This window comes from Micromonospora sp. DT201, from assembly GCF_049841575.1.
In the GTDB taxonomy this organism is placed as follows: Bacteria; Actinomycetota; Actinomycetes; order Mycobacteriales; family Micromonosporaceae; genus Micromonospora.
The window spans coordinates 1-51,123 of sequence record NZ_JBNCKP010000034.1 but is presented as its reverse complement, the minus strand read 5'-3'; the positions used below and the strand labels follow the sequence as shown (position 1 = coordinate 51,123).

At 71.4% G+C, this 51,123-nt stretch carries 41 protein-coding genes and 3 pseudogenes; 12 read left to right on the top strand and 32 right to left on the bottom strand.

Translation table 11 applies throughout. The features are described from left to right. From ACLQ28_RS32695 to rimP, 17 genes and pseudogenes are all read right to left on the bottom strand, one after another. Positions 1–289 (bottom strand): annotated as a pseudogene (locus ACLQ28_RS32695) (hypothetical protein); the annotation flags it as partial. A gap of 301 nt (positions 290–590) precedes the next feature. Continuing rightward, positions 591–1,358 carry a 4-hydroxy-tetrahydrodipicolinate reductase gene (dapB, locus tag ACLQ28_RS32690; RefSeq protein ID WP_425690110.1) on the bottom strand — a complete coding sequence of 256 codons (768 nt, stop codon included), beginning with the start codon at positions 1,356–1,358 and terminating at the stop codon, positions 591–593. A 111-nt stretch (positions 1,359–1,469) separates the two neighbouring features. Then, complete coding sequence (locus tag ACLQ28_RS32685) at positions 1,470–2,867, bottom strand: M16 family metallopeptidase (protein ID WP_425690109.1); 1,398 nt, start codon at positions 2,865–2,867, stop codon at positions 1,470–1,472. A gap of 47 nt (positions 2,868–2,914) precedes the next feature. Next, a complete protein-coding gene (locus tag ACLQ28_RS32680; protein ID WP_425690108.1) occupies positions 2,915–5,314 on the bottom strand; it encodes a polyribonucleotide nucleotidyltransferase in 2,400 nt (799 codons plus the stop codon). A 227-nt stretch (positions 5,315–5,541) separates the two neighbouring features. After that, positions 5,542–5,811 (bottom strand): 30S ribosomal protein S15, encoded by a 270-nt coding sequence (gene rpsO, locus ACLQ28_RS32675; protein WP_030337594.1) that lies wholly within the window; start codon positions 5,809–5,811, stop codon positions 5,542–5,544. Between the two features lie 201 nt (positions 5,812–6,012). Then, positions 6,013–6,942 carry a bifunctional riboflavin kinase/FAD synthetase gene (locus tag ACLQ28_RS32670; RefSeq protein WP_425690107.1) on the bottom strand — a complete coding sequence of 310 codons (930 nt, stop codon included), beginning with the start codon at positions 6,940–6,942 and terminating at the stop codon, positions 6,013–6,015. 76 nt (positions 6,943–7,018) lie between these two features. After that, positions 7,019–7,930 carry a tRNA pseudouridine(55) synthase TruB gene (truB, locus tag ACLQ28_RS32665; RefSeq protein ID WP_425690106.1) on the bottom strand — a complete coding sequence of 304 codons (912 nt, stop codon included), beginning with the start codon at positions 7,928–7,930 and terminating at the stop codon, positions 7,019–7,021. A gap of 62 nt (positions 7,931–7,992) precedes the next feature. Continuing rightward, positions 7,993–9,324 carry an MATE family efflux transporter gene (locus ACLQ28_RS32660; protein ID WP_425690105.1) on the bottom strand — a complete coding sequence of 444 codons (1,332 nt, stop codon included), beginning with the start codon at positions 9,322–9,324 and terminating at the stop codon, positions 7,993–7,995. 512 nt (positions 9,325–9,836) lie between these two features. Next, positions 9,837–10,046: a DUF6186 family protein gene (locus ACLQ28_RS32655; protein WP_425690115.1), complete on the bottom strand. Its 210-nt coding sequence runs from the start codon at positions 10,044–10,046 to the stop codon at positions 9,837–9,839. Next, positions 10,046–10,453 (bottom strand): hypothetical protein, encoded by a 408-nt coding sequence (locus tag ACLQ28_RS32650; RefSeq protein ID WP_425690104.1) that lies wholly within the window; start codon positions 10,451–10,453, stop codon positions 10,046–10,048. Before ACLQ28_RS32650 ends, ACLQ28_RS32655 begins: the two co-directional genes overlap by 1 nt. A 108-nt stretch (positions 10,454–10,561) precedes the next feature. After that, the gene (locus ACLQ28_RS32645; RefSeq protein WP_425690103.1) at positions 10,562–11,620 is read right to left on the bottom strand and encodes a DHH family phosphoesterase; all 1,059 of its coding nucleotides are present in this window, start codon (positions 11,618–11,620) and stop codon (positions 10,562–10,564) included. Continuing rightward, complete coding sequence (rbfA, locus tag ACLQ28_RS32640; protein WP_425690102.1) at positions 11,617–12,117, bottom strand: 30S ribosome-binding factor RbfA; 501 nt, start codon at positions 12,115–12,117, stop codon at positions 11,617–11,619. Before rbfA ends, ACLQ28_RS32645 begins: the two co-directional genes overlap by 4 nt. 126 nt (positions 12,118–12,243) lie before the next feature. Next, positions 12,244–12,540, bottom strand: a complete 297-nt coding sequence (locus ACLQ28_RS32635; RefSeq protein ID WP_030489481.1) for a DUF503 domain-containing protein — start codon at positions 12,538–12,540, stop codon at positions 12,244–12,246. 90 nt (positions 12,541–12,630) lie between these two features. Continuing rightward, positions 12,631–15,660, bottom strand: a complete 3,030-nt coding sequence (infB, locus tag ACLQ28_RS32630; protein ID WP_425690101.1) for a translation initiation factor IF-2 — start codon at positions 15,658–15,660, stop codon at positions 12,631–12,633. 93 nt (positions 15,661–15,753) lie between these two features. After that, entirely contained in the window at positions 15,754–16,086 is a 333-nt protein-coding gene (locus tag ACLQ28_RS32625) for a YlxR family protein (RefSeq protein ID WP_425690100.1), read from the bottom strand. A 16-nt stretch (positions 16,087–16,102) separates the two neighbouring features. Further along, a complete protein-coding gene (gene nusA, locus ACLQ28_RS32620; protein WP_425690099.1) occupies positions 16,103–17,146 on the bottom strand; it encodes a transcription termination factor NusA in 1,044 nt (347 codons plus the stop codon). Continuing rightward, positions 17,143–17,832 carry a ribosome maturation factor RimP gene (rimP, locus tag ACLQ28_RS32615; RefSeq protein WP_425690114.1) on the bottom strand — a complete coding sequence of 230 codons (690 nt, stop codon included), beginning with the start codon at positions 17,830–17,832 and terminating at the stop codon, positions 17,143–17,145. Before rimP ends, nusA begins: the two co-directional genes overlap by 4 nt. A 155-nt stretch (positions 17,833–17,987) precedes the next feature. On the opposite strand from rimP, the gene ACLQ28_RS32610 reads away from it, so the two are divergent. The 6 genes and pseudogenes from ACLQ28_RS32610 to ACLQ28_RS32585 form a co-directional block, all read left to right on the top strand. Beyond that, entirely contained in the window at positions 17,988–18,512 is a 525-nt protein-coding gene (locus ACLQ28_RS32610) for a hypothetical protein (protein WP_425690113.1), read from the top strand. Continuing rightward, complete coding sequence (locus ACLQ28_RS32605) at positions 18,509–18,946, top strand: ferritin-like domain-containing protein (RefSeq protein WP_425690098.1); 438 nt, start codon at positions 18,509–18,511, stop codon at positions 18,944–18,946. The genes ACLQ28_RS32610 and ACLQ28_RS32605 overlap by 4 nt, the downstream gene beginning before the upstream one ends. 52 nt (positions 18,947–18,998) lie before the next feature. Further along, on the top strand, positions 18,999–19,601 hold the full coding sequence (locus ACLQ28_RS32600; RefSeq protein ID WP_425690097.1) for a PadR family transcriptional regulator: 603 nt from the start codon (positions 18,999–19,001) through the stop codon (positions 19,599–19,601). After that, complete coding sequence (locus ACLQ28_RS32595; RefSeq protein ID WP_425690096.1) at positions 19,598–20,332, top strand: ABC transporter ATP-binding protein; 735 nt, start codon at positions 19,598–19,600, stop codon at positions 20,330–20,332. Before ACLQ28_RS32600 ends, ACLQ28_RS32595 begins: the two co-directional genes overlap by 4 nt. Beyond that, on the top strand, positions 20,329–23,106 hold the full coding sequence (locus ACLQ28_RS32590; protein WP_425690095.1) for an FtsX-like permease family protein: 2,778 nt from the start codon (positions 20,329–20,331) through the stop codon (positions 23,104–23,106). Before ACLQ28_RS32595 ends, ACLQ28_RS32590 begins: the two co-directional genes overlap by 4 nt. A 12-nt stretch (positions 23,107–23,118) precedes the next feature. Then, positions 23,119–23,259: pseudogene (locus ACLQ28_RS32585) on the top strand (nitroreductase family deazaflavin-dependent oxidoreductase); the annotation flags it as partial. Between the two features lie 36 nt (positions 23,260–23,295). Here the strand turns inward: ACLQ28_RS32585 and ACLQ28_RS32580 are convergent. Next, positions 23,296–24,009 carry a VIT1/CCC1 transporter family protein gene (locus tag ACLQ28_RS32580; protein ID WP_425690094.1) on the bottom strand — a complete coding sequence of 238 codons (714 nt, stop codon included), beginning with the start codon at positions 24,007–24,009 and terminating at the stop codon, positions 23,296–23,298. 114 nt (positions 24,010–24,123) lie between these two features. Then, on the bottom strand, positions 24,124–24,981 hold the full coding sequence (gene map, locus ACLQ28_RS32575; protein WP_425690093.1) for a type I methionyl aminopeptidase: 858 nt from the start codon (positions 24,979–24,981) through the stop codon (positions 24,124–24,126). Positions 24,982–25,076: 95 nt separating this feature from the next. Here map and ACLQ28_RS32570 point away from each other — a divergent pair, with 95 nt between their 5' ends. Then, entirely contained in the window at positions 25,077–25,391 is a 315-nt protein-coding gene (locus ACLQ28_RS32570) for an STAS domain-containing protein (protein WP_425690092.1), read from the top strand. A gap of 28 nt (positions 25,392–25,419) precedes the next feature. Here the strand turns inward: ACLQ28_RS32570 and ACLQ28_RS32565 are convergent, their stop codons facing one another. From ACLQ28_RS32565 to ACLQ28_RS32540, 6 genes and pseudogenes are all read right to left on the bottom strand, one after another. After that, the gene (locus ACLQ28_RS32565) at positions 25,420–29,079 is read right to left on the bottom strand and encodes a SpoIIE family protein phosphatase (RefSeq protein WP_425690091.1); all 3,660 of its coding nucleotides are present in this window, start codon (positions 29,077–29,079) and stop codon (positions 25,420–25,422) included. 193 nt (positions 29,080–29,272) lie between these two features. Then, positions 29,273–29,665 (bottom strand): annotated as a pseudogene (locus ACLQ28_RS32560) (pyridoxamine 5'-phosphate oxidase family protein); the annotation flags it as partial. 71 nt (positions 29,666–29,736) lie between these two features. Then, the gene (locus ACLQ28_RS32555; protein ID WP_425690090.1) at positions 29,737–30,474 is read right to left on the bottom strand and encodes a gamma-glutamyl-gamma-aminobutyrate hydrolase family protein; all 738 of its coding nucleotides are present in this window, start codon (positions 30,472–30,474) and stop codon (positions 29,737–29,739) included. After that, positions 30,471–31,238: a 3-oxoacyl-ACP reductase gene (locus ACLQ28_RS32550; protein WP_425690089.1), complete on the bottom strand. Its 768-nt coding sequence runs from the start codon at positions 31,236–31,238 to the stop codon at positions 30,471–30,473. The genes ACLQ28_RS32555 and ACLQ28_RS32550 overlap by 4 nt, the downstream gene beginning before the upstream one ends. Positions 31,239–31,243: 5 nt before the next feature. Further along, positions 31,244–32,599 carry an aldehyde dehydrogenase family protein gene (locus tag ACLQ28_RS32545; RefSeq protein WP_425690088.1) on the bottom strand — a complete coding sequence of 452 codons (1,356 nt, stop codon included), beginning with the start codon at positions 32,597–32,599 and terminating at the stop codon, positions 31,244–31,246. A 108-nt stretch (positions 32,600–32,707) separates the two neighbouring features. Further along, the gene (locus ACLQ28_RS32540; RefSeq protein ID WP_425690087.1) at positions 32,708–34,072 is read right to left on the bottom strand and encodes a glutamine synthetase family protein; all 1,365 of its coding nucleotides are present in this window, start codon (positions 34,070–34,072) and stop codon (positions 32,708–32,710) included. Positions 34,073–34,163: 91 nt separating this feature from the next. Between ACLQ28_RS32540 and ACLQ28_RS32535 the strand changes: the two genes are divergently transcribed. Then, complete coding sequence (locus ACLQ28_RS32535) at positions 34,164–35,414, top strand: PQQ-dependent sugar dehydrogenase (RefSeq protein WP_425690086.1); 1,251 nt, start codon at positions 34,164–34,166, stop codon at positions 35,412–35,414. Here the strand turns inward: ACLQ28_RS32535 and ACLQ28_RS32530 are convergent. From ACLQ28_RS32530 to pcaF, 6 genes are all read right to left on the bottom strand, one after another. Then, positions 35,339–35,752 (bottom strand): hypothetical protein, encoded by a 414-nt coding sequence (locus ACLQ28_RS32530; RefSeq protein WP_425690085.1) that lies wholly within the window; start codon positions 35,750–35,752, stop codon positions 35,339–35,341. The two genes, ACLQ28_RS32535 and ACLQ28_RS32530, sit on opposite strands and share 76 nt — an antisense overlap. 21 nt (positions 35,753–35,773) lie before the next feature. After that, positions 35,774–37,327: an amino acid permease gene (locus ACLQ28_RS32525; RefSeq protein WP_425690084.1), complete on the bottom strand. Its 1,554-nt coding sequence runs from the start codon at positions 37,325–37,327 to the stop codon at positions 35,774–35,776. A gap of 382 nt (positions 37,328–37,709) precedes the next feature. Next, complete coding sequence (locus tag ACLQ28_RS32520; RefSeq protein WP_425690112.1) at positions 37,710–38,210, bottom strand: DUF456 domain-containing protein; 501 nt, start codon at positions 38,208–38,210, stop codon at positions 37,710–37,712. Positions 38,211–38,265: 55 nt separating this feature from the next. After that, complete coding sequence (locus ACLQ28_RS32515; RefSeq protein WP_425690083.1) at positions 38,266–40,431, bottom strand: putative bifunctional diguanylate cyclase/phosphodiesterase; 2,166 nt, start codon at positions 40,429–40,431, stop codon at positions 38,266–38,268. Between the two features lie 5 nt (positions 40,432–40,436). Beyond that, the gene (locus ACLQ28_RS32510) at positions 40,437–41,249 is read right to left on the bottom strand and encodes an SAM-dependent methyltransferase (protein WP_425690082.1); all 813 of its coding nucleotides are present in this window, start codon (positions 41,247–41,249) and stop codon (positions 40,437–40,439) included. A gap of 110 nt (positions 41,250–41,359) precedes the next feature. Continuing rightward, positions 41,360–42,565, bottom strand: a complete 1,206-nt coding sequence (gene pcaF, locus ACLQ28_RS32505) for a 3-oxoadipyl-CoA thiolase (protein WP_425690081.1) — start codon at positions 42,563–42,565, stop codon at positions 41,360–41,362. Between the two features lie 105 nt (positions 42,566–42,670). Here pcaF and ACLQ28_RS32500 point away from each other — a divergent pair, with 105 nt between their 5' ends. From ACLQ28_RS32500 to ACLQ28_RS32485, 4 genes are all read left to right on the top strand, one after another. Continuing rightward, on the top strand, positions 42,671–43,636 hold the full coding sequence (locus tag ACLQ28_RS32500; protein WP_425690080.1) for a glutathione S-transferase family protein: 966 nt from the start codon (positions 42,671–42,673) through the stop codon (positions 43,634–43,636). Further along, on the top strand, positions 43,629–44,315 hold the full coding sequence (locus tag ACLQ28_RS32495) for a DUF998 domain-containing protein (protein WP_425690079.1): 687 nt from the start codon (positions 43,629–43,631) through the stop codon (positions 44,313–44,315). Before ACLQ28_RS32500 ends, ACLQ28_RS32495 begins: the two co-directional genes overlap by 8 nt. Positions 44,316–44,512: 197 nt before the next feature. Next, the gene (locus ACLQ28_RS32490) at positions 44,513–45,805 is read left to right on the top strand and encodes a dicarboxylate/amino acid:cation symporter (RefSeq protein ID WP_425690111.1); all 1,293 of its coding nucleotides are present in this window, start codon (positions 44,513–44,515) and stop codon (positions 45,803–45,805) included. Between the two features lie 70 nt (positions 45,806–45,875). Next, positions 45,876–46,940, top strand: coding sequence for an NADH:flavin oxidoreductase/NADH oxidase (locus ACLQ28_RS32485; protein WP_425690078.1), 1,065 nt, complete (start codon positions 45,876–45,878; stop codon positions 46,938–46,940). A gap of 48 nt (positions 46,941–46,988) precedes the next feature. On the opposite strand, the gene ACLQ28_RS32480 is transcribed toward ACLQ28_RS32485, so the two are convergent. Further along, a complete protein-coding gene (locus tag ACLQ28_RS32480) occupies positions 46,989–50,504 on the bottom strand; it encodes an ATP-binding cassette domain-containing protein (RefSeq protein ID WP_425690077.1) in 3,516 nt (1,171 codons plus the stop codon). Positions 50,505–51,123 lie beyond the last annotated feature (619 nt).

The window sequence follows — 51,123 nt, the reverse complement described above, 5'->3', positions numbered from 1 at the left end:
GATCATCCGAACGACAGGGGCAGGAAGTCATACCGGGCCGGGCGACCGAGGGTCCCCGGCTGGGGACGATCAAAAAGGTAACGGGGAGGGAGGGAGAGAGAGCCAAGGGACGTGTCGAGGGCTGCGGCCTGGAGGTTGTCGGGGTGGTACGAGAGGCGGACCCGGGGGTTCGCCCCAGCCAGGCGGCCAGGGTCCGCACTGTCGCTCTGCCTACGCCACGGTTCTGCTCGGCCGCGTCGATCAGCATGCCACCGATCCAATGCGAGCCGTCGTCGTCCACGCCCCACATGACGTGGCCGACGACGGTCTCGTCTGCGTACACGGCGAGTGAGGTCCACACCTCGGAGCGGGTGCTGACCAGCAGATAGCGGGCGCCCAGCGCGGCCACGAACCGCCCCTGGTCGTCACGTGGGGCGACATCAGCCACCGCACGCCAATTGTCGTCGTCGACCGGGCGCAGGGTGACCGGCCGCCCAAGACGGTCCCGGTGTCCACTATCGATCGTGGCGGGAGCCTAGGACCGACCCCGCCCCGGGAGCCAGGGACTTACCCGTGCGGTCATTCGGCCGCAACCGCCCTCGCAGGCGCGGTCAGTCGAGCAGTGCGTCCAGGCCGACGGTGAGGCCAGGGCGGTTGCGCACCGCGCGGACGGCCACCAGCACGCCCGGCATGAACGACGCCCGGTCGTACGAGTCGTGTCGGATGGTCAGGGTCTCGCCGGTGGCACCGAAGAGCACCTCTTGGTGGGCGACGAGCCCGGTGGCACGTACGGCGTGGACGCGTACCCCGTCGATCTCGGCACCGCGTGCACCCGGCACCTCGTCCCTGGTGGCGTCCGGCACCGGGCCGAGGCCGGCCTCGGCGCGGGCCTGGGCGATCTGCCGTGCGGTGTGCGTGGCGGTGCCACTCGGGGCGTCCAGCTTGCCCGGGTGGTGCTGCTCGATGATCTCGACGGACTCGAAGTGCCGGGCGGCCCGCGCGGCGAACTGCATCATCAGCACGGCGCCGATGCCGAAGTTCGGGGCGATCACCACACCCACCTCGGGCTTGCGGGCCAGCCACGCGCGCACCTGCTCCAGCCGCTGCTCGCTGAAGCCCGTCGTGCCGACAACGGCGCTGATGCCCTGGTCGATGCACCACTGCAGGTTGTCCATGACGACGTCCGGCGTGGTGAAGTCGACGACGACCTGGGCGTTGGAGGCGGCGGAGCGGTCGTCGCCCTGGTCGATCGCCGCGACCAGCTCGACGCCGTCGGCGGCGTCGACCGCCTTGCAGACCTCGATGCCCATCCGTCCCCGGGCGCCCAGCACACCGACCCGCAACAGCCCGGCGGGGGTCTTCTCCTGCTCGTCAGTCACGCGGCACAACCTATCCCAATCGGGACGTGCCCTCCGGGCCGGATCCGGGGGGATCCACCCGCCGGGACGCCCGGGCCGAACGGGCTCCGCCTGCGTCCGGGACGGCGGCCCTCAGACCGTGAAGTCGCTTTCGCCGAACGGGCCGACCACGGCCAGCGACATAGGCCGGCTGAGCAGCTCGGCGGCGAGGGTGTTCACGTCCGCGACGGTCACCTCGTCGACCCGGCGGAGCAACTCGTCCACCGGCATCAGGTCGCCGTAGAGCAGCTCCCCCTTGGCCAGCCGGCTCATCCGTGAGCCGGTGTCCTCCAGGCCGAGCACGAACGAGCCCTTGCTCATCCCCTTGCCCCGGGCCACCTCGGCTTCGGTCAACCCGTCGGCTGCCACCCGAGCCAACTCGGCGCGGGTCAGGGCCAGCACCTCGTCCACCTTGCCCGGCGCGCAGCCGGCGTAGACGGCGAACAGGCCGCTGTCGGCGTACTGGCTGGCGTAGGAGTAGACCGAGTACGCCAGGCCACGCTGCTCGCGGATCTCCTGGAACAGGCGGCTGGACATCCCACCGCCGAGCACGTTGTTGAGCACCCCGAGGGCGAAGCGCCGATCGTCGAGGCGGTCGATGCCGGGGCAGCCGAGGATGACGTGCGCCTGTTCGGTTTCCTTCGGCTCCACCAGCGTGGTCGCCGGCTTGGTGCGTACCGCCGGGGTCGCCGCGCGGTGCGGCGCTGGCGTCGCCGGGTCGCTGTCCAGTGGGGTGCCGCGCACCGCCTGGCGAACCAGCTTGACCACTGCGGCGTGGTCGAGGTTGCCGGCCGCGGCGATGACGATCTGCGGCGCGGTGTAGCGATCGCGGTAGAAGCTCTGGATCTGCCGCCCGGTCATCGGCGTGACGGTCTCCGCGGTGCCGGAGATCAGCCGACCCAACGGGTGGTCGCCGTAGACGGCCTGGACGAAGAGGTCGTGCACCTCGTCACCGGGCTCGTCGTCGTGCATGGCGATCTCTTCCAGGATCACGCCACGCTCGGTCTCGACGTCGGCCGGCTCCAGCAGCGAATCGGCGACCAGGTCGCACATCACGTCGATCGCCAGCGGCAGGTCCTCGTCCAGCACGCGGGCGTAGTAGCAGGTGTATTCCTTCGTGGTGAAGGCGTTGGTCTCGCCACCCACCGCCTCGATCTGCGAGGAGATCTCCAGCGCGGTGCGCTTGTGGGTGCCCTTGAAGAGCAGGTGCTCAAGGAAGTGCGCGGCACCGGCCTGCGGGCCGGTCTCGTCGCGCGAACCGACCGCCACCCAGATGCCGAACGAGACGCTGCGCATCGCCGGAATCGCCTCGGTGAGGACGCGCAGGCCGCTGGGCAGCACGGTACGTCGTACCGTGCCGCCCAGCGGGTCGTCGCTGAGCGTCCGGGTCACCGCGCGGGCGGCCCCGCCGGAGCGGCCCGCCCCGGTGTCCCCAGACGCAGCCACCCCCCGTCGATCCGGTGGAAACGGCGCGCTGAAGGCCCGACTCACGTAGTGCTCCCGGTTCGACGAGGGGTGGGTGATGCGATGTACGACGGTCAGCTGTGCCGGGTCCGACGGCGCGGACGCTCGCCGCCCTCGCCACCCTCGCCGCCGCCGCCGTTGCCGCCTTCGCCGCCATCGTTGCCGCGCTCCGGGCCACGTGCGCCCCGGTCGCCGCCGCGCTCGCGGTCACCGCGGTCACGCGGGCCACGGTCGCCCCGGTCCCGACCAGCCGGCCGGTCGCCACCGGCAGCCTCGCCGGCGGCAGGTGCCTCGGAGCCCTCCGGGCGGACCTTGTCGAGGTAGATCTTGCCGCGGGCGTCGATGTCCGCGATCTCGACCTCGACCCGGTCGCCGACGTTGAGGAAGTCCTCAACGCGCTCGACCCGCTTGCCGTCGCCCACCTTGGAGATGTGCAACAGGCCGTCGCGGCCGGGCAGCAGGGAGATGAACGCGCCGAACGCGGCGGTCTTGACCACCGTGCCGAGGAAGCGCTCACCCTGCTTGGGCAGGGTCGGGTTGGCGATCCCGTTGATCCGGTCGACGGCCGCCTGGGCCGACGGCCCGTTGGTGGCGCCGACGTAGATCGTGCCGTCGTCCTCGATGGAGATCTCGGCGCCGGTCTCGTCCTGGATCGCGTTGATGGTCTGACCCTTCGGGCCGATCACCATGCCGATCTTGTCCACCGGGATCTTGACGGTGGTGACCCGCGGGGCGTAGTCGGACATCTCGGCCGGAGCCTCGATCGCCGCCTTCATGACCCCGAGGATGACCTGCCGGGCCTCGTTCGCCTGCTGCAGCGCGGCGGCCAGCACGTCCGACGGGATGCCGTTGAGCTTGGTGTCGAGCTGGAGCGCGGTGACGAACTCCGGCGTGCCGGCGACCTTGAAGTCCATGTCACCGAACGCGTCCTCGGCGCCGAGGATGTCGGTCAGCGTCACGTACTGGGTCTTGCCGTCCACCTCGTCGGAGATGAGCCCCATCGCGATGCCGGCGACCGGCGCCTTCAGCGGGACACCCGCGGAGAGCAGGCCCAGCGTCGACGCGCAGACCGAACCCATCGAGGTGGAGCCGTTGGAGCCGAGCGCCTCGGAGACCTGCCGGATGGCGTACGGGAACTCCTCGCGCGACGGCAGCACCGGGATCAGCGCACGCTCGGCGAGGGCACCGTGGCCGATTTCGCGGCGCTTCGGCGAGCCAACCCGGCCGGTCTCACCGGTCGAGTACGGCGGGAAGTTGTAGTTGTGCATGTAGCGCTTGCGGTTCTCGGGGGACAGCGTGTCCACCATCTGCTCCATGCGGAGCATGTTCAGCGTGGTCACACCCAGGATCTGGGTCTCGCCCCGCTCGAACAGCGCCGAACCGTGCACCCGGGGCAGCACGCCGACCTCGGCGGTCAGCGTCCGGATGTCACGCGGGCCACGTCCGTCCATGCGGACCTGCTCGCGCAGCACGCGGTTGCGCACCTCGGACTTGGTCAGCGACCGGAAGGCAGCGCTGAGCTCCTTCTCCCGACCCTCGAACCGACCACCCAGCTCCTCGGCGACGCGGGCCTTGACCCGGTCCAGGGCTTCCTCGCGGTCGGCCTTGCCGGCGATGGTGATCGCCTCGGCGACCTCGCCGCGGGCCAGCTCGGAGACGGCGTCGTACACGTCGTTCTGGTAGTCCAGGAAGACCGGGAACTCGGTGACCGGCTTGGCGGCGACCTCGGCCAGCTCGCTCTGCGCGCGGCACAGCTCACGGATCGCCGGCTTGGCGGCCTCCAGGCCGCTGGCCACGACCTCCTCGGTCGGCGCGGTGGCACCGGCCGAGATCAGGGCGACGGCGTTCGGGGTGGCCTCGGCCTCGACCATCATGATCGCGACGTCGCCGTCCTCGAGGGTGCGGCCGGCCACGACCATGTCGAAGGTGGCCCGGGCCAGCTCCTCCAGGGTCGGGAAGGCGACCCACTGGCCGTCGATGTGGGCGACGCGGGTCGCACCGATCGGGCCGGAGAACGGCAGGCCGGAGAGCTTGGTCGACATCGAGGCGGCGTTGATCGCCACGACGTCGTACGGGTGCTGCGGGTCGAGCGCGAGGATGGTCTCGACGACCTGGACCTCGTTGCGCAGGCCCTTGACGAAGGACGGGCGCAGCGGCCGGTCGATCAGCCGGCAGGTGAGGATCGCGTCCTCGCTGGGGCGGCCCTCACGGCGGAAGAACGAGCCGGGGATGCGGCCCGCGGCGTACATCCGCTCCTCGACGTCGACGGTCAGCGGGAAGAAGTCGAACTGCTCCTTCGGGTGCTTACCGGCGGTGGTGGCGGAGAGAACGACCGTCTCGCCCAGCTGGGCGATGACGGAACCGGCGGCCTGGCGAGCCAGCCGACCGGTGGAGAAGGTGATCTCACGGGTGCCGAAGGACCCGTTGTCGATCACGGCGGTGCGGGATTCGGTGCCGAGTTTGGTCTCGGTCATGTGCTGTCGTGCTCCTTCGCGTCGTGGGCCCACGACATCGGGGAGCTGCTCAGCCGGCCGGTCTTCGATCGAAGCGCCCGGGTGGTCGGCATTGATGCCGGGTTCCCGGGGGCCACTACCGGAGACCGGTACGCTGACCGGCTCCCTCTCGGGTGGTCGCGCGGCCCGTGTTTTTCAGGTGGGACGCCGTACGGGGGAGCAGCCTCCTCGGCCACTCCCCCGTCACGTCACCGGCGCAGGCCGAGCCGCTCGATGAGCGACCGGTAGCGGGCAATGTCCTTCTTCTGGACGTAGTTGAGCAGCCGACGGCGCCGGCCGACCAGCAGCAGCAGACCACGACGGCTGTGGTGGTCGTGCTTGTGCACCTTCAGGTGCTCGGTCAGCTCGGCGATCCGCTTGGTGAGCACCGCGACCTGGACCTCCGGCGAACCGGTGTCGCCCTCGGCGGTCGCGTACTCCGCGCGGATGCTGGCCTTGGCTTCTTGATCGAGCGCCATGTTCTCCCTGTTTCGGTGGGTTGATCAGTAAATGTCCGTCGTCCCGGTGGACCGGGAACGGACCGGTACCTCGCACCCGCGGCGTCGAGCAGGCACGCGAGGCCCCACGCCGGTCACCCGACGTCTCGGCAAGACTACCAGCACTCGCCGGTAACACCCGGCCAAGGGCCTCGGCGGGCCCACGTCGGCCCCCGGCGACGATCAGGCCAGAGCGCTCCGGGTACGCGCGACGTCCTGGTCCATCTGGGCGATCAACGGCTCGATCGAGTCGTATCGGACCTGTCCGCGCAGGTGCGCCACGAAGTCCAGGGCCAGTCGCTCGCCATAGAGGTCGCCGGTGAAGTCGAGCGCGTACGCCTCCACCCGCCGCTCCCGGCCGGAGAAGGTCGGGTTGGTGCCCACCGACACCGCCGCCATCAGCGGCTCGTGCTGCCCGCGACGGATCAGCCGGGCCGCGTACACCCCGTCGGCCGGGACCGCCGCGTACCGGTGGCAGAGCAGGTTGGCGGTGGGGAAGCCCAGCTCCCGTCCCCGCTGGTCGCCGCGGACCACGACGCCCTCCAGCCGGTGTGGGCGGCCCAGCGCGGCGGCGGCCGCGCCGACGTCACCCGCGTCGACGCAGGAGCGGATGTAGGTGGAGGAGAAGACGGTGCCGTCCTCGGCGATCAGCGGGCTGCCCTCCACACCGAAGCCGAAGGTCTGACCGAGCCGCTCCAACAGCGCCACGTCGCCTGCCGCCCGGTGCCCGAAGCGGAAGTTGCCGCCGATCACCACCAATGCTCCGTGCAGGTGCTCGACCAGGACGTCGTGCACGAACTGCTCGGCCGGCAGCCGGGAGAACTCCGGGGTGAACGGCACCACGCAGAGCACGTCCACGCCGAGCGCCTCGATCAACTCGGCCTTGCGGGCCGGCTCGGTGAGCACCGCCGGATGCGAACCGGGGCGGACCACCTCGGCCGGATGCGGGTCGAAGGTGACCACCACCGACTGCACGCCCAACTCCCGGGCACGGGCCACGGTGTGCCCGATGGTCGCCTGGTGCCCCTTGTGCACGCCGTCGAAGACGCCGATGGTGACGACCGAGCGCCCCCACCCACCGGGCGCCGCGTCGTACCCCCGCCACCGCTGCATGCCGTTCCTTTCTGCTGTCCCACCGGCCGGCGGGTCGACACCGCCGGCCGGTGGCCGTCGGACCTGCGCCCCGCCGTCAGGCCGGGGCGAGCACGATCTCCGCGCGGGCCCGCCCGTCCCGCTCGCTGACGATAGCGATCAGGCCGCCCGCCGGCCCGAAGACGGCGTACGGCCCGGTGAGGCCGGCCGGGTCCAGCGGGCCACCGTGGGCGAGCACCCGGGCCTCGTCGGGCGTGGCCTCCCGGCGCGGGAAGAACCGGTCGGCCGCCGCGTCCAACGGCAGGTTCACCACGTCCGGGGCGCGCTGCTCCAACTGGTCGAGGGTCGCCGCCTCGGCGAGAGTGAAGCCACCCACCGCGGTCCGCCGCAACGCCGTCAGGTGCCCTCCGACACCGAGCGCCAGGCCCGCGTCCCGGGCGATGGCCCGGATGTACGTGCCGGAGGAGCAGGTCACGTCCACGTCCACGTCCACCACGTCCGGCTCGGTGCGGCGGATGGCCAGCACCTCCAGCCGGGAGATGGTGACCCGCCGTGCGGGCAGCTCGACGCTCTCTCCGTCGCGGACCCGCTTGTACGCCCGCTGCCCGTCGATCTTGATGGCGCTGACGGCGCTCGGCACCTGGTCGACCTCGCCGCTCAACGCGCCCAGCGCCGACCGGATCGCCTCGTCGGTGACCTGACCGGCCGGCGTGGTGGCGATCACGTCGCCCTCGGCGTCGTCGGTGACGGTGGCCTGACCGAGCCGGATGGTGCCGGTGTAGCTCTTGCCCGCACCGATGACGTAGGTCAGCAGCCGAGTTGCACGGCCCACACCGATCACGAGCACGCCGGTGGCCATCGGATCGAGGGTGCCGCCGTGCCCGACCCGTCGGGTCTTCGCCAGTCGGCGGATCCGCGCCACCACGTCGTGCGACGTCATGCCGCCGGGCTTGTCGACCACGATCAGACCATCGGTGCTCACGTCGGCCAAGCCTGCCAGATGGCCCATACCCCGGAGTGCGTGGGCAGGCCCGGCGTGACCCGTTCGACCGGCAGCGCCGGGAGGAGACCTCAGCGGACCGCGCCGGTCACCGCCCAACTGCCGTTGCGCAGGCGTAGCAGCAGCGCGACCAGCCGGATCACCACGAACAGGGTGAGCCCAGCCCAGATGCCACCCAGTCCGAGGTCGAACCCGTACGTCAGCCAGATGGCCGGTATGAAGCCGCCGAGCGCCGCCACGATGGTGAGGTTGCGCAGGTACCGCACGTCGCCCGCGCCGATCAGCACGCCGTCGAGGGCGAACACCACCCCGGCCAGCGGCAGCATGACGACGAACCACGGCCAGGCCACCATGGCCTGCTCGCGTACCTCCGCGTCGGCGCTGAACCACGAGGGCACGACGCCGGCGCCGGCGGCGACGAGCACTGCGAAGCCGACTCCGCAGACGCCGCCGAGCAGCCCGACCCGGCGGGCGAGCGCCCGGGCACCCGTGTCGTCGCCGGCGCCGAGCGCGGCGCCGACCAGGGACTGTGCGGCGATGGCCAGCGCGTCGAGCACAAGCGCGGTGAAGAACCAGAGTTGCAGGGCGATCTGGTGGGCGCCGACGGCGGCGGCGCCGAAGCGGGCGGCGACGGCGGTCGCGGAGAGGAAGCTGGCCTGGAACGCCAGCCCACGGATCAGCAGGTCCCGGCTGAGCACCAACTGCTGGCGGATCACCCGGGGCCGGGGCCGCAGCGGCACCCGCTCGGCGACCAGCGCGGCGGCGAAGAGCACCCCGCAGAGCGTCTGCGCGACGACGTTGGCCACCGCCGAACCGATCAGGCCCAGGCCACCGGGGTAGACCAGCAGCGGGCAGAGCAGCGCGGAGAGCAGATTGGGGCCGAGCACGAAGAACAACGGGCGGCGAGTGTCCTGCACACCGCGCAGCCAGCCGTTGCCGGCTGCGGCGAGCAGCAGACCGGGGGCACCGAGGGCCGCGATCCGCAGCCAGGTCGCGGCGGCGGCGGCCACGTCGCCACCACCGCCGGCGAGAGTACGCGCGAGCGCTCCCCCACCGAATTGCATGCCGATCGCGATCAGCAGACCGACGCCGAACGCCAGCCAGGACGACTGGACGCCCTCGGCCACGGCGGCGGCCCGGTCACCCGCGCCGAAGCGGCGGGCCGCGCGCCCGGTGGTGCCGTACGCGACAACGGTGCCGACCCATGCGGTGAGTGTCATCACCGTGCCGCCGACGGCGAGCGCGGCGAGCGGCACCCGGCCGAGGTGACCGACCACGGCCGTGTCGACCAGCACGTAGAGCGGCTCAGCGGCGAGCACCACGAGGGCCGGCAGGGCAAGGCTGGCGATCCGGCGCGGCGAGGCGGATCGGTTGGCGATGGCGGTGGCGGCGGCGTGACTCATCGCCGCCGATCCTGGCACGAGCGCGGTAAGGATCGCAATCCCGCCGAGGGCTTACTCCGTCGGTGGGTGGCGGCCAGTTCAGCTCAAGAGGCGCACCACCGAGGTGTCCCGCCATCCGGGCCACTCCGACGTCACCGCCGGACGATCTGGCCTTACTGGCGGGTATCCATCGAGGTCTGCAGGGCGCGGCGGGCCTGCTCGCGGGCGTCGTCCGTGGTCTCGGGCTTGGGCTTGTTCGGCATGGTGGCGCTCCCTTCCAGGGCGCGAGCCGCCGACACGCGGCGGCCCTCGCGGGCGGTCGTGCTGAGCGCCCCACGGCGGTCCGGGGTTACCGGAGCAGCCGGCTGGGCAGCGTTAGCCCGGGTCGGTCCGACCCTGGAGGGAGGCGGCACGAGGTGTGGCACCACCACCCATGACCTGCACCGCCACACGGCACCGGCCGTCTCCCAAGTTATCGTTCAGGTCCACATGCTGCCTCGGGTTCCCGCCATTTGGAAAGTCGGCAACCCGGCTCAGCGGGCCAGGAAGTGCCAGCCTAACCACCACCAGAACCCGAACAGACCGATCCGGCCCACCGGCACCGGGCCGACCTCGTAGCGCATCACGTACGCGCAGACCTCGCCCAGAGTGGGGATCCGGGAGCCCTCCCGCCGGGCCATCCACTCCACCACCGCGAAGAGGGCCAGCGCGCTGAGGAAACCGCCGATCGCGAGTGCCCGCATCATCGCCGCACCAGCCCCCAGAAAGCGGCCAGCCAGGCAAACCACGCCGCCGACCGGGTCAGATGATCCTCCAGGAGAGGATCGGCCAGCCGGGAGAAGGTGGGGAAATCGTCGCCAGCCGCCAGCACGAAGGTCACGCCCTCAAAGACGCCGAAGACCACCACGGGCACCGCCCACCAGACCGCCCCCGCGCCCAGACGACGCGGTGCCGGTCGGCGGGGCACCCGGTTGCTCAGACCGAGCCAGATCAGCACCCCGCCAGTGCCGAGTGTGAACAGATTCGCCTCGGTGGAGAACGACGCGAACCGACCACCGACGAGCGACAGACAGACGAGGACGGGAACGGAGACGGCGGGCCGGTCCCAGGCGCGGGGGGCCTCCACGGTGAGGTCGTGCGGCTGCTCCATCCCGCAATTCTTCCCGGTCTCACGGAGCGCGGGAAGACCAACACTCCCCGGAGCTGTCCCTGATCTTCCCGACCAACCGATCGATAACGGCGATTCGATTCGTCAGCGTCAGCTGCGGGGGCGGAGCAGCGCAGCGTCCAGCTCGCCGCGGATCGACTCGACCACCTGCTCAGCGCTGCCCCGACCGGTGAACCCGGCCGCGAACCGGTGACCACCACCGCCCAGCGTGACCGCGACCCGGCTGACGTCCACCGCGCCCTTGCTGCGCATCGACACTGCCCACTCACCGGGCGCGGTCTGCTTCAACACGCAGCTCACATCCGCCTCGGCGGTGCAGCGCACCGAGTCGATCAGCGCCTCCAGGACGTACGGCCGCTGATCGTGCCGGGCCAGGTCGTCCAGGGTGGCGAAGGTCCAGACCAAGCCTCGGCCGCCAGCAGCGGCCGGCTCCAACTGCGCTCGGCCGAGCACCTCGCCGAAGAGGCGAACCGCGCCGAAGGGCCGCGTATCGAAGACCCGCCGGGAGATGTCACCGGGCGAAATGCCGGTCGCCAGCAACCGGGCGGCCATCTGGTGGACCGCCGGGGTGGTCGCCTCGAACCGGAACGACCCGGTATCCGTGGTCAGCGCCACGTACAGGCACTCGGCGATGGCCGGATCCACCACAACCCCGAGCCGGGTCAGCAGTTGCTCGGCCACCACCGACGTCGCCGCGGCACCCGGGTCGACCAGGTTGACCGTGCCGAAGCCGGGGTTGGAGGCGTGGTGATCAAGCACCAGCGCCGCAGGCGCGGACGACAACCGCCCAGCCAGCTCACCGAGGCGCGAATCGCTCGCCGCGTCAAAGCAGATCACCAGGTCAGGTGCCGGGTCCGCAGCGCTCGCCGGGACCAACAGGTCCAGCCCGGGCAGCCCTCGGAACGGCTCAGGCACCTCCGGCGGCCCGGGAAAGGTCGCCTGCACCTCGCGTACGCCAAACTGCCGCAGCCCCAGACCGAAGCCGAGCATGCTGCCCAGCGCGTCGCCGTCCGGGTTGACGTGGCAGATCAGCAGCACCCGACCGCCCGGCGGGAGAGCCCGCACCAGCGCCTCGGCCGCAGCCCAGTCCGACTCGGCGGGGCCGAGGGCTGCCGCCCCGGCGAGCGGGGCGCTGGCGGTGCTGGTCACCGCGTTTCCCCACCCCGCGAGGTGTCCTTGACGTCGGTGGCCTCATCGGCCTCGTCCGTCTCCTCTGCCTCATCCGTCTCGTCATCCACCCGATACGGCTGCGCTTCGCCCGCGTAGTTCGCCTCGGCAGCGAGCCGCTGCACCTCGGCGTCGGCGTTGCGGGCGGCAGCGAGCAGGTCGTCGATGTGCTTGACCTGGTCCTGCACGTCGTCGAGGACGAACGTGAGAGTCGGCGAGTGCCGCAAACCGAGCGCCTTGCCGACCGTGCTGCGCAGCAGCCCCTTGGCGCTCTCCAGCGCCGCAGCGGTATCCGCCTGGGCCACCGCGTCACCGAGCACGGTGTAGAAGACCGTCGCGTCGCGCAGATCTGCGGTGATCCGGGCGTCGGTGATGGTGATCATCCCGAGCCGCGGGTCCTTGATCTGGCTCCGCACCACCGACGCGACCAGCTCACGCACCCGTTCCGCGTGCCGGCGTACCTTGGCCGGATCAGACATCTCGCCACCTCCACGGCGTCCTGCTCCCGGTCGACCCGGCGACCCGAAGGCCGCCGGCCGACCGGCCAACATCTCGAACACTACCTTCGCGGCCGCACCGGTCGCCCGGCACAGCCGGCACCATGGTCAGTCGTCGTCCACGCCGTACAGCCGGCGCCTGACCGACAGCAACTCGACCTCGGGGCGGCCGGCCACCAGGCGCTCACAGGAGTCGAGCACCTCGCGGACGTGCGCCGTCTCGGCGGCCACCACGGCCACCGCCAGCTGCGCTCGCCCATGCAGGTCGAGCGCTCCCACCTCGGCGGCCGACACCTCGAAGCGGCGCAGCGCCGCCACTATCGGCCGTACATATGATCTCTTGGCTTTGAGCGACCGGGAGTCGCCCGGCAGCAGCAGGTCAAAGACCGCAGTTCCGGTAAACATCGCCCCGGACGATACCGCCAACCCTCCCTGCATGATCAAGGGGTTTACGCCGTTCGGCGTAAACCCCTTGATCAGCGTGTCACTGCCGGATCAGGCGCGAACCTTCTCCCGCATCTCGAAGGTCTCGATGACGTCGCCGACCTGGACGTTGTTGTAACCACCCAGGGTCAGACCACACTCGAAGCCCTCGCGGACCTCCGTGGCGTCGTCCTTGAACCGCTTGAGCGAGCTGATCGTGAGGTTGTCCGCCACGACCGCCCCGTCTCGCAGCAGGCGCGCCTTGGCGTTACGCCGAAGGACACCGGACCGGACGATACAACCGGAGATGTTGCCGATCTTGGACGAGCGGAAGACGTCGCGGATCTCCGCGCTGCCCAGCTCGACCTCCTCGTACTCCGGCTTGAGCAGGCCCTTGAGCGCTGCCTCGATCTCCTCGATGGCCTGGTAGATGACGGTGTAATACCGGATCTCCACGCCCTCGCGGTCGGCCATCTCACGGACCTTGTTGGAGGCCCGCACGTTGAAGCCGATGATCGTGACCGGCTCGGACGAGGCACTCGCGAGCATGACGTTGCTCTCGGTGATCGCGCCCACGCCCCGGTCGAGGACCTTGAGCTGAACTTCCTCGGGGATGTCGAGGTTGAACAGCGCGTCCTCCAGGGCCTCCACCGAACCGGAGACATCGCCCTTGAGGATGAGGTTGAGCGAGGTCTTCTCGCCCTCCTTGAGCTGCTCCATGAGCGTCTCGAGGGTGGCCCGACCACGGGAGTTGGCGAAGGACGCCGCCCGTCGCCGTGCCTGGCGCTGCTCGGCGATCTGCCGCACCGTGCGGTCGTCCGCCGCGGCGAGGAAGGTGTCGCCCGCGCCGGGAGGCGCGGTCAGACCCAACACCATGACCGGACGCGCCGGCCCAGCCTCGGTGAGCTGGTTGCCGTTCTCGTCGAGCATGGCCCGGACCCGGCCGTGCGCCCCACCGGCGACGATCGAGTCGCCTGCCCGCAGGGTGCCCTTCTGCACCAGCACCGTCGCCACCGCACCGCGGCCCTTGTCCAGGTGTGCCTCGATGGCCACACCCTGCGCCGGCCCGTCGATCGGAGCGGTCAGCTCCAGCGACGCGTCGGCGGTCAGCAGGACGGCCTCGAGCAACTCCTCGATGCCGATGCCCGGCTTGGCTGCCACGTTGACGAACATGGTCTCGCCGCCGTACTCCTCGGCGACCAGGCCGTACTCGGTCAGCTGCTGGCGGACCTTGTCCGGGTTGGCGTCCGGCTTGTCGACCTTGTTGACCGCGACCACGATCGGCACGTCGGCCGCCTTGGCGTGGTTCAACGCCTCGATGGTCTGCGGCATCACACCGTCGTCGGCCGCGACGACCAGGATCACGATGTCCGTGACCTGGGCACCACGAGCACGCATGGCGGTGAACGCCTCGTGACCCGGCGTGTCGATGAAGGTGACCGCCCGGTCCTCGCCCTCGTGCGGGACGTGGACCTGGTAGGCACCGATGTGCTGGGTGATGCCACCCGCCTCACCGGCAACGACGTTCGCCTTACGGATCGCGTCGAGCAGCTTGGTCTTACCGTGGTCGACGTGACCCATGACGGTCACCACCGGCGCACGGCTGACCAGACGCTCCTCGGCCACCTCCGCGTCGAGGTCGATGTTGAACTGCGCGAGCAGCTCGCGGTCCTCGTCCTCCGGGCTGACGATCTGGATGTCGAAGCCCAGGTGCTCACCCAGCAGGTGCAGGGTGTCGTCAGAACAGGACTGGGTCGCGGTGACCATCTCGCCCAGGTTGAACATCTCCTGGACCAGCGAACCCGGGTTGGCGTTGATCTTGTCCGCGAAATCGGACAACGAGGCGCCACGGGAGAGCCGGACGATCTGACCCTGACCCCGGGGAGCACCCGAGCTCATGGTCGGAGCCGACAGGTTGTCGAACTCCTGTCTGCGCTGCTTCTTGGACTTGCGACCGCGCGTCGGCCGGCCACCCGGACGCCCGAAGGCACCCGCGGCACCGCCGCCACGGCCACGACCACCCGCACCCGGACGACCGCCGCCACCGGACGGAGCACCCGGACGGAAACCGCCGCCGGGAGCACCGCCGCCGCCGCCGGGACCGCCACGGTAGCCACCGCCACCGCCGGCACCCGCGCCGCCACCAGGGCCACCGCGGTAACCGCCGCCGCCGCCGGCGCCACCGCCGGGACCGCCACGGAAACCACCGCCGCCGCCACCACCGGGACGACCTGCGCCGCCACCACCGGGGCGACCAGCGCCACCGGGACCGGGACGACCGGCAGCCGGACGCTGGCTCGGCATGGACGCCGGGCTGGGCCGCGGCGGCATGGAGTTCGGGCTCGGCCGCGGCGGCATGCCCGCCGGGGTGCTGGGCCGGGGACCACCCGCACCAGCGGCCGGCGGCCGCTGCTGGCCACCCTGAATACCGAACGGGTTGTTACCGGCACCGCGTGCCGGCGGACGACCGCCCGGACGGGCACCCGGACCTGGCGCTGGCGTGCTCGGACGAGCTGCCGGCGAACCGGGACGGGGTGGCATCGCGGCGGGACCCGGCCGAGGGCCGGCGCCGGGGCTGGGGCGGTTGCCGTCAGCCGGAGGCTCCCGGCGAACGGGGTTGTCTCGCTGCTGCTGGCGAGCGGCCTGCGCGGCCTTGACCGCGGCCTCCTGCTCAGCCTTCAGCGCGGCGGCGCGCACCTCTGCGGCCGCCACCTCGATGTCGTGGGCACTCGCCGGCTTGGCGACCGGGGCCGCCGACTGCGGCGCACCGGGCACCGGACCCTTCGGCTTCGGACCGGGTGCCGGCGCGGCCGGCCGCCGAGGCGGCATCGGCTTGGCCGAGACCCGGGGCGCGCCCGGGGTCGGGGACAGCGTCGGGGTCGGATCCGTCGCTGGTGCCGGCGCGGGCGCCGACGGTGCGGCCGGTGCCGAAGCACCAGCGGACGCGACGAATGCGTTACGCAGCCGCCGGGCGACGGGCGCCTCGACGGTGCTGGACGCGGACTTCACGAACTCGCCCATTTCCTTCAGCTTGGCGAGAACGGTCTTACTCTCGACCCCGAGCTCTTTTGCAAGCTCGTGTACGCGGGCCTTGCCTGCCACTGCACTCCTCACTCCGAGGTCGTGCGGGCAGCACCCGCAGCGACCTCACTCGTGCACTTGAAGCCTGGTCATTTCAGGGACTTCATCGTGTGCTCATGTCGGTCGTCCTACCCTGCTAGCGACCCTCGCCCGGTCGGGATGACCGGACGTAGTGGTTGGCGCATCGACGTGTTCCGCCAGCACACCGTGATCAAGGACCTCGGTGATCCGCAGCGCACGCCCGAAGGCGCGGCGCCGCACCGCCAGCGCGAAGCAGGCCGGATCCGGGTGCATGTTCGCTCCCCGACCCGGCAGCCTGCGGCGCGGATCAGGCCGGAGACTGAGAACAGCCTCGTCCCTGACCGCGATGATCCGCAGCAATTCGCTGGCCGGCGCACGTTTCCGGCAACCCACACAGGTGCGCTCCGGCTTTGCGCGTCGTACCACTGGAGGAAGTCTACCCCTAGCTACCCGAGATCGCGCCGCCCGGCTCCCGCACGTGATCAGCTGCCTCACGCGCGGCCGGGGCGGCCTGCTCCGCATCGGACCGAATGTCGATCCGCCAACCGGTCAATCGGGCCGCGAGTCGGGCATTCTGCCCCTCCCGGCCGATCGCGAGCGAAAGCTGGAAGTCTGGCACGGTCACCCGAGCGGCACGACCGGCCAGGTCGACCACCTCGACCCGCAGTGCCCTGGCCGGCGACAACGCGTTACCGACGAAGGTGGCCGGGTCGTCCGACCAATCGATGATGTCGATCTTCTCACCGTGCAGCTCACTCATCACGGCGCGCACCCGCTGGCCCATCGGGCCGATGCAGGCGCCCTTGGCGTTCACCCCGGGGGTGGTGGACCGTACGGCGATCTTCGTACGGTGACCTGCCTCACGGGCGATCGCGCCGATCTCCACCGTGCCATCGGCGATCTCCGGCACCTCCAGCGCGAACAGCTTCTTGACCAGCGCCGGGTGCGAGCGGGACAGGGTGATCTGCGGCCCGCGCATGCCCTTGGCGACGTGCACCACGACGCAGCGGACCCGCTCGCCGTGCGCGTACCGCTCGCCGGGCACCTGCTCGGACTGCGGCAGCACGCCCTCCAACTTGCCGAGGTCGACGCTGACGATGCCCTTCTCGGTACGCGTCTCATGCGCCTGCACCACACCGGTGACCAGGTCGCCCTCGCGGCCCACGTACTCACCGAAGTGCACCTCGTCGGTGGCCTCCCGCAGTCGCTGGAGGATCACCTGCTTGGCGGTCATGGCGGCGATCCGACCGAAGTCGTGCGGGGTGTCGTCCCACTCCCGCACCAGGCTGCCGTCGGAGTCCATCTCCTGCGCGTACACCAGAGCGGCGCCCGACTTGCGGTCGATCTCCACTCGGGCGTGGGGTTCGGCGCCGTCGGTGTGCCGGTAGGCGGTCAGCAACGCGGTTTCGATCGCCGCGAGAATCGTGTCGAACGGGATCTCCCGCTCGCGCTCGAGTGCGCGCAGCGCCGCGAGGTCGATGTTCACCTCTCCTCGTCCTCCACATCATCTTCGTCGTCGATGTCGTCTGAATCGTCGATCTCGTCTGAATCGTCCGCGTCGTCGAACTCTTCGTCCGGCTCGCCGAGTTCGGCGAGCCGGGTGAACTCGACCTGCACGCGGCCCGGGCCAAGCTGGGCATACGCCACGGGAGCGCGGCCGTCCTCGGTCTCCAACTGCACGCCCTCGTCGTCGGCAGCGACCACCCGGCCGGTCAGCTGGCGATCACCGGCGGGCTGCTCGCCACGCTGGCCGGGCAACGCGGCCGCGCCCCGGACGGTGACCTTGACCAGCCGGCCCACGTTGCGCCGCCAGTGGCGGGGCAGGGTGAGTGGCCGGTCGACGCCCGGCGAGCTGACCTCCAACTGGTACTCCCCCGCGACGATGTCGCCACCGGCCTCCTCCGCAGCGTCCAGCGCGGCCGAGACCGCGCGAGAGACGTCCGCGACGGCGTCCAGGTCGATCCCGCCGTCGGCGTCCACCAGCACCCGCACCACGTGCCGTCGACCGGCCCGAGAAACCGACACGTCCTCCAGGTCGTAGCCAGCGCCGTTGACCACCGGCTCGATCACGGTCCGCAGCCGCGCACGGCGCGTTGCGAGGTCACCGCCGCGGGGACCCGCGCCATCGCGGGGTCGACCTGTCGACCTGGTGGCACGGCCACGCTGCGTCATCTCCGCACCCTCTCCCTGGTCGACGGCGAGCGGTTGTCCCGCCATGCCGGCACGCCACCGGAGCGGACGCGCCGGTGGCTGCGCAGAGCGTAACGCGCCTGCCCGGCGGCGGACCGGGCGGCGCACCGACGTCGGTGGCCCCCGCACCGGCGCGCATGGTGTTGACTTGTCCGGTGGGGACCGCCAGAACGACACAGCGCGACCAAGCATCTGGGCATTCCCGGCGAAAGCTCCTGCGCGCCGGGGCACTGCTGGCACTCGGCGGTGCCGCGGTGCCGCTGACCGGCTGTGATCTTTTCGACCGTGACGACAAGCCAGCGCCACCACCGGACCCGCTACGGCCGATGGTCGACGAGTCACTCGCGCTGGCCGCCGCGTACCAGGCGGGCGCGGCCGCGCATCCCGAACTGGCCGACCGGCTCGGCCCGATCGCCGAGGCGCACACCGCGCACGCCACCGAGCTGGCCCGGGTGATCGGCGTCGCCCTGCCGTCAGTTGTCGCCACCCCGCCGAGCGACCCGGTCAACGACCCGGCCGGCGCGCTCGCCGCCCTGCGCACGCTGGAGAAGACCGCTCAGCAGTCCGCCACCGTCGCCTGCGCAGCGGCGCCCGCGGAACGGGCGGCGCTGCTCGGGTCGATCGTCGCCGCCCGAGCCACCCACCAGGAGGCACTGAAGTGAGGCAGCCGTCCGCCGGGGAGGCGCTCGCCGCCGCCCTGTCCGCCGAGTACGCGGCCATCTACGCCTACGGGCGGATCGGTGTCCGGCTCACCGGGGCGGCGCGGGAGGCCGCACACCAGGCGGAGGCCGCGCATCGAAGCCGGCGCGACGCACTGGTGGTGCAGCTGAGTGTGGCCGGTGGCGTCGTGCCGCCGGACCGCGCCGGGTACGCGCTGCCGTTCCCGGTCACCGACCGGGCCAGCGCCCTACGGCTCGCCGCGGAGGTGGAGGAGCGCACGGCCGCGCACTGGCGGGCGGCTCTGGTGTCCACCACTGGCGCCGACCGGGACCGGGCGCTGGCTGCCCTTGTCGAGTACGCGGTACGGGCCACCCGGTGGCGGAAGACTGCCGGGCTGACCCCGCTGACTGTCCCGTTTCCTGGTCGACCAACCTGAACCGGTCCACTCCGGTTGCGGTACGCATACCAGGTATGCATACTCCGTTGCCATGTCCATCCGTCACGGGTTGCTCGCCCTGCTCGAACGCGGCCAGATGTACGGCTACCAGCTGCGCGCCGCGTTCGAGGAGTCGACCGGCTCGACCTGGCCGCTGAACATCGGGCAGGTCTACACCACGTTGTCCCGGTTGGAACGGGATGGTCTGGTGCGCCCGCTGCCGGAGAGCGAGGCCGGGCAACGCCCGTATGAGATCACCGACGCCGGCCGGGCCGATCTGGCGCTGTGGTTCGCCACCCCGGTAAGCCGTACCGACCGGCCCCGCGACGAGCTGGCGATCAAGCTGGCGTTGGCGCTGACCACCCCCGGCGTGGACGTCCGCGCGGTGGTGCAGGGCCAGCGCAGCGCGACGATGCGCGCCCTGCAGGAGCTGACCCGGTTGAAGTACGGCAGCGACCGACCGGAGGACCTCCCGTGGCGCCTCGTGCTGGACTCGATGGTGTTCCAGGCCGAGGCTGAGGTGCGCTGGCTGGACCACTGCGAGACCAGCCTGGTTCGGCACCAGCCCAGCGGCCCGGCACCTCCCGCTCCCCCAGCGGGTGACGTCGACGTGCGAGACGCGACGCGATGGGCCGGCGAGGAGGCGCGACGGTGAGCGGGGCGGACGACGCGGTGCTGGAGCTACGCGCCGTCCACCGCACCCATGGGGCCGGCCCGGCGGCGGTGCACGCGCTGCGCGGCGTCAGCCTGGTCGTTCGGCCTGGTGAGCTGGTCGCCGTGATGGGCCCGTCCGGCTCCGGCAAGTCGACGTTGCTGGCCCTCGCTGGTGGGCTCGACCGCCCGACCGGCGGCGAGGTCCGGGTCGAGGGGCAACTGCTGGGGGACCTGGACCGTCGCGGGCTGGCCCAGCTACGCCGCCGCCGGATCGGCTACATCTTCCAGCAACTCAATCTGCTGGGCAGCCTCAGCGCACTGGAGAACGTGGCGCTCCCACTGGAGCTCGACGGCGCCAGCGGACGCCGGGCCCGGGCGCTGGCCATGGCCGCGCTCACCGAGGTGGGCCTGCCCGCGCTGGGTGACCGTTTCCCCGACCAACTCTCCGGCGGGCAGCAGCAGCGGGTGGCCATCGCCCGCGCGCTGGTGGGCGAGCGCCGGCTGGTGCTCGCCGACGAGCCCACCGGGGCACTGGACTCGCAGACCGGCGAGGCGGTGCTGCACCTCCTGCGCCGCCGGATCGACGCGGGTGCCGCCGGGGTGCTGGTCACCCACGAGGCACGACACGCTGGCTGGGCCGACCGGGTGGTGTTCCTCCGCGACGGCGTACTGGTCGACACGACGGCGCCCCTGGGCAGTGTCGAGCAGCTGCTGTCCGGCAGCGGCCGGTGACCATCCGCCGTACGCGGACCCCCGGCCGGGCCGACACCTCCGCGACGCGGCCGTTCGCGCCACCCGCCGCCGTCGGCCGGCGGCGCATCGCCGAGCTGATCGGCTCCTGGCGGACGGCGTTGCGGATCGCCCGGCGGGAGTCCCGCCGGGCCAAGCGACGGACCGCCCTGGTGCTCGCGATGATCGCCCTGCCGGTGGCTGCGTTGGCTTTCCTGGCGGCCAGCTACGACATGGCCGAGCTGACCCCGCAGGAACGCCTGGACCGCCGCCTCGGGGTGGCCGACGCCGAGCTGCGCTGGGTCGCCGACACCCCGGTGCGGCAGGACGAGTGGGGCGAGGGCTGGTACACGCGAGAGGGCGAGCGGCAACGCACTGCGCCAGTCACCGCCGCTGAGGTGACCGCACTGCTCGGGCCCGGCGGCCGGGTCACCGAGGTTCGCACCCGCCTTCCGCTGACGCTGCGGGGCCCACACCGCGACGAGGACGTGGAGGGGCGGGTGCTGGACCTCAGCGACCCGTTGGCCCGTGGGCTGGTGCGGTTTCGGGCCGGCCGGGCGCCGCAGCAGCCCGGCGAGGTCGCGGTGAGCCCTGCGGCGCTACGCCGCTTGGACCTGCGCCTCGGTCGCGCCGTGGCCCTCGCGGACGGGAGCAGGGCGTACACCGTGGTCGGGGTTGTGGAATTTCCCGACGATCTCGGCACGGTGGTGACGCTGCACCCGGGGGCCACGCCACCGACCAGCCCCGGGACGGCGAGCATCTGGCTGGCGGACGTGCCCGGCCCCGTCGATGCCGCACTGGTGTCCCGACTCAACGATCAGGGGGTGGTGGTAGCCGCGCGTCCCCCGGCCAACTCGACGACCGGACGGACGCGGATGTGGCTCGGCTCCATCAACCCGAGCAACAACGACCTGAGCACCGGCGTGCTGATCGCCGGCCTCGGGCTGCTGGAGGTCGTGCTGCTGGTCGGGCCGGCCTTCGCCGTCGGCGTCCGTCGCCGACGCCGGGATCTGGCGCTCGTCGCGGTGGCCGGCGGGGACGCCGCCCAGCTTCGTCGGGTCGTGCTGGCAGACGGGGTGGTGCTGGGTGTGCTGGGCGCCGCCGCCGGCCTGCTGGTCGGCGTCGGCGCGGCGTTCGTCGGTCGTCCGCTGGTGGAGCAGTACGTCTTCGGCGCCCGCTTCGGTGGGTACCGCTGCTGGCCGACCGCGCTGGTGCTGCTCGGCGGGGTCGCGGTGCTGGCCGGGGTGCTCGCCGCGCTGGCACCGGCGTGGACCGCAGCGCGACAGGACGTCAGCGCCGGGCTCGCCGGGCGACGCACCCCACCGGTGTCCCGGACCCGGTGGTTGACCTTCGGGCTGTCGCTTGTGGGCGGCGGGGCGGGGTTGGCCGCGTTCGGGGCCGCCCGCACCTCCCCGGCGGTGATCCTCACCGGCCTGATCCTCGGCGAGCTGGGCCTGGTGTGCTGCACGCCCACGCTGATCGGCGCACTCGCCCGGCTCGGCCGGGTGCTGCCGTTGGCACCACGAATCGCGTTGCGCGATGCCAGCCGCAACCGCGCATCCGCAGCGCCCGCCATCTGCGCCGTGATGGCCGCCGTCGCCAGCAGTGTGGCGCTCGGCGGCTACCTGGCCAGCGACGGAGCCCGCGACGCGCGCGCCTACCAACCGATGCTGCCGGCGGGCCACGTGCTGGTCTATTCCCACGATCCGGCACGTCAGCCCACGCTGGCCCAGGTCGCCACGGCGGCCCGGGACCAGTTGGGTACCGACGCGATCGCCCCGCTGCACGCGGTCGCCTGCGCACCGCCCGGCACGGGCTACTGTGACGTCGCGCCTACGCTTCCGCCGGAGCAGACCTGCCCCTGGCAGCCCGGGGACAACCTCTCCGCCGCGCACCGTCGGCAGGCTCGGGCGGACCCGCGCTGCCGGATCCGCGAGACGGACCAATACGGCGGCTTCGTGCAGATCGGGGTCGACGACGGGACCGCACTGCCACTGCTCACCGGCGCGGACGCGACCGCCACGGCCACCGCCACAGCGGTGCTGCGCGCCGGGGGCGTGGTGGTGACCGACCCGCGTTACCTGCACGACGGCCTGGTGACCGTACGCGTCAAGCAGGTGGACCCCGGAACGGACCAGCCAACCGCTGCCGCCGACCTCCCCGGGTACGCGCTGCCGACACCGATCGGCCAGTCTCAACTGCTGCTCTCACCGTCCGCGGCACAGCAACTCGGCCTGACCTGGTCACCGTCCGCTTGGGTGATCGGCACCTCGACCGCGCCGGACCGGCATCGGCAGGAACGGTTCATCGCCGCGTTGCGAAACTTCGGCACGTTGTCGTTGGGCGTGGAGTACGGCGGTGGCCCCCGCGACATCTCACCGCTGCTCCTGCTGCTCGCGGCGGCCGCCGGGGTCATCACGATGGGTGCGGCCGGGATCGCCACCGCGCTCGCCGCCGCCGAGGGGCGCGCCGAGCTGACCACCCTCGCGGCCGTCGGCGCGGCACCGGCGGTACGCCGAATGCTGGCGATCTGCCAGGCCGGGGTCATCGCTGGCCTGGGCTCGGTGCTCGGCATCGTGGCCGGGCTCGGCACCGCCGCGATCGTGCTGTTCTCGGTCAACCGGCAGTACGCCACCTACTGGCCGGTGCCCGATCCGTACCCGTATCTGGTGCCGTGGCCCGCGCTCGGGGTCCTGGTGTTGGTGCCGGTGGTGGCGATGCTCGGGGCGGGCCTGTTCACGCGCGCCCGGTTGCCGATCGAACGGCGGCTGGACTGACATCGGCCGGGGGACCGCTTGTGGCAGTTGCTGGTCACCGAATGGCCCGCGTACCGCACGTACGTGCAGCGGACCGGCGGCCGGGAGATCCACATCTTCCGGCTCGTGCCGACCGGTCACGGCGCGCCGGTCGGGCCGCCGTCAGCTGGCTAGGCGGGGACGCGGCACGACACCACCGCTCGACCGGCGTCACAGCCCGCCTTGTACGCCGATCAGCGAGCCGATCAGGTAGGTGGCCCCGGCCGCCGCCGCACCCAGCAGGAGTTGGCGCAGCCCGCTGGTCCACCAGGGCCGCTGGGTGAAGCGAGCTACGACCGCACCGGCGGCGAACAGGCCGAGCCCACCGACGGCGAGTGCCGGCCACAGCTCGGTGGCACCGAACAGGTACGTCAGTAGCGGCACCAACGCGCCTATCGAGAAGAACAGGAACGACGAGATCGCCGCGGCCCAGGGGCTGGGCTGGTCGTCGGGGTCGACGCCCAACTCCTCGCGGACGTGCACCCGCAGCGCCTCCTCGGGGTCACGCCGCACCGCCTCGGCGACCTGGGTGGCGAGGTCCCGTGGAAGGCCCCGTGCCACCCAGGCGTCGGCCAACTCCCGGGCCTCCGCCTCGGGGTGCCGTTCCAGTTCCCGTCGCTCCTTGGCCACCTCGGCGGCGACCTGCTCGTTGGCGGAACGCACGCTTGTGTACTCGCCGAGCCCCATCGAGATCGCACCGGCAACGAGGCCGGCGGAGCCGGTGAGCACGATGCTGCGTGGCGACACCCCGCCGCCGCCGACGCCGGCGATCAGGGCGATGTTGGTGACCAGACCGTCCATCGCGCCGAAGACGGCCGGGCGCAGCCAACCGCCGGAGACGTCGGCGTGGTGCGCCTCCCGCAGCGCAGCCGGAGTGTCGCTCACGGCGCCTGCCCTTCGTTCGCGACTGCGGGACTTCGCTTCGCTGCGTTCCTCGCGCTCACGGCGCCTGCCCTTCGTTCGCGACTGCGGGACTTCGCTTCGCTGCGTTCCTCGCGCTCACGGAAGGGTCAGGATTTCGTGACCATCGTCGGTCACCACGATGGTGTGCTCGAACTGGGCGGTCCACTTCCGGTCCTTCGTGACCACGGTCCACCCGTCGTCCCACATGTCGTACTGGTAGGTGCCGAGCGTGATCATCGGCTCGATGGTGAACGTCATCCCCGGCTCCATGATGTCCGTGGGGCGCGGGCTGTCGTAGTGCGGCACGTACAGCCCGCTGTGGAAGGACTCGCCGATGCCGTGGCCGGTGAAGTCGCGGACCACGCCGTAGCCGAACCGCTTGGCGTACGACTCGATGACCCGGCCCACCACATTGATCTGCCGGCCCGGGGCGACCGCGCGGATGCCGCGCATCATGGCCTCGTGGGTCCGCTCGACCAGCAGCCGGGCCTCCTCGCTGACCTCGCCGACGCAGAAGGTGGCATCGGTGTCACCGTGCACCCCACCGATGTACGCGGTCACGTCGACGTTGATGATGTCGCCGTCGGCCAGGACGGTGGAGTCCGGGATGCCGTGACAGATGACCTCGTTGAGGCTGGTGCAGCAGGACTTCGGGAAGCCCTTGTAGCCCAGCGTCGACGGGTACGCGCCGTGGTCGCAGAGGAACTCGTGCACCACCCTGTCGATCTCGTCGGTGGTCACGCCGGGCTTGCAGTGCTCGCCAGCGAGCTGGGTCGCCTGGGCGGCGAGACGGCTGGCAATCCGCATCTTCTCGATGGTCTCCGGCGTCTGCACGTGCGAGCCGCGCCACTCCTGCGGGCGCTTCTTGCCCACGTACTCCGGTCGGGCGATCTGGGGTGGCACCTGTCGCATCGGGGAGAGCGCGCCTGGTGTCAACGGCGGACGGACGGTCATGACACCAGCCTATCGCCGGGGCCGCTGGTGACCCGCGCCACGGGCGCTCCGGAGGGGTTGTTGCCCTGTCAGGTCGGCTGTGCCATGGTGTCAGCGTGGATCAAGGAGGAGCACCGCCCGTCTTCTCCGCCAGCGCGGAGATCGACGGCGACCACCTCCAGGTGGTGGTGGCCGGCGAGGTCGACATGGCGACCGCCGACACCATGCTCCAGACCGCGTTGCGCGAGCCCGCCGGGCAGATCACCCTCGATCTGAGTGCCGTCACCTTCTTCGACTCGGCCGCCATCCACGCCCTGGTCCGACTCGCCCAGCAGTTTCAAGGCACGCTCACCGTCCTGCCGTCGCGGCAGGTCCGCCGGGTGCTGGAGATCTCCGGCCTGGGCGAGCAGAGCTGGCTCCGCCCGGCCTGAGACACCCCGGCCGCCGTCGGGCGCACGGTCAGCTCCGCAGCTGCCGGCGCAGCGTCACCTCGGTGCCCTCATCGGTACGCCGCACCGTCAGGTCGCCCAACGCCCTGATCAGGGCCAGGCCACGCCCTCGGAACCCGGAGCCGGTCGACTCACGCCACTGCCCGCTGTCGCGCACGGTGGCCGTCACCGTCCGATCCTCGATTGCCACCTCCACGCTGATCATGGCCTCGGCGGGGTGGACCGGATGCTCGATGGCGTTCGCCGCGGCCTCGGAGACCGCGACGGTCAGGTCGAACACGTCCGTCTCATCGACCGCGTGCGCGACCAGGAAGTCCTCCAGGCGCTTGCGCAGCACGCTCAGCCGGGTCGGGTCTGCCGGTAGCCGCAACGCGAAACGGTTCGGCTCGGCCGCCTCAAGGGCGAGGATCGCCACGTCGTCGCGGCGCGGCCGCCTGTCGACCCGATCGACGACCGCGTCGATCAGGTCGGCCACGTGCTCACTGGGGGTCGCCGCGTCGACGCGCAACTGGGCCAGCGCGCCATCGATGTCGAGCCGACGGTCCTCGATCAGCCCGTCGGTGTAGAGCAACAGTCGGTTGCCGGATGCCAGCTCCCCCTCGACCGCCTCGTACGTCGCGTTGGGGATGGCGCCGACCGGTGGGCCGAGTGCACGGTCGTGCAGGAACGTCACGTCACCTCCTCTGATCAGCAGTGGGGACGGGTGACCTGCGCTCGCGTACCGCAGACGGCCGGTGCGCGGGTTGAACAGCAGACAGAGCACCGTCGCGAAGGAGCGATGCTCGGTGGACCCGACCAGCCGGTTGAGCCGCGTCAGCGACTCGCCCGGGTCGTAGCCCTCCAGCAGGTACGCCCGCAGCGCGTTGCGCAGTTGCCCCATCGCCGCGGCGGCCTGGACGCCCTTGCCGACCACGTCCCCGATGACCAGCACCAGGTCGTCGTCCTCAAGGACGATCGCGTCGTACCAGTCACCGCCAACCTCGACGTCGGCGCTGCCGGGCAGGTATCGGCCGGCCAGCACCGCTCCGGGCAGCTGCGGCAACGAACGCGGCAGAAGGCTGTGCTGCAAAGTGGTGGCGATCCGGTGTTCGGCTTCGTAGAGCTGGGCGTTCTCCAGGCGCACCCCGACCAGTCGGGCCAGCTGGGTCAGCGCGGCCTCGTCGGCCTGCGCGTCGTCGCCGGCCGGCCGCCAGACCTGCAACTCGCCGAGCGGCTCACCGGTGGTGCCCGTCAGCTCGGCCACGAAGGACGGATCGGTGGCGGTGGCACCGCCGGTGTCCGCCTCCGACCGGGCCCCGGTAGCGGTGACCACCACCCGCGCGGCCTCGGCGAGGGTCAGCGCATGCCGGGCGGCGACCTGGAGCACGTTGCCGGTGGACCGGGCCGTGTTCACGGCCACCGCCGCGTCGGCCAGTGCCCGGAGCCGACGGATGATCTGCCCACGGAGCTGGCCCAGCTCGACGTTGGCACGGACCCGGGCGATCAGCTCCTGGCCGGAGAACGGCTTGGTGAGGTAGTCGTCGGCACCGGCGGAGAGGCCGGCGACGGCCTCCGCGGACCCGGCCCGGGCAGAGAGCAGCACGATCGGCACATGCCGGGTACGCGGGTCCGCCCGCAACGCGCTCACCAGCCCGAACCCGTCCAGTCGGGGCATCATCACGTCGGTGAGCACCAGGTCGAACCCGCCCTCGCGGGCCAACGGCAGGGCGACCAGACCGTCGCTCGCGGTGACGACCTCCCAGGTCGGGGAGAGCAGCCGGGTGACGTGCTCGCGCAGGTCCACGTTGTCGTCGACGACCAGGATCCGGCCGGCCGGGGCGCCCTTCGTCGGCCGGCCGTCGAACTCGGGTGCCGGCTCGACACCGGTCCACAGCGCGGTCTCCGCCACGTAGAGCCGGGCCTGCTCGGGCTCTTCCGCGGGAAGCGGACCGAACGACGCCACCCGGTCCGCCGGCAGGTGTGCCGACCCGAACGGCACGGTCACCGTGAAGGAGCTGCCCTCGTCGACCTGGCTGGTCAACCCGACCTCGCCGCCGTGCATCTCGACCAGCTCCCGGACCAGCGCCAGACCGATGCCGGTGCCCTCGTGTGTGCGCGCACGCACCCCGGGCACCCGGTGGAACCGTTCGAAGACGTGCGGCAGCTCTTCCGGCAGGATGCCGACGCCGGTGTCCGTCACCTCCAGCCGGGCCGCGCCGCCCTCAGCCCGGACCCGCACCCGGATCTCGCCGTCGAAGGTGAACTTGACCGCGTTCGACACCAGGTTGAGGACGACCTTCTCCCACATGTCCCGGTCGACGAAGACCGGCGCCGGCAGCGGCGGACAGTCCACGACCAGCCGCAACCCGGCCCGGTCGGTGGCCGAGCGGAAGGTGCTGGCCAGGCGGGCGGTGTAGCCGGCGAGGTCGGTGGGCTGGTAGCGGGCGGCGAGCCGACCAGACTCCAACCGGGAGAAGTCCAGCACGGTGTTGACCAGCTTGAGCAGGCGCAGCGCGTTGCGGTGCATCATGGTGAGCCGGTCGGTCTCGGCGGCGGGTAGTGCCGGGTCGGCCAGCATGTCTTCCAACGGGCCGAGCACCAGGGTCAGCGGGGTGCGGAACTCGTGGCTGACGTTGGCGAAGAAGTTGGTCTTCGCCAGATCCAGCGCGGCCAACTCGGCGGCGCGGGCCCGCTCATGCTCGTAGGCCCGCTGCGTGCCGACCGCACGGGAGATCTGAGCGGCGATCAGCTCAAGGAAGTTGCGGTAGTCGTCGGTGAGCGGCAGCAGGCGGGCCACGCCGACGACCAGCGCGCCGACCGTCTGGTTGCTCGCCGTGAGGGGCAGCACGAGCACCTGGTCGGCGGCGTCGACCGGCGGCGGATCGAGCAGATCGGCCACGTCGACCGTGGCGGGCGCGCCGTCGATGGTGGTCCGGGCAAGCAGCTCGGCGCTGTCGCCGACGGTGGCCGGGGCGGTGCCGGTGGACCCGGCCAGCGTGAGACGACCACTCTCGTCAGTCAGGTAGATCAAGGCGAAGGGCACGTCCGCCCGGTGCCGGCCGAGCACCCCGGCGGCGGTCCGACCGAGCTCGGCCGCACTGCCGATGTCGCTCAGCTCGGCACCCAGCTCGGCAAGTGCCCGCAGTCGGCGCTCGCCGAGCACCCGCCCGGTGGTCTCGTTGACGATGCAGTAGACGCCGCTGACCGAGCCGTCGTCACCCCGGATCGGGTCGTACGAGACGTTGAAGTAGGTCTGCTCGACAAAGCCGTGCCGGTCCAGCAGGAACGGGTGATCCTCGCCGCGATAGGAGCGCCCCGTGCTCCGGACGCCGTCGAGCAGCGGGCCGAGCACCGCCCAGGTCTCCGCCCAGTGCTCACGGGCCGGTTGGCCGAGCACCTCGGGGTGTTTGCTGCCGATGGTCGGTCGGTAGGCGTCGTTGTAGAAGGCGAGCTGCTCGTCGCCCCAGAACATGACGATCTGGGCGCTGGAGGCGAGCATCATGCCGACCGCGTTGGAGAGCGCCGTCGGCCAGCGACCGGGCTCGCCGAGCGGGCTGGTGGACCTGTCGAAGCCGCTGAGCCGCTCGCCCATCTCGCCACCAGCCGCGAACGCGGCCACCAGCATCGGGGGGGTCTCCCGGCCGGGCGCGACGGAATGCCCGTTGCCTGCACCCCCCTGGGCCGAGCTCATACAGCCTCCCGCTCCGGCCGTTCCCCGCGACCGTTGATCTCCACCCGCCGTGCCTCGACTTGTACCCCAGCGGACCAGCAACGTAACGCATCACGAGCCCCTGACGCTGATTACGTACGCCTGAGCGGTCGGGCACCGGACAGTGTGGGTGCCCACCGGCGTCGAACGGCGGTCACGGCAACGCCGCGACGAGTCAGAAGACCGGCAGCCCGTCGATGCTTGCCGCGTTCCTGGTGGCCCGGTAGACCGCCAGGTCGTCGGCGGTACGACGGGAGTGCGCGGTGAGCAACAGGTCGCGTTCGGCGCGGAAGTCCAGCAGAGGCACCGCATAACCGCAGGAGTCGCTGACCCGCTCCACCTCGATGGTGATGACAGCCCGGACGGCGTGCACGTCCGGCGGTGCGGGAAACTCGGCGAGCCGGTCGGCGAAGGCTTCCTCGGTCACCGCGACGGTGCTGCCCCGGCCCTGCAACCGGACGATCTTCGGCGGCCCGTCGAAGGCACAGAACATCAGCGTGATCCTGCCGTTGTCCCGCAGGTGGGCGATGGTCTCCGCCCCACTGCCGTGATAGTCGAGGTAGGCCACCCGGTGCGGGCCGAGCTTGCCCATACGCCGATCCTCCCACCGGCCTGTTCACCGGGCGCGTGCGACTTACATCACACCCGGTGACGCTCGTTCCCGGCCGCGACGACCGGCGGGCGTCGACCCGCCGCCGCGACCAGCGCGGTGATCGGGCGCGGGTCCGGCTCGTTCTCCGGATGCCACTGGACGCCGAGCACGAACGGCAGGGCCGGATCCTCCACCGCCTCGATCACACCGTCCGGCGCCCAACCGGTGACCGTGAGTCGGCCCGGGTCGGCGACCGCCTGGTGGTGGTACGAGTTGACCCGGTCCACCCCGGCCAACACCGTCGCCGCGAGACTGCCCGGAGCGAACCGCACCGCGTGGGAACCGTAGACACCCGGCGCCGGGCGGTGCTCGTCGTGACCGACCACATCCGGCAGGTGCTGGTGCAGGGTGCCGCCGTAGGCCACGGCGAGCAGTTGCATACCCCGGCACACGCCCAACAACGGCAGCTCGGCGGCGAGTGCGGCGGCCAGCAGGGTCAGCTCACCGGCATCCCGGTCCGGTCGGTCCTCGGTACGCGGGTGCGGCGGCTGACCGTACCGCCCCGAGCCCACGTCGGCGCCCCCGGCCAACAGCAGCCCGTCGAGGACGGCCAGCACGTCGCCGTCCACGTCGTCCGGCGGCAGGACCACCGCACGGCCACCCGCGACCGTCACCTCCCGCACATAGGCCTCGGGCACCAACACCGCCGGTACGCCCCGCCAGACCGCCCAGTCGGCGGGCTCGACGTACGCGCTGATCCCGATCAGCGGCCGACGCTGCCTCATAAGGGAGTGACGTACGCGCCCGTGATGCCGCCGTCGACGACGAACTGCGCGGCGGTCATGAACGAGGCGTCGTCGCTGGCCAGGAACGCCACCGCGGCGGCGATCTCCTCCGGTTTCCCGAAGCGACCCATCGGCACGTGCACCAGCCGACGGGCAGCCCGCTCCGGATCGGCAGCGAACAGCTCCAGCAGCAACGGGGTGGCCACCGGGCCGGGGCAGAGCGCGTTGACCCGAATGCCCTCGCGGGCGAACTGCACGCCCAACTCCCGGGTCATCGCCAGCACGCCACCCTTGCTGGCGGTGTACGCGATCTGCGACGTCGCCGCACCCATCAACGCCACGAACGAGGCGGTGTTGATGATCGACCCTTTGCCCTGCGCGCGCATGTGCGGGATGGCGTACTTGCAGCAGAGGTAGACGCTCGTGGTGTTGACCCGCAGCACCCGTTCCCAGGCGTCGAGGCCGGTCTCCAGGATGGAGTCGTCGTCCGGCGGGGAGATGCCGGCGTTGTTGAACGCGACGTCGACCCGCCCGTGCCGGTCGGCCACCCCGTCGAACAGGTCACGTACCGCCGATTCGTCGGCCACATCGGTGGCCACGAACTCGCCGCCGCACTCCTGCGCGGCCTTCGCACCGGCGGCCGTGTCGATGTCCACGCAGACCACCCGGGCACCCTCGGCGGCGAACCGCCGCACGGTGGCCAACCCGATCCCGCTGCCCGCTCCGGTGACCACGGCCACCCGGTCCTGCAAACGACCCTGCACAGGCGTCACTCCTCCGTCGCGATGAACACGTTCTTGACGTCCGTGAAGGAGTGCAGCGCGTCGGGGCCCAGCTCACGGCCGAGCCCGGAGCGCTTCATCCCGCCGAACGGGGTCCAGTAGCGCACCGACGAGTGCGAGTTGACGCTGAGGTTGCCCGACTCGACGGCACGGGCCAGACCGAGGGCGCGACCCACGTCCCGGGTCCAGATCGAGCCGGAGAGCCCGTACTCGGTGTCGTTGGCGAGCCGGACCGCGTCGGCCTCGTCGTCGAACGGCAGCACCGAGACCACCGGGCCGAAGATCTCCTCTCGCCAGTGCCGGTCAGCCGGCGAGTCGGCCAGCAGCACGGTGGGCGCATGCCAGAAGCCGGGGCCGTCGGGGCACGAGCCGGTGAAGGCGACAGTCGCGCCGGCCAGATAGCCGGCGACCCGGTCCCGCTGAGCCGCGGAGATCAGGGGGCCCATCTCGGCGGTCTCCCGGGACGGGTCTTCCACCCGCACCGCGCGTACCGCTGGTTCGAGTAGTGCCAGGAAGCGGTCGTACACCGGACGCTGGACCAGGATCCGCGACCGTGCGCAGCAGTCCTGGCCGGCGTTGTCGAAGACCGCGCCCGGCGCGGTCGCGGCGGCGCGTTCCAGGTCGGCGTCGGCGAAGACGATGTTGGCGCTCTTGCCGCCCAACTCCAGGGTGAGTCGCTTCACCTGGGCGGCGCAGCCGGCCATGATCCGGGTGCCGACCTCGGTGGAGCCGGTGAAGCAGATCTTGCGGACCGCCGGGTGGCTGACGAACCGCTCCCCCACCACCGCGCCCTCGCCCGGTACGACGATGAACACGTCGTCGGGCAGGCCCGCCTCGCGGGCCAGCTCGGCCAGCCGCAGCGCGGTGAGAGGGGTCGACTCGGCGGGTTTGAGCACCACGGTGTTGCCGGCGGCGAGGGCCGGAACGAACCCCCAGGCGGCGATCGGCATCGGGAAGTTCCACGGCACGATCACCCCGACCACGCCGAGTGGCTCGTGGAAGGTGATGTCCAGCCCGCCGGGCACCGGGATCTGCCGCCCGGTCAACCGCTCCGGCGCCCCGGCGTAGTAGTCCAGGACATCGCGGACGTTGCCGGCCTCCCACCGGGCGTTGCCGATTGTGTGACCGGAGTTGCGGACCTCCAGCGCGGCCAACTCATCCAGATGCGCGTCGACCACAGCGGCGAATCGCCGCAGGAGCCGCGCCCGGTCCCCCGGAGCAACGCCCCGCCACGTCTCGAAAGCCGAGGCGGCCCGCGAGATCGCCGCATCAACCTCCCCCACCGAGGCCGCCGAAACCTCCCGAAACCCAACCCCGGAAGCCGGATCGACAACAAGAGTCACACCCCAACCCGCCCTTCCTCCGCGCGATCTTGCAGTTGCTGCCCCGACAAGAGCGACGATTCACCACAGAGCGACGACACAAAGTGCAAGATCGCGGGGGTGGGGGTTTTAGAGGCGTTCGAAGCCACGGGTCAGCTCCCAATCCGTTACCGCCGCGTCGAAGGCCGCCAGCTCCACCTTCGCCTGGTTCGCGTAGTGGGCAACCACCTCGGCGCCGAACGCTTCCTGGGCCACCGCGGAGCCCTCCCACAGGGCCAGGGCGTCGCGCAGGGTGCCGGGAACGCGCTCGGCGTCCGGGTCGTCGTACGCGTTGCCAGTGCACTCCTCGCCCAACTCGAGCGCCCCGCCGATCCCGTGCAGCGCGCCAGCGACCAGCCCGGCGATCGCCAGGTACGGGTTGACGTCAGCTCCGGGTACGCGGTTTTCCACCCGCATGCCCTGCCCATGCCCGACCACCCGCAGCGCGCAGGTGCGGTTGTCCACACCCCAGCGCAGCGCCGTCGGGGCGAACGACCCCGGCTGGTAGCGCTTGTAGGAGTTGATGTTCGGGGCGAAGAGCAGGCTGAACTCCCGCATGGTGGCGAGCAGCCCGGCGAGCACCCGCTGCCCGGTCTGCGACAGGTGCGCCGGCCCGTCGCCGAGCATGGCCGAGGCCCCCGTGGTGTCGCGCAGCGAGAAGTGGATGTGGCAGGAGTTGCCCTCCCGCGCGTTCGGCTTGGCCATGAAGGTGATCGCCATGCCCTCCTGGGCGGCGATCTCCTTGGCGCCGTTCTTGTAGATGACGTGGTGGTCCGCGCAGGCGACCGCCTCGTCGTAGCGGAAGGCGATCTCGTGCTGGCCGAGGTTGCACTCACCCTTGGCGCTCTCCGGCGTGAGCCCGGCGCCGGCCATCTCGGTGCGGATCCGGCGCAGTAGCGGCTCCACCCGGGCAGTGCCGAGCAGTGAATAGTCCACGTTGTACTGGTTGGCCGGGGTGAGGTCGCGGTAGCCGCGCCGCCAGGCGGCCTCGTACGAGTCGCGGAACAGCACGAACTCCAACTCGGTGCCGGCGTACGCGGTCAGCCCGTGCTCGGCCAGCCGGTCCAGCTGGCGACGCAGGATCTGCCGGGGCGAGGCGACCACGTCACCGGAGCCGTCGAGCCAGGTCAGGTCGGCCAGCAGCAGCGCGGAGCCTGGCTGCCAGGGCATTCGGCGCAACGTGCTGAAATCCGGCACCATCGCGAAGTCTCCGTAGCCGCGCTCCCAACTCGACATCGCGTACCCGTCGACGGTGTTCATGTCGACGTCGACGGCGAGCAGGTAGTTGCAACCCTCACTGCCGTGCTCGGCCACCTGGTCGAGGAAGAAGGGCGCGTGGAAGCGTTTGCCCTGCAGGCGGCCCTGCATGTCGACGAGGGCCAGCACCACGGTGTCGATCTCACCGGCTTGGACGGCGACCCGCAACTCTTCCAGCGAAAACGGCGTTCTGCTCATCAGCGGGCCTCCATCACCAAGGTCTACTGGCAATTCGGATCACCGTCAATGCCCTCAGCCCGGCCGACGGCAAACCACGCGAGGAGAAGTCGTGCGTCTTCGAGTCATCCTGACTGCCCTCCTCGCCCTCGGGCTGGGCACGACAACCGGCGCCGAGGCCGGCACGACAGTCGAGGCCGGCACGACAGCGGGCGCTGGCGCTGGTGTTCGGCTGGACAGCGGATCGGCCCTCGCCCTGGGCGCCGGAGGGTTCGACTTCGCCCAACCGGACGTCGTCGCGACCGGGCTTGAAGCTCCCTGGGGGCTCGACTTCCTGCCCGACGGCAGCGCCCTCGTGGCCCAGCGCGACCAGGGCACCGTGCTGCGGATCCGACCGGGCCGACCACCCGTGCAGGTCGCCCAGATCACGGGGGTCGTCGGCGGCGGCGAGGCGGGCCTGCTCGGCCTGGCGGTGTCGCCGACGTACCGCCTCGACCGGTGGGTCTACGTCTGCTTCACCACCGCGTCCGACATCCGGATCGTCCGGTTCCGACTGAACGCACCGCAAAACCAGCAGGTGATCCTCAGCGGCCTTGCGCGGGCGTCCGTCCACGACGGCGGCCGGATCGCCTTCGGCCCCGACGGGCTGCTCTACGTCGGCGTGGGTGACGCGGGCGTACCCGCCAACGCGCAGAACCTGGCCAGCCGGAACGGCAAGATCCTGCGGATCCGGCCGAACGGGGGCATCCCGGCGGGCAATCCGTTCCCCGGTTCGCCCGTGTTCAGCTACGGCCACCGCAATGTGCAGGGTCTGACCTGGGACGCGCGGGGCCGCTTGTTCGCCACCGAGTTCGGCCAGAGCACCTCAGACGAGGTGAACGTCGTCGTTCCGGGTGGCAACTACGGCTGGCCGATCGTGGAGGGCCCGAGCACCGACCCCCGGTTCCGCGCCCCGGTGGTGGTGTGGGCGCCGGCACAGGCCTCCCCGAGCGGTGCCGCTTTCGCAAACGGCACTCTGTTCGTTGCCGCGCTGCGTGGGGCCCGGCTCTGGACCGTTCCGGTCAGCGCCGCCGGTCAGGTCGGCACTCCGACCGCCGAACTGGTGGGGGCGTACGGCCGGCTTCGTACCGTGGAGTTGGCCCCGGACGGCTCGCTCTGGGTGGCCACCAGCAACCGTGACGGCCGTGGCACGCCCGCCCCCACCGACGATCGCATCCTGCGCTTCACGACCGACGAGCGGCAGCCGCCGCCCGCCGGTCGTGCCGGGTCCCACGCCCCAGTTTCACGTCACTTCACAGTCCCCATCGACACCACGACGTCCTCTTTGCCGGTGTGCGACCAGAACACCGGCTCGTCCGAATAACGTAGTTTCGCCTCGGCCCAGAGCGGGTGCGACGAGACCACGAACCAGTCGTGGCTGCGGGACAGCAGATAGACGTCCGAACCGGGTTCGAGCACCAGTTCGTGCAACTCCGTCAGACGGCGCGTCTGCTCCGGATCCGCCCTACGCAGTGACAAGCCGCGCAGCACGAACGGTGTGCAGAGATATTTCACGTCCTGGAACAGCACCTCAAGCCGGTGCTCGTGCGTCGAGTTGGCGTCGGCCTGAAGCCACAACTGGGTGTGGGTCCGACTCACGTGAGTGATCTGAAACAGCCGGTCCGGCGCTTCAAGCTCGGCGGTGGTGTCATTGCTGATCATGGCTCTCACATGTCCTGTCGATCAGTCACTGCGATCCTCGACGGTACGCACCGGTCCGGTGAACCACCTGCGGGCCGACGCGTACCACCAGACGGCGACCAGCAGCAGCACCCCGCCGACGGCCAGTGGCGCGTAGTTCACCGCCGACCAGGTGAACCCGTCGTTGCCGGGCACCCCGGTGGGCACGATCGGCAGCACGAAGTAGACGGCGATGACCGCGATCTCGACGACCGCTATCCAGCCGAGCAGCTTGTACTTCCGCCCCAGCGTCCACGGCCCCGGAGCGAACCTGTCACCCATCCGCAGTCGCAACGCGATAGGGATGAGGAAGGACAGGTAGAGCCCGAGCACCGCGACGGAGACCACCGCGTAGAAGGCGATCGGGATGCCCGCCGAGCTCTCGTAGAGCGCCGGCAGGGTGAGCACGAGGCCGGCAAGGGTCGCGCCGATGATCGCGTTGACCGGGGTGCCGTTGCGGTCGACCTTCGACCAGAGCCGCCAGCCGGGCACGGCCCGGTCACGGCTGAACGCGTACGCCATGCGGCTCATCGACGTCACGCAACTCATTCCGCAGAAGAATTGGCCGATGGTGGAGATGATGATGACGATCTTGAAGAAGACCGGGGTCAACGCGGACTCGAAGATGGCACCGGAGAAGCCGCTGGCGGCGTTTACCGCCTCGACGTCGGTGGCCGCGAAGAGGAACGCCAGCAGCAGGATCCAGCCACCGATCGCCGAATAGAAGATCGACTGCCAGAGCCCTCGGGCCGCCGCCTGTGAGGCGCCCCGCGTCTCCTCGGAGACGTGCGCGCAGGCGTCGAAGCCGGTGATCGTGTACTGGGTCAGCAGGAAGCCCAGCGGCAACACGTAGAACCAGAACGTCAGCCCGCCGATGTCCCCGTCCCCGAAGCCGGAGTTGTTGAAGCGCTCGGTGAACACGAACTGGAAGCTCTGGTGGTTGTCGGGGACGAAGACCAGGATGGCCACCACGACCGCCGCGCCGGCCACGTGCCACCAGACCGAGACGTTCTGGAGTACGTCGATGATCCGGTGCCCGAAGATGTTGATCAGACCGTGCAGCGCCAGAATGATCACGAACAGGACGAACGCCTGACGCAACGTCCCGGCCCAGCCGTCGAAGAGCGCCGACAGGGTGAGGTTGAGAAACGTCGCGCAGCCGTAGTCGACCGAGGCGGTGACCGCCACCAACCCGATCAGGTTCAACCAGCCGGTGAACCAGCCGTGCACCGGGCGACCCATCGTCGCCGCCCACCAGTAGATCCCGCCCGCGGTCGGGTACGCCGACACCAGCTCCGCCATGCAGAAGCCGATGATCAGGATGAACAGAGAGATCAGCGGCCAGCCCCAGGAGATGGCGACCGGCCCGCCGTTGTTCCACGCCTGACCGAAGGTGGTGAAGCAGCCGGCCAGGATCGAGATGATCGAGAACGAGATGGCGAAGTTGGAGAAGCCGCTCCACTTGCGGCGCAGCTCCTGTTTGTAGCCGAGTTCGGCGAGCCGTCGGGCGTCGTCGTCCATCGGTTGCTCGGCGGTTGGCACGGGGGTCGTTGCCACTGCACACCTCCCTGAGGTGGTTCCGCGTGCGAGTGCGCAAAGTGTCGTCCCGGCCGATCAAGGCGGTCAATACGATGACGGTGGGAATCTCACCGCCGTCGCGGCTAATTGCGTTGCCATCAGGCCAACCTGGCACCATCCTTAACCCCGTGACCAGGCCCGATCTCGTCGGGCCACCCCCGGGCGCTCGGACCGCCCGGACCGCGGCGGCGCGGGGCACGTCACCTCTCTCTCACGTACGGCGATCCGCCGTACCCGGCAAGTGCCCCGCGCCCCCTCCCCACCTCCTCGTGATCAAGAGATTTGCGTCAGCATTCGAGCTCGACCTGACGCAAAGCTCTTGATCGACGCGGGAACAGGTGCGGGGGTGGGGGGTGGGGGATCAGGTCAGCAGTAGGCCGGTCACCCAGAGGGCCGCGACGATCAGGCCGGCGGCGAACTCCACAAGCATCGACAGGCCGGCGGCTTTGAGCGCCTGCACGGTGGACGGCCAGGCAAGCTGGTTGCTGCCCAGCCGCAGCCGCTCCGCCGCCCACACCCCGGCGACGAAACCGAGCACCAGCCCGACGACCGGCACCACGAAGAACCCGACGATGCCGAGCACCCCGCCCGCGAGCAGGGTGGACGTCGGCACACCAGTGCGTTTCAGGTTGCGGCCCGGCCACGCGTACTTGATCACGGTGCCACCGCCGGCGACCAGCGTGGCGGCGGCGAACACCGCCCAGCCACCCGCGCCGGCCCCGCCGAAGATCGCCCAGACCAGCACGCCACCCCAACACAGCGGCAGCGCCGGCAGGCCAGGCACCACCACGCCGGCCAACCCGGCCAGGATGGCGAGCCCGGCTACCACGGTCACCACCGTCTGCGAGTCGTTCAGGCTCACGCCGCCGCCCTCCGTCGCCACCATCGGGACCACCCGAGCCGCGCCGAACCCCCACTCACGCCGCCACCTCGCCGCGCAGCCGGGCGGTGATCGCCTCGGCCGGGGCCGGGGCCCCGAAATATCGGCCCTGCCCGGTGTCGCAGCGCAACGCCCGCAACCGTTCCGCCTGCACCCCGGTTTCCACCGCCTCGGCGGTGACCCACAACTCCAAGGCGTGCGCCAACCGGACCAACGCGTCGACGATCCTTTCGTCGCGGTGGTCGGCGGCGACGTCGGTCCCGTCCGCGCGGATGCCCTCGACGAACGGGCCGGCGAGCTTCAGGGAGTGGATCGGCAGCCGCCGCAGGTACGCGAGGTTGGAGTAACCGGTGCCGAAATCGTCCACGGCCAGTCGGACGCCGAGCGCGGCGAGCCGATACAAGCTGCGCAGGGGCTCGCCGGCGCTGCCCATCACGGCGCTCTCGGTCAACTCCAGCTGAAGCAGCTCCGCAGGCAGCCCGCTGGTGTGCAGCGCGTCGGCCACGGTGTCCACGATCGCCGGGTCGTCGGCCTGGCGCGCGGCCAGGTTGACGCTGACCACCAGCTTGGCGTCGGGGAATTCCTGCCGCCACCACTCGGCGTCGTGACAGGCCCGCCGCAGCACCCACTCACCGAGCCGGACGATCAGGCCGGTCTCCTCGGCCAGGCCGATGAACTGGTCCGGCCCGATCAGGCCCAACTCCGGGTGCTCCCACCGGACGAGCGCCTCCACGGCGAGCATGCTGCCCTCCAGCAGCGACACGATCGGCTGGTAGTGCAGCACGAACTCGCCCCGGTCCAGTGCGGCTGGAAGCCCGGCGACAAGCGCCGATCGGGCGATGTCCCGGGCGCTGCGTTCCGGGTCGTAGACCGCCCACCGACCCCGGCCCGCACCCTTGGCCCAGTAGAGCGTGGTGTCCGCGGCCTTCATCAGCTCGGACGCGGTGGTCTCCGTGGCCGGGCACTGCACGATGCCCACACTGGCCGACACTGCCAACTGGTGTTCACCGACGTGCACCGGGGCCGCGACGGCGGCCAGCGCGGCCTCCGCGACGGCCACCGCGTCGTCGATGTCGTCCCCTCCGTCGAGGAGGATCACGAACTCGTCGCCACCCATCCGGGCGACCAGATGGCCGTGGTCGGCCACGCAGGCGGCCAGCCGCCGGCCGATCTTCACCAGCAGTTGGTCGCCGAGGTCGTGGCCGAGGCTGTCGTTGATGGCCTTGAAGCCGTCCAGGTCGAGGAAGCACACCCCGACCCGCTGCCCGGCTGCCGCGGTGTCGAGGACCTGGCCCAGCGTTTCAAAGAACAGCGTCCGGTTGGGCAGCCCGGTCAGCGGGTCGTGCAGCGCCTGGAAGCGCAGCCGCTGCTGGAGTGCGTACCGCTGGGTGATGTCCTTGATCATTGCGACGGTGAACCGTGGCCGGCCGTCGCTGTGTCGGATCAGCGAGACGGCCAGATCGGTCCAGACCATCGTGCCGTCCTTGCGGTGATAGCGCTTCTCCACCCGGGCCTCGTCCTGCTTGCCCTCGATCAGCGCCCGATAGAGCTCCCACATCCCGGCGGCGTCGTCGGCGTGGAACAGCGCCGCCACGTTGGTTTCGCGCAACTCCTCGATCGAGTAACCAAGCATGTCGGCGAACGCCTGGTTGACATCGATGATCCGCCCGTCCACGCCGGCGATGCCGATCCCGATCGCGGCACCGGAGAAGACCGCCCGGAACCGGGCCTCGCTGTCGCGCAGCGCCTGCTCGACCTCGTCGCGCGCCTGCCAGGCCGACCGGGCGATCCGCTCCTGCTGGTTGAAGGTGCGGTCGCGCAGCGCGCGGGCGAACCCGGCGGCCAGCCCGCCCTGCATCGCTGCGATCCGGTCCGCCAGGTCCGCCGGCCGGTCGGCGGCGGTAAGCACCCGGCGCGGGAAGTCCACACCGAGGGCGTGCAGCGTCCAGGCCAGGGCCTGCGGCTCGGTGAGGTGCGCCTCCACCAGCGCCCGCCCAGCCTCCTCGGCGGGGCGGGCGCTGAACGGCTCCGCCCGCACCGCCTGGGCCAGCCGGACCGTGTGCACCAGCAGCAGCCGTTCGGTCTCAGCAACGCTGAGCGGCACGAACCCGAGACGGCGTACCGCGCGAGCCCAGTCGGCGGCGTACCCCTGGGCGTCGGCCCGGCCGGCGTCGACCCCGGCGGAATCCGGGACGGCGGCCATTCCGGTCAGCCGGCGGGCTGGTCGTACCGGGCGACGCCGCCGAAGGCGCCGAACCGCTCCGGGCGCTCGTCCACATCGGACGGCGAATCGGGGCGCCAGAGCGGCATGTGCACCACCCCCGGTTCGAGAACCGTCCAGTCGCCGAAGAAGCCGGTGACCTGTGCGCGGGAGCGCAGCGTTATCTCGGTGGCCGTCCGGGCAGACAGCCGCTGAGCATCCAGCATCTCCTGCGGTTGGTCCTCGAAGGTGGAGTGCGAGACGACCAGGAAACTGCCCGGCGCGGCGGCAGCCCGCAGGCTGGCCAGGATCTCCTCGGGTCGGTCGCCGTCCGGAATGAAATGCACCACCCCGGCCAGCAGGATGCCCATCGGCCGGCTGAAATCGATCAGGCCGAGCTGCCGGGTCTCGGCGAGGATCTTCTCCGGCTCCCGCAGGTCGGCGTGGATGACTCCGGTCAGCTCGTTGCCGGCAAGCAACTCCCGGCTGTGCGCGACCGCCACCGGGTCGATGTCGACATACACCACCCGGGCCTTGGGATTCACCCCCTGCGCCACCTCGTGCACGTTACCCACGGTCGGAATTCCGGAGCCGATGTCGAGAAACTGGTCGATGCCGGCGTCGAGCAGCACCCGCACGGCCCGACGTAGGAACTCACGGCCGGAGCGCATGGTGGCGGCGAGATTCGGGGTCATGCTGGCGATCTGCTCGGCCAGCTGCCGGTCGATCTCGAAATTGTGCGCCCCGCCCAGGAAATAGTCGTACACCCGGGCCGCGCTCGGCCTGGTCAGATCGATCTCAGTCGGCAGTCCGTCCGGCATCAGCGTGCTCCCCAGTTCCTCGCCGCAGCGCGGACCGACACCGGCGTCGGGGCGTGCCGTGGGCACGCGCGAGCAACCGGTCGACCCGCGGTCGTGTGGTGTGGACCACTCTAGGCGGCTGACTCCAGCAACAGCGAGATGCCTTGACCAACGCCGATGCACATGGTGGCCAGAGCCCGGCGGCCGCCGCGACGGCGCAACTCCAGGGCGGCGGTCAGCGCCAGCCGTGCGCCGCTGGCACCGAGCGGGTGCCCCAGCGCGATGGCGCCGCCGTTCGGGTTGACGTGGTCGGCGTCCACGGGCAGCCCCAGCTCGCGCAACACCGCCACAGACTGGGCGGCGAACGCCTCGTTCAGCTCCACCACGTCCACCGCGCTCAGCTCGACCCCGACCCGGTCGAGCAGCTTGCGGGTGGCCGGCACCGGGCCGATGCCCATGATCCGGGGCGGCACGCCGGCCGCCGCCGCGCCGACGATACGGGCCAGCGGGGTGAGGCCGTACCGATGCACCGCCGCCTCGCTGGCCACCAGCAGCGCGACCGCGCCGTCATTGACGCCCGAGGAGTTGCCCGCAGTCACCGTGCCGCCGTCGCGGAACGGGGTGGGCAGCGCGGCCAACTTTTCCAGCGAGGTCTCCCGGGGGTGCTCGTCGACCTCGACCAACCGGGTCTCTCGACGACCGGCCGGCACGGACACCGCCACGATCTCCTCGGCGAACCGGCCGTCGGCCTGCGCCTTGGCCGCGCGCTGCTGTGAGCGGTACGCGAAGGCGTCCTGCTCGGCCCGGCTCACCCCGTACTCGGCAGCCACGTTCTCCGCCGTCTCCGGCATCGAGTCGACGCCCCACCCGTCGGCCATCAACGGGTTGACCAACCGCCAGCCCAGGGTGGTGTCGTACACCTCGGCCGAGCGGGAGTACGCCGACGTCGCCTTCGGCATGACGAACGGCGCCCGGCTCATGCTCTCCACCCCGCCGGCGATCACCAGCTCCGCGTCCCCGGCAACGATGGACCGGGCCGCCATGGCGAGGGCATCGAGCCCGGAGCCGCAGAGCCGGTTGACCGTGCTGCCCGGCACCTCCTCGGGCAGGCCGGCCAGCAGCGCCGCCATCCGGGCCACGTTGCGGTTGTCCTCGCCGGCCTGGTTGGCGCAGCCGAGCACGACGTCGTCCACCCGCGCCCAGTCCACCGACGGGTGGCGGGCCACCAACTCGCGGATCACGTGCGCGGCCAGGTCGTCGGGACGGACGCCAGCGAGCGCGCCCGCGTACCGGCCGATCGGGGTACGGACACCGGCCACCAGGTATGCCACGGTCATCGCGAGTCCTTAGGGGTGCAGACGGCGGGGGGTGGGGCCGCCCACCGGGTCGCGGAGGCAGCCGGGCGTCAGGATATCCGCGCGCGCAGCGGATAGGTTGACGGCATGGCCCGGGCCCAGTTCAGCGCAGAGACCAGCGGCGGTGGTGCGTTCGTCCGCCAGCCCAACCGGTTCACCGGTCGGGTCACCGCCGACTCGACCTCTCCACCTGGTGGCGGCCCGGACGAGCAGGGCCGCTGGCCGCTGGAGGCCAGCCGGTACCGGCTGATCTGGTGCCGCGCCTGCCCGTGGGCGCACCGGGCGAGGATCGTGCGCGGCCTGCTCGGCCTGGACGACGCGATCTCGCTGGGCACCGTCGACCCGATCCGGGACGAGCGGGGCTGGGCGTTCGCCCTCGACCCGGACGGCTTCGACCCGGTCCTCGGCGTGAGCTTCCTCTCCGAGGCGTACCTGGCCACCGACCCGGACTACACCGGCCGGGTGACCGTGCCGGCGCTGGTCGACACGCTGACCGGCCGGGTCGTCACCAACGACTACCCGCAGCTCACCCTCGACCTCTCCACCGAGTGGCGGCGGCTGCACGCTCCCGACGCGCCGGACCTCTACCCGGTCGCGCTGCGCCCCGAGATGGACGCACTGATGGCCGAGATCCACGCCGACGTCAACAACGGTGTCTACCGGTGCGGGTTCGCCATCTCACAGGAGGCGTACGACGAGGCGTTCCAGGCTCTCTTCGCCCGATTGGACGCGCTCTCCGAGCGGCTGGCCGTGCAGCGCTACCTGCTCGGCGACTCGATCACCGAGGCCGACGTGCGGCTGTTCACCACCCTGGTCCGCTTCGACGCCGCGTACCACGGGCACTTCAAGTGCAACCGCAACAAGCTGACCGAGATGCCGGTGCTCTGGGCGTACGCCCGGGACCTGTTCCAGACCCCGGGCTTCGGCGAGACGGTGGACTTCGACCACATCAAGCGGCACTACTACGGCACCCACCGGGAGATCAACCCGAGCGGCATCGTGCCGCTCGGGCCTGACGAGTCCGGCTGGAGCACGCCGCACGGGCGTGGCTGAGCCAACTCGGCCCGGCACCGCGACCGAGCCGAGGGCTCGCACTGACGTCGCCCGCCGGGTCGCCGGGTCCGCCGCCGCCGGCTGCGCGCTGGCCGGTGCGGTGGCGGTGGTGGTCGCCGTGGTCGCCGGTCCCGGTCCAGGGTTGACCGGGTACGTCAGCGAGGCGGGCGTTGCCGGCAGTGCGCACGCCGTGACGTACCGGATCGGGGTCCTCGCTCTGGCCTGCGCGTTGCTGCTGGTTGGCGCGGCGCTGCCTCCCGGGGTGTGGGCGGCGCCCGCGCTGCTCGCCACCGGTGCCGTGTTCACCGCCGTGTCCGGGGCGGTGACCTGCTCCGCCGGCTGCCCGTTACCGCCGTTCGAGCGGGCCACGGCGGCGGATCTGGTGCACGGGGGCGCGAGCATCGCGGCGACCGCGGCGGTAGTCTTCGCCATGATCACGCTTGCCGTGTCCGGGCCGGCCGGCCCCGCGGTGCGTCGGTTGGCTCGCGTGGCCGCCGCGCTGTCCCTACCGCTCTGCGCGACGGTCGGCCTCGCCATGCTCGTCGTCGGCCGGGGCACGGTGGTCGGCGTGTTGGAGCGGCTGGTCCTCGCGTTGGCAGTCGTGTGGGGCGTCACAACCGCCACCGCCCTCGCCCTGGACCGGCGGCCTCCTTCCCGGGTCCGGCTGGAGGATCTGTAAGGAGCCTCACGCTTGCCGGTCCTTGCAATCCACCACGGGCGGCGTAGTCTCGTCGAGCGATGACCAATGTCTGGGGCCTCACCGTCCGCCTGTATGTCGATCTCCGACTGCAGGCCAGCGGCATCTGTCCGGGCTAGCCGCGTTCCCACGCCTGCCCTGATCAGACCGGACAATTGGATATCTCCATGCCCTTCAGCCTGCGCAAAATTCCCTTCTCCGTGCAGATCCTGCTCGGCCTCGTGCTCGGCATCGCGCTGGGCTTCCTGGCCCGCACCAACGACCTGAGCTGGCTCACCACCACGCTGCACACCGTCGGCAGCCTCTTCATCCAGCTACTCAAGCTGGCCGTGCCGCCGCTGGTCTTCACCGCCATCGTGGTCAGCGTGGTCAGCCTGCGCGGCGTGGCCAACGCCGCCCGGCTCGCGCTCAAGACCCTGATGTGGTTCGGCATCACCGCGCTGATCTCGGTGAGCATCGGCATCGGCCTCGGCCTGCTCGTCAACCCGGGTAAGGGCGTGACCCTCGACCTGGGTGGCGCGACGCCGCCGAAGAACACCGGCTCGTGGACCGACTTCCTCACCGGCATCGTGCCCACCAACCCGGTCGGTGCGTTCGTCGAGGGCAACGTCCTCCAGATCGTCTTCCTCGCCCTCGTATTCGGTGCCGCAGCGATGCTGGTCGGCGAGGCCGCCGAGCCGTTCGTGGCGCTGAACCGCTCCCTGCTGGCGATCGTCCAGAAGGCGCTCTGGTGGGTCATCCGCCTCGCCCCGATCGGCACCCTCGGCCTGATCGGCAACGCCGTCGCCTCGTACGGCTGGGACCTGCTGGCCCCCCTCGCGAAGTTCACCAGCGCCGTCTACATCGGCTGCGCCATCGTGCTGTTCGTGCTCTACCCGCTGGTGCTGATCCTCGCCGGGCGCCTCAACCCGCTGCGCTTCTTCGCCGGCGCCTGGCCGGCGATCGAGCTGGCCTTCGTGTCCCGCTCCTCGGTCGGCACCATGCCGGTGACCCAGCGCTCCGTCGAGCGGCTCGGCGTGCCCCGCGAGTACGCCTCGTTCGCGGTGCCCTTCGGTGCCACCACGAAGATGGACGGTTGCGCCGCCATCTACCCGGCGCTGGCCGCGATCTTCGTGGCCCAGGTCTTCGGCGTACACCTCGGCATCGGCGACTACCTGCTGATCGCGTTCGTCTCGGTGGTCGGCTCGGCGGCGACCGCTGGTCTGACCGGCGCGACCGTGATGCTCACCCTGACCCTCAGCACGTTGGGCCTGCCGCTGGCGGGTGCCGGTCTGCTGCTGGCCATCGACCCGATCCTGGACATGATGCGCACCGCCACCAACGTGGCCGGACAGGCGCTGGTGCCGATCGTGGTGTCCGCCCGCGAGGGCACTCTCGACCGGGTCGCGTACGAGTCCGCCGGTCAGCGCGACCTGACCGAGCCGGAGCCGGTCGCGGAGACCCGGCCTGAACTGAGCCCTGTTCCTGCCTGACCATTTCACCGCAACGATGACTGGCCCCTCCCTTGAGGGGCCAGTCTCCGTTTTCCGAGAGGATCACCGCATGAGTTCTCTGTTCACACCGCTGGCGCTGCGCGCGGTCACCCTGCCCAACCGGATCGCCATGGCGCCGATGTGCCAGTACTCTGCCGGCCCGGACGGTCTCCCCACCGACTGGCACCTGGTCCACCTCGGCAGCCGCGCGATCGGCGGCGCGGGTCTGGTGCTGAGCGAGGCCACCGCCGTGCTCCCCGAGGGGCGGATCAGCCCGCAGGACACCGGGCTGTGGTCCGGTGCGCACGTCGACGCGTGGCGACCGGTGACCGCGTTCGTCGCCGCCCACGGCGCGGTGCCGGCCGTGCAGCTCGCGCACGCCGGATTCAAGGCCTCCACCTACCGGCCATGGGCATCCGAGCGCGGCGGCGTGCCGGACGCCGACGGTGGCTGGACGCCCGTCGCCCCCGGTTCGGAGCCTTTCACCGCCGAGTACCGGACGCCGACCACCCTCGACGAGGCCGGCATCGCCGGTGTGATCGAGGCGTTCGCGACCGCCGCCGAACGCGCGCTGGCCGCCGGCTTCGCCGCCGTGGAGATCCACGCCGCCCACGGCTACCTGCTCAACGAGTTCCTCTCGCCGCTGACCAACCACCGCACCGACTCCTACGGCGGAGACCGGCCCGCCCGGATGAAGCTCACCCTGGAGGTGGCCCGCGCGGTGCGCGCCGCGGTCGGCGAGGACGTGCCGGTGCTGACCCGGATCTCCGCCACCGACTGGGTCGAGGGCGGCTGGACGATCGAGGACAGCGTGGTGCTCGCCGGCGAGCTGGCCGGCGTCGGCGTCGACCTCGTCGACGCTTCCTCCGGTGGTGTGAGCATGGACCAGCGCATTGCGCTCGGCCCCGGCTACCAGGTGCCGCTGGCCGCCCAGATCCGTCGCGAGGCCGGCGTGCCCACCGGAGCGGTGGGCCTGATCGTCGAACCCGAGCACGCCGAGCAGATCATCGCCGGCGGCGAGGCTGACCTGGTGCTGCTCGGCCGGGAGCTGCTGCGTGACCCGTACTGGCCGCGCCGGGCCGCCGCCAAGCTCGGCGTCGCGTCCACCGTGCCCGCCCAGTACGCCCGCGCCTGATCCAGCCTGGCCTCGGGCGGCTGCCGAGCTGGGCAGCCGCCCGAGGTGTCAACCCGCCAGGTGCGACCAGTTGCCCTCCAGGTCCTGCCAGGTGCCCTGGGCCGCCACCGTGCCGCCGATCAGCACCACCACGTGGTCGGCGCGGACCAGCGCGGCACGCTTCGCGGTCGAGCCCACCACGGTCACCCCGTGTCCGCGCAGCGCCTGCCACAGCGCCAGCTCGGTGGTGACGTCCAGCGCCGACGACACGTCGTCGGCGACCAACAGTTCGGTACGCGGGGCCAACGCCCGAGCCAGCGCCAACCGCTGCAACTGCCCGCCGGAGAGCCGGGTGCCCTTGTGCCCGATGAGCAGACCCAACCCACCGCCGGCGGCGGCCAGGTCGTGGTCGAGCTGGGCGGTGCTGACCGCCCCGGCCGCGTCCACCTGGTGGCCCAGCGCGATGTTGTCGGCCACCGTGCCGGAGAGCACCCGAGGCAACTGGCCGACGTAGCCGACCTGGTTGGGGCGCAAAAACAGCTCAGGCTCGGTGACCGGGTCGCCGTTCCAGGCCAGTTCGCCGGTGTGGTGCACGATCCCGGCCAACGCCCGCAGCAGCGAGGACTTGCCCGACCCCACCGGCCCGACGACCAGCACCAACTGCCCCCGCTGCACGGTCAGGTCGACATCACGGACGGCCACCATGCCGTCGGAGTGCACCACCCCGAAGCCGCGTAGCTCCAGCCGGCGCAGCGGATGCCGCGGCGGTGGCGTCGGCGCGGGCGCCGTCCCGGCGGCCAGGTCCACCGCCGAAACCCCCGCGGAGTACGCGCCCACTCCGGTCATCGCCGTCGTGCGCCGCGTCCAGACCCGCGCCGAGGGCAGCTGCGAGATCAACGAAGCGGTGGTCCAGGAGAACCAGCGCGCCGCACCCAGCGTGGACACGGCCACCAGCACCGCCCCGGCGGAGAGCGAGCCGTGCAGGTAGAGCGCCCACGCGCCGATCGGCAACAGGCCGCTGGCCACCGACGGCGTGGAACGCGACCACACCTGCACCGAGATCTCCCGGCGCTGGCGGTCACTGCGCACCACGTCCAGGTCGGCGAGGTGACGCAGCACGGCCGCACTCGCGCCGGCGAGCTTCACCGTCCGCGCGGAGGACAACACGGAGACCAGCGCGGTGGCGAAGGCTGCCCGCGCGGACACGGTCGCCCGGGCCGAACGCTCCAAGTTCGGCCCGAACAGGCTCGCGGCCAACCCGGAGACCACCATCGTGCCGACGAAGAACAACGCCGGGACGACGCTGCCGGAGACCATCGTCATTACGACCGTCAGGACCACCGCCGCGGACTGGTCAAACACGTTGTCGGCGAGTTGGACCACCCGCTCGGTGTCGCCGCCCTGCGCCACCACCTCGGCCGGGGTGTGTGAGCTGACCCGGCGCGGCCCGGTCTGGCCATGCACCAGACGCAGGCTGATCCGCAACATCTGCCGCACCCACCACTGCGGGAACCAGATACCGGTGTAGTACGGCACCGGCAACGTGATCAACAGCCCGGCCACGATCCCCCACGCCGGCAGGTACGGATCACCGACGCCGTCGACCAGATCCGCCCAGAGCCACGGCAACACCGGGCCGTCCAGCCCGAGCAGAATGATCACGAGGAACACTGCCATCGCCCCCAACCCGTACCGGGGGTCGTTGCAGCAGAGCCGGAAGATCTCCCGGAACGTGCGGGCCGGCGGGGCCGGCGGCAGGGGCGGCGGATCGGCCTTCACCCGCGCGACAGCTTCGTCCACCATTGTCGGATCGACCTGGCCGCCAGCGGGCCAGGCGGCCACCGGGCCCGGGCCGGTCAACAGGTCCGTGCCGCCGCCAGCGCGGGCTGCCTGCGGCGCAGCGGCGTACGCGGCCGCGTGACTGGTCGCCAACAGCTCGGCGAAGCGGGCAGACGCGTCCAGCGGGCCGGCCTCGACCACCGCACCGTCGGCCAGCACCACCACCTCGTCGCAGCGGCGTACCGAGGAGAGCCGGTGCGCGATGACGACGCCGATCCGGTCGCGCAGCAACCGTTCGGTGGCCCGCTGCACCCGCGCCTCGGTGACCGGGTCCAGCCGAGCGGTGGCCTCGTCGAGGATCACCACGTGCGGGTCCCGGACCAGGATCCGGGCGAACGCCACCAGCTGCTCCTGACCGGCGGAGAGCACGTGCCCGCCCTCCCCCAGGCGGGTCGCCAACCCGTCGGGCAGCTCGGCGATCCAACCGGCGAGACCCAACTCGTCGAGCGCCCGTTCGGCGGCGTCGAGCAGCTCCGGGTCGAAGAGAGCGACGTTCTCGGCCAGCGTGCCGGCCAGGATCTCGGTGCGCTGAGGCACCAGGGCCACCCACCGGCGAAGCTGCTCGACGTCGAGGTCGCACAGGTCGGTGCCACCGAGGAAGACCGAGCCTGCCGGCACGTCGACGGCCCGGGTCAGCACCTTCGCCAGGGTCGACTTGCCCGAGCCGGTCCGCCCGATCAGCGCGTACGACCGACCCCGCGCGAAGGTGAGGCTGACCCCACGCAGCGCGTGCCCCCGCCCGCTCTCCGGCCCGCTCACCTGGTAGCCGAAGGTGAGGTCGCGGATGCGCAGGTCACCGTCGGTCGGGCTGGCCCCACCGCTGGGCTCCTGGCGGGCGTCCTCCAGCAGCAACACCCGGCCCCACGCCCCGAGCGCGTACTGCAGCTCCGGAACCATCCGGCTCACGTGTTCGACGGTGGCCCCGAAGGCCAACGCGAGCAACCACACGGCGGTCAACCGGGCGGCGTCGATCTGACCGCTGGCCAATGCCCACGCGCCGCCGAGCACCACCGCACCGATGCCGCCTCGGATGGTCGCGGCAGCGACCGTGGTCACCTGGGCGGACATCACCCAGACCCGTTTGCCGCGGGACAGGACGGCAGCGGCCCGCTGGGCGTAGAGCCGCAGCACGTACGGCCGGGCCAGGCTGGTGCGTACGTCGTCCTGACCGTGCACCGCCTCCTCCATGACGGCGGCAAGGTCCGACCATGCCTCCTCCTCGGCCATCCGGGCCGGGACGATGCGGGCGGTCGGCCGGCGCAGCCCCACCGCGAGGGCCACGATCAGCAGCAGCATCGCGATCCCCGCCGGCCACCAGACGAACAGCGCGACGGCCACCGACAGCAGGCCCACACAGAGCGCCTGGGCAATCCGCGTGCCCTGGTTACGGACAGCGGCGGCCACCTGGTAGACGTCACCGTCGATGCGGTCGAGCAACTCGCCCACCGGCGTGGTCTCCAACGTGGGCAGGTCCTGCCCGAGGGCCACCCGGCAGAGCCGCCGCCGCACGTCAGCAGACCAGTCGGCGGTCAGGCCGGCCATCAGCAGACTCACCGCGAAGTCGGTGAGCACCGCGGCGACCAATGCCGCGGCCAGTACGGCGAAGAAGCCGGTCGAGCGGTGCAACAGCACCGGACCGGCCAGCGCCGACGCGCCCGCCTGGCCAGCGGCACCGAGCACGATCAGAATTGCCACGACCGTCATGCGGCGTGGCGAGGTGCCCCACAGATCTCGGAGCAGGCGCATGGAAAGTCCTCCGGACGCGGGGTGGCGGAGAACCCAGCCTGCCGGCGCCAGCCCGTCAACTCAACCGATTTTCCCGGCCCTGAGCAGGGCATCGATCAGATCTGACAACCCCGGCATCTGCCGTCGAGCCGCACGGAGACGTGTCCTCGTTTCGAGGGGTCGAGACGAGTTGCGGCCACCTCTCCCAGTGCCCGGCTCCCTCCAAGATCCCCTACGCCGACCGGTAGGCGGCCTTCCCGGTAGGCCTCGGAGGCGGAAGCTTTATAGGGGTTATGTCCAGGTTTGCGCCCGCGGGCGTGATCAGTGCGGCGCTGATCGACTCAATGTCGGCGACGTGGGGGCATCGCTGGGCCCGGATACAGCAATATCGGCGATATTGAGTCGATCATGCCCGGCACGCACGCCTTGAGGTCAAGCCGAGCCGCCTGATGGGTGTTTTGTCCGGTCTGGGGTGGTCTGGGCTGTGAGCGGTGGCATCCGTGGCCCGGAATCATGGCCGGGCCGGGGTCGTTACATACCCTGACGATCGCAGCACCACGGCCCGGCCACCCCGCGACCCGGGGTTGGAATGCCGGCCCCCGCCCGGTCGTTGCAGTCCCCACGAACGACCACCCGGCTA

Coding starts and splice junctions, on each gene's coding strand:
- ACLQ28_RS32555 (WP_425690090.1), bottom strand. CDS start 30,474: ATGAGGCAGCGTCGGCCGCTGATCGGGATCAGCGCGTACGTCGAGCCC.
- ACLQ28_RS32600 (WP_425690097.1), top strand. CDS start 18,999: ATGTCCATCCGTCACGGGTTGCTCGCCCTGCTCGAACGCGGCCAGATG.
- rimP (WP_425690114.1), bottom strand. CDS start 17,832: ATGACGCAGCGTGGCCGTGCCACCAGGTCGACAGGTCGACCCCGCGAT.
- truB (WP_425690106.1), bottom strand. CDS start 7,930: ATGGGCCATCTGGCAGGCTTGGCCGACGTGAGCACCGATGGTCTGATC.
- ACLQ28_RS32635 (WP_030489481.1), bottom strand. CDS start 12,540: ATGTTTACCGGAACTGCGGTCTTTGACCTGCTGCTGCCGGGCGACTCC.
- ACLQ28_RS32540 (WP_425690087.1), bottom strand. CDS start 34,072: ATGAGCAGAACGCCGTTTTCGCTGGAAGAGTTGCGGGTCGCCGTCCAA.
- ACLQ28_RS32650 (WP_425690104.1), bottom strand. CDS start 10,453: ATGGAGCAGCCGCACGACCTCACCGTGGAGGCCCCCCGCGCCTGGGAC.
- ACLQ28_RS32485 (WP_425690078.1), top strand. CDS start 45,876: ATGAGTTCTCTGTTCACACCGCTGGCGCTGCGCGCGGTCACCCTGCCC.
- ACLQ28_RS32680 (WP_425690108.1), bottom strand. CDS start 5,314: ATGACCGAGACCAAACTCGGCACCGAATCCCGCACCGCCGTGATCGAC.
- ACLQ28_RS32500 (WP_425690080.1), top strand. CDS start 42,671: ATGGCCCGGGCCCAGTTCAGCGCAGAGACCAGCGGCGGTGGTGCGTTC.
- pcaF (WP_425690081.1), bottom strand. CDS start 42,565: ATGACCGTGGCATACCTGGTGGCCGGTGTCCGTACCCCGATCGGCCGG.
- ACLQ28_RS32480 (WP_425690077.1), bottom strand. CDS start 50,504: ATGCGCCTGCTCCGAGATCTGTGGGGCACCTCGCCACGCCGCATGACG.
- map (WP_425690093.1), bottom strand. CDS start 24,981: ATGACCGTCCGTCCGCCGTTGACACCAGGCGCGCTCTCCCCGATGCGA.
- rpsO (WP_030337594.1), bottom strand. CDS start 5,811: ATGGCGCTCGATCAAGAAGCCAAGGCCAGCATCCGCGCGGAGTACGCG.
- rbfA (WP_425690102.1), bottom strand. CDS start 12,117: ATGTCTGATCCGGCCAAGGTACGCCGGCACGCGGAACGGGTGCGTGAG.
- ACLQ28_RS32515 (WP_425690083.1), bottom strand. CDS start 40,431: ATGGCCGCCGTCCCGGATTCCGCCGGGGTCGACGCCGGCCGGGCCGAC.
- ACLQ28_RS32610 (WP_425690113.1), top strand. CDS start 17,988: ATGGTGTTGACTTGTCCGGTGGGGACCGCCAGAACGACACAGCGCGAC.
- ACLQ28_RS32655 (WP_425690115.1), bottom strand. CDS start 10,046: ATGCGGGCACTCGCGATCGGCGGTTTCCTCAGCGCGCTGGCCCTCTTC.
- ACLQ28_RS32670 (WP_425690107.1), bottom strand. CDS start 6,942: ATGCAGCGGTGGCGGGGGTACGACGCGGCGCCCGGTGGGTGGGGGCGC.
- ACLQ28_RS32530 (WP_425690085.1), bottom strand. CDS start 35,752: ATGATCAGCAATGACACCACCGCCGAGCTTGAAGCGCCGGACCGGCTG.
- ACLQ28_RS32660 (WP_425690105.1), bottom strand. CDS start 9,324: ATGAGTCACGCCGCCGCCACCGCCATCGCCAACCGATCCGCCTCGCCG.
- ACLQ28_RS32565 (WP_425690091.1), bottom strand. CDS start 29,079: ATGAGCTCGGCCCAGGGGGGTGCAGGCAACGGGCATTCCGTCGCGCCC.
- ACLQ28_RS32510 (WP_425690082.1), bottom strand. CDS start 41,249: ATGCCGGACGGACTGCCGACTGAGATCGATCTGACCAGGCCGAGCGCG.